Here is a 57090-nt window from a genome sequence, read left to right as displayed (position 1 = left end):
ATCGGCGGCGAGGACACCCTCGGGGTGGCCGCGCGGCTCTCCGGCGAGTACGGGATCCGCTGCGTCGGCGTCCCCAAGACCATCGACAACGACCTGTCCGCCACCGACTACACCTTCGGCTTCGACACCGCCGTCAACATCGCCACCGAGGCCATCGACCGCCTCCACACCACGGCCGAGTCGCACATGCGCGTTCTCGTCGTCGAGGTGATGGGCCGTCACGCCGGCTGGATCGCCCTGCACTCCGGGCTGGCCGGCGGCGCCAACGTCATCCTCATCCCCGAGCAGCGCTTCGACATCGACCAGATCTGCGCCTGGGTCGAGTCCCGCTTCAAGATCCGCTACGCACCGATCGTGGTCGTCGCGGAGGGCGCCATGCCCAAGGGCGGCGACGCGGTGCTCAAGGACGAGTCGCTCGACTCCTTCGGCCACGTCCGGCTCTCCGGCATCGGCGAGTGGCTGGCCAAGGAGATCGAGAAGCGCACCGGCAAGGAGGCCCGCACCACGGTGCTCGGCCACGTCCAGCGCGGCGGCACCCCCAGCGCCTTCGACCGCTGGCTCGCCACCCGCTTCGGGCTGCACGCCATCGACGCGGTCCGCGACGAGGACTACGGCAAGATGGTCGCGCTGCGCGGCACCGACATCGTCCGTGTCCCGCTCGGCGAGGCCACGGCGCGGCTGAAGACGGTCGACCCCTCCCTGTACGCGGAGGCCGAGGTCTTCTTCGGCTGACCCGGGCCCGCGCCCCGGACCCCGGCCCTCATGGGCCCGAGGGGTCCGGGGCGCGGCCCGTCAGGCGGACGCGGTCACACCAGGACGGCCGCCAGCAGCTCGGCCACGAGGGTCGAGCCGTTCAGCGTCAGCACCGACTCGGGGTGGAACTGCACCCCCGCGAAGTTCGGCCCGCGCAGCGCGTGCACCTCCCCGCTCACCGGGTCGCGGCTCACCTCCACCCCGTGCATCGCCAGCTCGGCCGCCGCCGCGTCGTCGCACCGCGCCGTGAAGGTGTTGTAGAAGCCGACGGTCTCCTCGCGCCCGAAGAAGCCGATCCGCTCCTGCGCACCCTGGAACGGCACGTCCTTCCGTACGATCTCCAGCCCCAGCTCGGCCGCCAGCAGCTCGTGCCCCAGGCACACCCCCAGCAGCCCGTGCCGGTGCCCGCGCACCAGGTCCGCCGTCAGCCCGCGCAGGAAGCGCATCTTCGGGTCGGCGGTGTCGGACGGGTCGCCCGGCCCCGGGCCGAGCACCACCGGCCCCTCGTGCGCCAGCGCCGCCTCCCGCACCCCCGGCTCGTCGTACCGCCGCACGGTCACCGTCAGCCCCGTCGTCCGCAGCAGGTGGGCCAGCATCGCCGTGAAGGTGTCCTCGCCGTCGACCACCAGGGCGTGCCCGGCCGGCCGGGTCCCGGCGTGCGCCGGGGTCCGCGGCGTGTGCATCCGCAGCCAGAACGGGGCCAGGTCGGCTCGCCGGGCGTCCAGCGCCGCCCGCACCCGGGGGTCGTCGGCCAGCCGGGGCAGCTCGGGCCCGCCGCCCCGGGCCGCCGGGGCGGGCCGCACCCCGAGGGCGGTGAGCACCCCGGCCGCCTTGGCGTGGGTCTCGGCGACCTCGCCGCGCGGGTCGGAGTGGCGCACCAGGGTCGCCCCCACCGGGACGCGCAGCGCGCCCGAGCCGTCGATGTCGGCGGTGCGGATCAGGATCGGCGAGTCCAGCGTCTGCGCGCCCCCCGCGTCCCGCCCGATGAGCGCCAGCGCCCCCGCGTAGTAGCCGCGCCCCGCCCCGTCCGGCCCGGCGGGCTCGTACCGCTCGATCACCCGGCAGGCGTTCTGCACCGGCGAGCCGGTCACCGTCGCCGCGAACATCGTCTCCCGCAGCACGTCCCGCACATCCAGCGAGGAGCGGCCGCGCAGCTCGTACTCGGTGTGCGCGAGGTGCGCCATCTCCTTGAGCCGGGGGCCGACCACCACCCCGCCCATGTCGCCGACCGTGCACATCATCTTCAGCTCCTCGTCCACGACCATGGACAGCTCCTCCACCTCCTTGCGGTCGTGCAGGAACTCCAGCAGCCCCGCCAGCCGCGCCCCGTCCCGCGGATAGCGGTACGTCCCGCTGATCGGGTTCATCACGACCGTGCCGCCGGACATCCGCACATGCACCTCGGGGCTGGCCCCGACCAGCGTCCGGCCGTCCGCCAGCCGGACCACATAGGTCCAGTACGCGCCGCGCTCCCCGGCCAGCAGCCGGCGGAACAGCGCGAGCGCGTCGGCGGCGGAGAAGCCCGGGATCTCGCCTTGGAAGGTCCGGCGGATCACGAAGTTCGCGCCCTCGCCGGCCCCGATCTCGTCCTCGACGACCCGCTCGACGATCCGCGCGTACGCGTCGTCGTCCACGTCGAAGGCCCCGCCCTCGACCCGGACGTCGTGCGCGGGCAGCGCGTCCAGCACCTCGTCCAGCGCCAGCTCGTACGCCTCCTCGGGCCGCAGCACCGCCAGCGGCGTCCCGTCGTCGCGCACCTCGAACCCCCGCTCCCGGATCTGCCGGAACGGCACCAGCGCCAGCGCGTCGTGCGCTCCCGCGCCGTTGCCCGGCGCCCCGGCCGGCAGCGGGATGTCGGTCAGCCGCTCCACCTCGGTGACCGGGCCGAGCAGCACCTCGACGGTGTCGGGCGCGTGGCCGGGCGTACGGCGGTGCAGCAGGGCGAACGGCGGGCAGTCGGCGGCGAGCAGCCGCCGCACGGTCGCGTGCGGGTCGTGGAGCGGATCACGGTGCATGGCGGTGGTTCCTTCCGGGAGGGAGGAACGACCCGCGGATACGCCGAAGGCCGCCCCTCGGGCGGCCTTCGCGGTGTCGGTGGGTACGCGCGATCAGTGGGCCGCCGGATGAGCGGTCCACCACCAGGTCATGGTCAGTCGCGCGAACATGCCCCGGACCCTACCGCACGTCCTCCGGGCGGCGTCAGTCCCCGTCGCCGCCCGTGGTGTGGTCGTCGTGGTCCGCCTGGTCGTCGTGGCCGCTCACGTCGTTCCGCCCCGGGCGCGGCGGCGGGTGTCTCATCTGGTGGGCAGGGGGCTGGACGGCGGTGGGGACCCCGTAACCTTGCTGGCGTGACCGTGAACGCTGAAACCCACACCGGTGGCCACACCTGGAAGTCTCTCCCCGCGGCGCAGCAGCCCGACTGGCCGGACCAAGCGGCTCTGCGCGAGGTGATCGCCGAGCTCGAGTCCTATCCGCCGCTCGTCTTCGCGGGCGAGTGCGACCAGCTGCGGGAGCGCCTGGGGGCCGTGGCCCGGGGTGAGGCGTTCCTGCTGCAGGGTGGCGACTGCGCCGAGGCGTTCGACGCCGTGGGCGCGGACCAGATCCGCAACAAGCTGAAGACGCTGCTGCAGATGGGCGCCGTGCTGACCTACGCCGGGGAGGTCCCGGTGGTGAAGGTCGGGCGGATCGCCGGCCAGTACAGCAAGCCGCGTTCCAAGCCGACCGAGACCCGCGACGGGGTGACCCTGCCCAGCTACCGGGGCGACTCGGTCAACGGCTTCGAGTTCACCGAGAAGGCCCGGATCCCGGACCCGCAGCGGCTCAAGCGGATGTACCAGGCCTCCGCCTCGACGCTGAACCTGGTGCGCGCCTTCACCACCGGCGGCTACGCGGACCTGCGCCAGGTGCACGCCTGGAACCAGGACTTCGTGAAGTCGTCCCCTGCCGGGCAGCGCTACGAGGCGCTGGCGCGGGAGATCGACCGGGCGCTGAACTTCATGAACGCCTGCGGGGTGGACCCGGAGGAGTTCAAGACGGTCGAGTTCTACGCCTCGCACGAGGCCCTGATCCTGGACTACGAGTCGGCGCTGACCCGTACGGACTCCCGTACGGGCGAGCTGTACGACGTGTCCGGGCACATGGTGTGGATCGGCGAGCGCACCCGCCAGCTGGACGGGGCGCACGTCGAGTTCGCCGCGCGGATCCGCAACCCCGTCGGCGTGAAGCTCGGCCCGACGACCACGCCGGAAGAGGCGCTGGCGCTGATCGAGCGGATCGACCCGGGCCGGGAGCCCGGCCGGCTCACCTTCATCACCCGGATGGGCGCGGACAAGATCCGCGACAAGCTGCCCGACCTGGTGGAGAAGGTCACGGCCTCCGGCGCCCAGGTGGCCTGGATCTGCGACCCGATGCACGGCAACACCTTCGAGGCGGCGTCCGGGCACAAGACCCGGCGCTTCGACGATGTGCTGGACGAGGTCAAGGGCTTCTTCGAGGTCCACAAGGCGCTCGGCACCCACCCGGGCGGCATCCACATGGAGCTGACCGGTGACGATGTCACCGAGTGCGTGGGCGGCGGCGACGAGATCTTCGTCGACGACCTGCACCAGCGCTACGAGACGGCCTGCGACCCGCGGCTCAACCGCAGCCAGTCGCTGGACCTGGCGTTCCTGGTCGCGGAGATGTACCGGGACCAGTGACCTGAGGGGAACGAACGGTGCCGTGGGGCGCGGATCACATCGATCCGCGCCCCTCGGCGTTGTCGGCCCCTCCGGAGGAAGGTAAGGTAAGGGTTACCTCACTGATCAACCTTGCTGATCAAGCTCACTGATCAACCCTTCGCCGACCGACCTGGAGAGCCGCGTGTACGTCTGCTCGTGCTTCGGCATCACCGAGAAGCAGGTGCGCGAGCACGCCGAGTCCGGCGCCTGCACCCCGCGCCAGATCGCCGGCGCCTGCAAGGCCGGCACGGACTGCGGCTCCTGTGTGCGGCGTATCCAGGCGCTGCTGGGGCGCGGCGCCTGCCCCCGGCGCGAGACCGAGGACACCCTCGGCCCGGCCGGTGTCCCCGTGGTCGCGCCCGTGTCCGGGCCCCGGGTGGCGGAGGCCGCGTAGCGGTCAGCTGCTCGGCTGCTCGATCTGCTGGGCGAGGTACAGCGCCTCGCCGAGTTTCTCGACCAGCGCGAGCTGGGTGTCCAGATAGTCGATGTGGTGCTCCTCGTCGGCGAGGATGTCCTCGAAGATATTCGCCGAGGTGATGTCGCCCTTGGTCCGCATGACCTCGATCCCGCGCTTGAGGCGGTCGATGGCCTCGATTTCCACCTGGCGGTCCGCCTGGAACATCTCGGTCACCGTCTGGCCCACCCGGACGTGGAACAGCCGCTGGTAATTGGGCAGCCCGTCCAGGAGAAGGATCCGATCGGTGATCGTCTCCGCGTGCTTCATCTCGTCGAACGATTCCGCCCGGGTGTATGCCGCGAGCTTCGTCCAGCCGAAGTTGTCCTGCATCTTCGAATGCAGGAAGTACTGGTTGATCGCGGTCAGCTCGCCGGTCAACTGCTCGTTGAGGAACTCGAGGACCTCGGGGTCGCCCTGCATCGAAGGGCTCCTTCCCATCAGAACGGGGACGGCCGTTTGTGCGCATGGTCGCATCGCCCGTCGGGAGCGTCCAGTAAGTGCACGCTTAGTGCGAGTTGCCCGGATAGCTGATGCCCTGGTCACGACCACCCCCCAAGGTCTGACACCATGGAGGCCATGGGTCAGTCGGAAAGCCGCGAGGGGGAACTCGGACAGCTGCCTCCGGGGCAGCGGCTGCAGCGCGGTTGGCCGGTGACGCACTACGGGCCGGTCCCCAAGTTCAAGCCCGACCGCTGGGAGTTCCGGGTCTTCGGCGCCACGGCCGACGGGGAAAAGCACGGCTGGACGCATGAGGAGTTCTCGGCGCTGCCGTACTCCACCGTCGTGGCCGATCTGCACTGCGTGACGAAATTCAGCATGCTGGGCGCGGAATGGGGCGGAGTGGCGGCGCGCCGGATCCTGGAACTCGCGCCGCCCGCTCCCGGGGTCACGCATGTGATGGTGTGGGCCGAGTACGGCTTCAGCTCGAATCTGCGGCTCTCGGATTTCGCCGCCGAGAAGACCATCTTCGCCACCCACAAGGACGGCGAGCTGCTCACCGCCGAGCACGGATTTCCGGTCCGGCTGGTCGTCCCCCACCTCTACGCCTGGAAGGGGCCCAAATGGGTCCGGGGCGTGGAGTACATGACCGCCGACCGCCGTGGCTTCTGGGAGGAGCGCGGCTATCACAACATCGGCGACCCGTGGCGCGAGCAGCGCTACTCCTACCAGGAGGAGCCGGGGGACGGCCCGGAGCTGTAGCCCGGAGGCGCGCGGGCCTCAGTGGTACTGGTGCACCACGGCGTGCCCCTTGCCGCGGCCGATCATCCACCGGTTGACGGGCGTGGTCACGGCGAAGGCGACCACGAAGGACAGCGCGAGGCTGAGCCAGAACAGCGCGTCGGACAGCGTCGCGTCCATCGCCCCCGGGAAGACCAGGATGGTGCCGTTGTCGGCCAGCTCCATCACGGCGATCGAGACGGTGTCGGCCGCGAGGGCGACCCGCAGGGCGGTGCGCGTGTCGAGCCCGGCGCGCAGGACGCCGCGCATGGTGAGCGAGTAGCCGAAGACAAAGGCGAGCACGATCGCGAGGATCATCGTCGGGACGTTGTGCCAGGCCAGCGCGGTGCCGATGGCCATCCCCAGGATCTCGCCGATGGCGCAGCCGGTGAGGCAGTGCAGCGTGGCCTGGGCGGCCATGGCCCAGCTCGCCGAGGCGTGGCCCCCGTGACCGGTGTGACCGGTGTGGCTGGTGTCGCCTGTGTGGCGTGGGTGGCCGGTGTGACCGGCGTGGCCTGCATGCCCCGACTGGCCTGGGTGGGCTGGGTGGGCTGGGTGGCCGGTGTGGTCGCCTTGGTCGGTCTGCTCGGCCGCGCCGGTGTGCTCGGGTCGGCCGGGCTGGTGGTGCTCATGTCCGGGCTGGACGTCGTGCCGCTCCATCGGATGCCTCCGGAGGTGGTGGCGCTTCTGTTGGCGTCGTTGTTGTCCTCTCGCCCAACCATATACCCCCCCGGGGTATTCCCCACCCGTCCCCGTCTCTTTTCATCACCCGCTCAGCCGTCGCGCAGCCCCTTGAGCTGGGCCACGTCCGCCGCGTGCCCCTCCTTGCCGCCCGGCGTCTCGATCACCAGCGGCACCCCCTTCGTCGCCGGATGCCGGAACAGCTCCCGGAACGGCTCGGCGCCGATGTGGCCCGAGCCGATGTTCTCGTGCCGGTCCTTGTGGGCCCCCGCGACGTCCTTGGAGTCATTGGCGTGGATCAGCCTCAGCCGGCCCTTGCCCGTGACCGACACCAGCTCGTCGAGCGTCTTCTTCACCCCGCCCGGCGCCGCCAGGTCGTGACCGGCGGCGAACACATGGCAGGTGTCCAGGCAGACGCCCAGCTTGGGATGCCGGTCCAGGGCCTCGAAGTACGGGCCGAGGTCCTCGACCCGGGAACACAGTGAGGTGCCCTGGCCCGCCGTCGGCTCCAGCAGCAGCCAGGGGTCGTCCTCGTGGGTGAGCTCGTCGAGCAGCGGCAGCATCCGCTCCCGTACCTGGGCGAGCGCCGTGGACCGCGCTCGCCCGCCGGTGGCCGAGCCGGTGTGGACGACGACGCCCAGCGCGCCGATGGCGCGGCCACGCCGCAGCGAGTGGCGCAGCGAGTCGACCGACCGCTCGGCCGTCTCGGGGGTGTGCGAGCCGAAATTGATCAGGTAGGGAGCGTGGACGTACGCCTGGATCGACTGGTCGGCGCACGCCGCGCGGAACTTCTCGTCCTGCGCCTCCACACCGCGCGGGGTCGCCCAGCCGCGCGGGTTGGCGACGAAGACCTGGACGGCCTCGGCGCCGATGTCGCGGGTGTAGGGCAGGCCGATGGTGGCCAGGCCGCCGGCCACGCGGATGTGGCCGCCGACCGGATTGCGGGCGCGGGCGCGGTTCTTGGGCGTACTCACGAGCCCAGGGTGCCAGCCCGGGCCCGGCGCCTGTGCGCCGGGCCCGGCGGTGACAGCCTTGGTGAGACAGGCCCTAGAAGACGCCCTTGACCTTGATCGTGATCGTGCTGCCCTTGGGCGCCTCGTCCCCGGCGTCCACCGACTGATCGGTGACCTTGTCCCCGGGGAACAGCAGCGGCTTGTCCAGCTTCACCTCGAAGCCCGCCGCCTCCAGGGCCTGCGTGGCGTCGTCCACGGACTCGCCCTCGACGTCCGGCACCTCGATCATCTCCGGGCCCTTGGACAGGGTCAGCGTCACGGTGTCGCCCTTGGCGGCCTTCTCGTCCGGGGATTGCGCGGCCACCGAGCCCTTGTCCTCGTCGGAGAAGACCCGCTGCTTCGCGATCTTCACCTTGAATCCCGCCTCGGTCAGCTCGGACCGGGCGTCGTCCTCGGACTCGCCGACCACGTCGGGGATGTCGATCTCAGGACCCCTGCTGACCACGATCCCCACCGGGGCGTCCGGCCGGCGAACGGTGCCGGCCGCCGGGTCGGTCCTGAGCACCGAGCCCTGCGGTGTCTCGTTGCTGAACTCCCTGGTCACCTTGGACACGGACAGGTTCGCGTCCGCGATCTGCTGCTTCGCCTTGTTGAACGGCATGCCCACGACATTGGGCACCTCCGCGCGCTGCGGCCCGCGCGAGACGTGGAGGGTCACCGTGCCGGTGTCGCGGATGCGCTCACCGACGTCCGGGTCGGTGGAGATCACCTTGCCCTTGTCCACCACATCGCTGAACTCCGAGACGACCTTCACATCGAAGCCGGAGTCCTCCAGCTTCTTCCTGGCCTTCGCCTCCGGCAGGTCCAGCACGGCGGGCACCTTGGAGAACTGGCCGGAATTGATGTACCAGACGCCCACCCCGATGCCGAGTGCGAGCAGCACCCCGACGACGATCGTCACGATCCCGCGGCGCGGCAGCCGGCCCTGGCCGGCGGGCCGCCCGGGGCGTGCCGCCTCCGGCGGCTCCGCAGGCAGCTCCAGCCGGCTGGTGAGTTCGAGCCGCTCCTCGTCGGCGGGCACCGGCCCGGCCGCCGCCCCGACCGGGCGCGGGATCACGCTCGTACGGTCCTCGGAGCTGTCGTGCGCCTCCGCCGTGGCCTGCGGGGGCACGGCGTCGAGCTGCTCCTCGGTCAGCGCGGCGCGCGCCGTCCGCGCGAGCCCGAGCAGCTCCACCGCGTCGGCCGGACGCCGCCCGACCTCGCGCGCGGTGGCCGCGGCGACCAGGCCGTCCAGCTCCGGGGCGACCTGCGGCGCGAGCGCGGACGGCGGGGGCACGTCCTCGTTCAGCCGCTGGTAGAGCACCTGTGCCGGGGTGGTGCCGGTGTGTGGCTTGGACCCGGTCAGCATCTCGTAGAGCACCACGCCGCAGGCGTAGACGTCGGCGCGGGTGTCGGCCGTGCCGTGCTCGATCTGCTCGGGCGCCAGGTAGGAGACGGTGCCCAGCACGCTGCCGGTGGAGACGCTGGTGTTGGTGTCCACGGCCCGCACCAGGCCGAAGTCGGCGACCTTCACCCGGCCGTCGTCGCCGATCAGCACGTTCTCCGGCTTCATGTCCCGGTGGACGAACCCCGCGAGGTGCGCCGCCCCGAGCGCGGCCAGCACCGGCTCCAGGATGTCCAGCGCGGCCCGCGGTTGCAGCGCCCCCCGCTCGCGCAGTACGTCGCGCAGCGTGCACCCGGCGACGTACTCCATCGCGAGGTAGACGTGGGAGCCGTCGGTCCCCTGGTCGAAGACGCCCACCACATTGGGGTGGGCGAGTCTGGCCACGGACTTGGCCTCACGGATGAAGCGCTCGACGAAGGCGTCGTCGGTGGCGAGCGACTGATGCATCACCTTGAGGGCCAGCACGCGGTCGAGCCGCGTGTCGACGGCCCGGTAGACCGTCGCCATGCCGCCCACGGCGATGCGCGCCTCGACGCGGTAGCGGCCGTCGAGCAGCTGCCCGACCAGGGGGTCATGCAGGGTCGTATCCACGAGAGTGCAGTCTACGAGCCGCCACGACACGCCAGGTCACCCGCGCCGCCCGCGCGCGGGACTGGTGCCGAACGGTGACACCGGCGCCGGCCCGGCGCGCGGACGGCGCCCGGTTCGCCCCCGTTCCGCCTTGTCACGCGCGGGAGTTGCGCGGTGTCCCGCGCCCTGGTGCTGTCGCGCCGCTCAGTTGTGCGACGCCGCGGCCAGCGCGGCGAGCTCCTCGAGCGCGGTGGCCCAGGTCGCGGCAGCGTACTCCGCGTGCTTGGCCTTCGCCTCGTCGGGGAGCGACAGTTCCCGGATGCCGCTCTCGGTCACGCGCAGCCGCGTGCCGCCGCCCTCGGCCGAGAGCACGAACTCCACCAGCGTCGAGTGGCCCGAGCCCGAGCCCGGACCCGGACCCGGGGCCAGGGGGTGGTCAGGCTCCTGGGCGAGGCGGAAGCGGAACAGGGCGTCCGGCACCGCCTTCTCCACCCGGCCGTGGAACTCGCCCTTCTCGTCCCAGCGGAAGCGGAGCGTCCCGCCGGGCCGCGGGTCGATCTCGCACCCCTCGAACGCGTACCAGACGCGGACGTGCTCCGGGGTCGTCAGCACCCGCCACACGCGGTCCACGGGCGCCGGGACGTACACCTCGCGCTCGATCCGGTCGGCCACCATGCCCCCACGCTACCGCCGCCCGCCCTACCCGAAGGCCGGGCGCTCCGGGTCCAGCGCGGCGAGGCCCTCCGCGGGTGAGGAGGCGTGGGCGAAACGGCGGCGCGGGATGCGGCCGGCGCGGTGGGCCAGCCGGCCGGCCGCGACCGCGTGGCGCATGGCCTCGGCCATCAGGACCGGCTCCTGGGCGCGGGTGACGGCCGACGCGAGCATGACCGCGGCGCAGCCCAGCTCCATGGCGAGGGAGGCGTCCGAGGCGGTGCCCGCCCCCGCGTCCAGGATCACCGGGACGGTGGCCCGCTCGACGATCAGCTCGAAGTTGTGCGGGTTGCGGATCCCCAGGCCGGAGCCGATGGGGGAGCCCAGCGGCATGATCGCGGCACACCCCACCTCCTCCAGCCTGCGGGCCAGCACCGGGTCGTCGTTGGTGTACGGCAGGACGGTGAAGCCGTCGTCGACCAGCGTCTCGGCGGCGTCCAGCAGCTCGACCGGGTCGGGCAGCAGGGTGCGCTCGTCGGCCACCACCTCCAGCTTGACCCAGTCGGTGCCGAGCGCCTCCCGCGCGAGCCGGGCGGTCAGCACCGCCTCGCCGGCCGTGAAGCACCCGGCGGTGTTGGGCAGCACCCGGATGCCGTGCCGGTCGAGCACCGACAGGACCGAGCCCTGCACGGTCGGGTCCAGGCGGCGCATCGCGACGGTGGTGAGCTGGGTGCCGGAGGCCAGCAGCGAGCGCTCCAGCACCTCCAGGCTGGGCGCGCCGCCGGTGCCCATGATCAGGCGGGAGGAGAACGCGGTGCCCGCGATGGTGAGCGGGTCCGGGCCGGGGTCGGCCGCCGGGGACGGCGCCGTGGCGTAGGGCGGGGCGTACGGCGTCTCGTGCGTCGTGTCGCGCATGGTGTCGGCCATCCGGGGGTCAGCCTCCCTGGACCGCGGTGAGGACCTCGACCCGGTCCCCGTCGCCGAGCGCCGTGGCGGGCCACTGGCCGCGCGGGACGACCTGTTCGTTGACGGCCGCCGCGACGCCGGAGGGCGCCCGGGTCAGCTCCGCGACCAGCGCGTCGAGCGTGGTCCCGCCGGGGAGCTCACGGGGCTCGCCGTTCAGGGAGACGGTCAGGGAGCCGGTGCCGGGGTTGGGGGCGGGGCTGGGGTCGGTGCTGGGGGTGCTCATACGGGCTGCTCCTGCGGTACGGGGGTGGCGGGCGGGACGTCGGTCCGGGTGGCCGGGAAGCGCCGCGGCGAGAACGGCCGGGCCTCCTCGGGGAGCTCACCGCTCGTCAGCACCTCGGCCATGACATCGCCCGTGACGGGGGTGAGGAGGACGCCGTTGCGGTAGTGGCCGGTGGCCATGAGCAGGCCGGGCAGCGCGCTCGGCCCCAGCAGCGGCGCGTTGTCGGGGGAGCCGGGGCGCAGCCCGGCGCGGGTCTCGACGAGCGGCAGCTCGGTGATGCCGGGCACCAGCTCATGGGCGTCGCGCAGCAGTTCGTAGACGCCGCCGGCGGTGACCGTGGTGTCCCAGCCGAGCTCCTCCGAGGTCGCGCCGACGACCAGCTCGCCGCTCTCGCGCGGCACCAGATAGACGTGCCCGCCGCGCACCTGGGCCCGTACCGTCCGGGACAGGAACGGCGCGTACGCGGGCGGCACCCGCAGCCGCAGCACCTGGCCCTTGACGGGGCGCACGGGCGGCAGCGCCTCCGGGGGGACGCCGGCGAGCCGTCCGCTGAGGCTGCCCGCGGCCAGGACGGTCCGCCCGGCCGTCAGCCGGGTGCCGTCGGCGAGTTCGACGCCGGTCGCGCGGTCCGCGGTGCGCGTGAGCCGCTCCGCGCGGGCGCGGTGGAAGACGACGCCCGCGCGCTCGCACGCCGTGAGCAGCGCCGCCGTCAGCCGCCGCGGATCGACCTGGTGGTCCCCGTCCACGCGCAGGCCCCCGCGTACGCCCGGCGCGAGCATCGGCTCCAGGCGCCGGCACTCGCGCCCCGTCAGCCAGTGCGACTCCAGCCCGAGCCGCCGCTGGAAGTCGTGGAGCTCGCGCAGCTGGGCGCGGTCGTCGGGGTCGAACGCCACGGCGAGCGTGCCGCAGGCGCGGTAGCCGACGTCCTGGCCGCTTGCCTCCTCCAGCTCGGCCACGAACTCCGGATAGCGGCGCGCGGAGGCGAGGTTGAGGGCGAGCAGCGTCTGCTCCCCGTAGTGGAGCTCGGTGACGGCCGCGAGCATCCCCGCCGCGACCTCGGCCGCGCCGCCGCCGGGCGCCGGATCGGCGACCGCGGTGCGCAGCCCCCGCCGGGCCGCCCGCCAGGCCGTGACCAGGCCGATGACCCCGCCTCCGACGACCAGCGCGTCGTACGGCCCGCCGGGCTCTCCCGAGGTGTGCGATGCGTGCATGGGCGTGACGCCCCTCCCTTCGCCGGCATGACCCGGATCAGGTTCGTACGGTCGGAGGCCGCTCCAGCCTCCCTCTCAGCCCGGTGCGTCCGGGCTCCCGCGAGTGCTTCGTCCCGCCACCCTAGTACGAGCCCGGAACCGCCCGGAAGACCAGCCCCCCGCCCGCTGTGCCGGAGATCTCGTCCGTCGTTCCACCGGTCGGCCCCGCGCGCCGCCCTACAGTGATCGTGTGAGCGATGAGACGACGAAGCCGGCGTCCCCGGGGGGCGGCGGACAGCAGGTGGTGATCGTCGGCGCGGGAATGGCAGGGGTCCAGACCGCCGTCGCGCTGCGCGAGCAGGGCTGGACCGGGGGTGTCCTGCTGCTCGGCGCCGAGGCCCACCAGCCCTACGACCGGCCCCCGCTGTCCAAGGCCGTGCTGCTCGGCAAGGCCGACGGCTCCGCCTTCGACGTGGACTTCGCCGCGCTCGGCGTCGAGCTGCGGCTCGGCGTGTCCGTCACGGGCCTGGACACCGGGGCGCGGCGGCTGGAGACCTCGTCGGGCCCGGTGCCGTACGACGTCCTGGTGATCGCCACCGGCGCCGAGCCGATCACCCTGCCCGGCGCGGAGGGCGTGCCCGGCGTGCACCTGCTGCGCACGCTCGACGACGCCGAGCGGCTGCGCCCGGTGCTCGCCGGGCAGCGCGAGGTCGTGGTGGTCGGGGCGGGCTGGATCGGCGCGGAGTTCGCCACGGCGGCGCGCGAGGCGGGCTGCGCCGTGACCGTCGTGGAGGCCGCCGACCGCCCCCTGGCGGGCGCCCTCCCGGCCGAGGTCGCCGCCCCCATGGCGGGCTGGTACGCCGACTACGGCGTCGAGCTGGTCACCGGGGCCCGGGTGGCCGCCGTGGACGAGGAGGGCCTGCTGCTCGGCGACGGCACCCGGCTGCGGGCCGAGGCGGTGGTCGTCGGCATCGGCGCGCGGCCCGCCACGGGCTGGCTGGCCGGCTCGGGCGTGGAACTGGCCGCGGACGGGTCCATCGCCGCCGACGAACGGCTGCGCGCCTCGGCGCCGGACGTCTACGCCGTCGGGGACTGCGCCTCGTTCCCCTCCGCCCGCTACGGCGAGCGGCTGCTGGTCCACCACTGGGACAACGCGCTCCAGGGGCCGCGCACCGTCGCCGCCAATGTGGTCGGCAGCCGGACCGCGCATTTCACCGGTTCGGTCTATGACCCGGTGCCGTATTTCTGGTCCGAGCAGTTCGGCCGCTTCGTGCAGTACGCGGGCCACCACGCCGCCGCCGACGAACTGGTCTGGCGCGGCGACCCGGAGGGCGCGGCCTGGTCGGTGTGCTGGCTGCGCGAGGGGGCGCTGGTCGCCCTGCTGGCGGTCGGCCGTCCGCGCGATCTGGCCCAGGGCCGCAAACTGATCGAACAGGGCGCCCGGCTGGACCGCGCCCGCGCCGCGGACCCCTCGGTGCCGCTGAAGTCGGCGGTCCTGTGACCCACCGCGCGGACCGGCGGGCGGCGGCCGGGCGCCCCGCCGTCCGCCGCCCGACTACCCACTGTCAGTCCCAGATGGCAGGCTTGTCCCGTGACCGAGATTGACGCAAAGATCGATGCTCTCGTCCCCGCCTGGCTCACCCTCCCCGATGTCGCCGAACGGCTCGGTGTCGAGGTGACGCGCGTGCGGCAGCTGGTCAAGGAGGGTCAGCTGATCGCGGTGCGCCGTGGCGAGAACAGGGTGCTCCAGGTGCCCGCCGAGTTCATCGGTGACGGAAAGGTCGTCAAGGGCCTGGTGGGCACCCTGACGCTGCTGAAGGACGACGGCTTCAGCGACGAGGAGATGCTGGAGTGGCTCTTCACCCCGGACCCGAGCCTGCCCGGCACCCCGGCTCAGGCCCTGCGTGAGAATCGCGGCACCGAGGTGAAGCGCCGCGCGCAGGCGCTGGCGGTCTGAGCCATCCGATCCGTCCGCACCATCCGATCCATCCCATCCGTCTGATCCGTCCGCACCACACCGCGGCGTACGGGCCGGCCGCTCCGGTCCGTACGCCGCCGACCCGGCGTCTGCGTGCCGCCGCCCTCGCCGCCCCGTCCCGCCACCGCCGTCCCGCCACCGCCGACCCAGGGGGAAAGCCGTCCCAATGGCCGCCACCACCGCCCGCGAGCAGCTCGCCGACGCCCGGCTCTACCTGTGCACCGACGCCCGCCGGCGCCAGGGCGATCTGCCGGAGTTCCTGGACGCCGTGCTGGGCTCCGGGGTGGACATCGTCCAGCTGCGCGACAAGGGCATGGAGGCCCGCGAGGAGCTGGACCACCTCGCGGTCCTCGCCGACGCCTGCCGCCGCCACGGCAAGCTGCTGGCGGTCAACGACCGGGCGGACGTCGCCCACGCCATCGGCTCCGACGTGCTGCACCTCGGCCAGGGCGACCTCCCCGTCCCGGCCGCGCGCGCGATCCTCGGCGCCGATGTGCTGATCGGCCGGTCCACCCACGCGCCGGCCGAGGCGGAGGCCGCGGCCGCCGAGCCGGGCGTCGACTACTTCTGCACCGGGCCCTGCTGGCCCACACCCACCAAGCCGGGGCGGCCCGCGCCCGGCCTGTCGCTCGTGCGGCACACCGCCGCGCTGAGGACCGCGCGGCCCTGGTTCGCCATCGGCGGGATCGACGCCGCCAACCTGGACGAGGTGCTGGAGGCCGGCGCGCGGCGGATCGTCGTGGTCCGGGCCGTCACCGAGGCCGACGACCCCGGCGCGGCCGCCGCCGAGCTGGCCAAGCGGGTGCGCGCGCACGCCCTGTGAGCCCCCGCGGCCACGCCCCGGCGGAGCCGTGCCGACCCGCTCTTTTCCCGCGATGTGTCCGCAGTACGGACCAACGCCCGGCGAAAGGGGCATAACGCCTCGGCCCGCTGGGCGTGCGCCCCACCGCTGGCTAACCTTCCCGTATGGCCCTTGGCACAGCCTCCACCAGGACAGATCGCGCCCACACCGTGCGGGATCTCCTCGCGTCCGGCGAGCAGTCGTATTCCTTCGAGTTCTTCGCCCCGAAGACGGAGAAGGGAGAACAGACTCTGTGGAACGCCATCCGCCGGCTCGAAGCAGTCTCCCCGACCTTCGTCTCCGTGACCTACGGCGCGGGCGGCTCCTCCCGTGAGGGGACCGTGCGCGTGACCGAGCGCATCGCGACCGACACCACCCTCACCCCGGTCGCCCACCTCACCGCCGTCAACCACTCCCGCGCCGAGCTGCGCAACATCATCGGGCAGTACGCGGGCGCCGGGATCCGCAACATGCTGGCGCTGCGCGGCGACCCGCCCGGCGACCCCATGGGGGAGTGGGTCCGCCACCCCGACGGCGTCACCTACGCCGCCGAACTGGTCGAGCTGATCAAGGAGTCCGGAGACTTCTGCGTCGGCGTCGCGGCCTTCCCCGAGATGCACCCGCGCTCGACGGACTGGGACGCCGACATCCGTCACTTCGTGGACAAGTGCCGCGCCGGCGCCGACTTCGCGATCACCCAGATGTTCTTCTACGCCGAGGACTATCTGCGGCTCCGCGACCGGGTCGCCGCCGCGGGCTGTACGACGCCGATCATCCCTGAGATCATGCCCGTCACGAACGTGCGGCAGATCGAGCGGTTCGCGCAGTTGAGCAACGCCGCCTTCCCTCCGGACCTCGCGGAGCGGATCCTGGCGGTCAAGGACGACGCGGCGGCTGTACGCTCGATCGGGATCGACTACGCCACCCAGTTGTGCGCGCGGTTGATGGCCGAGGAGATCCCCGGACTGCACTTCATTACGCTGAACCACTCCCCGGCGACGCTGGAGATCTACGAGAATCTGGGACTGCATCAGCGGTCCTGATGACGGCAGCCGACGGGCGGCCGCACGAGAGGGGCGGGCATGGGCTGGACGGTCCTCTACATCGCGTTCGGCATCGTCGCGCTGTGGCTGCTGGGCGAGGTGCTGCTGCAGTACAAGGCACGGTTGCGCTGGCGGCTCCTCGCCTTCACCGGCTTCCTCGGAGTGGTGGTCGGCGTGATCATCCCGTCGGTGTGGGTGATCGGTGCGGGCGCGATCGCCTTCGCGGTCGGCCAGACCTACGTCACGCTGTCCTTCCGGCGCGGCTTCGCCGCCGGGTGGGCGCTGCGCGGCGTACCGGGCCTCAGCCGCGGGGAGCGCGAGAGCGCGCCGCCCCCGCCGGACGCCGAGCCGACGCTCGAGGTCTCCGACCTCGAGGCGGTCCCGGTGTCGCAGCAGGAGCCGACCGCGTACCAGCCGGAGCCGCTGCCCGACGACACGGGTGAGTACGGCGTCTACGGCGACTCCGCCGCGCACGGCGCGCAGGCCGGGCAGGCCGCGCAGACGGCCGGGGCCGGCGGGACGGGGGGTTACGGAGGCTACGAGACCTACGGCGGCTACGGCACCCCCGAAGGCCATCACGACAGCCACGCCGGGAGCCCTGCCTACGGCACGGGCCAGGACCACGGCCAGGACGCCTACGCGGACGCCGGCCAGTACGGATACGGCACCGACGGCTACGGCGGCTACGGCGACCCGTACGGCGGCTCCCCGCAGCCCGGGTACGAGCCGCAACAGGCGGGCTACGACCAGCAGTACGCGCATCAGCAGTACGCCGGGCAGTACGCCTCCTACGGCCACGACCAGTACGGCACGGGCGGCCTCGGCGACCACTACGCGGCGGAGCCCTCCTACGGCGGTCAGCAGCAGTACGCCCCCGAGGCGAGCATGGAGCCCGGCGGACCGTGGGTCCCCCAGCAGCGCGACGGCGACGACCTCCCGCACGACCAGCCGCCGTACCCCTACCAGCAGCAGGACTACAACGGCGGCTACGACGAGCGGTACCGCTACTGACGCCTGACGCCTGCCGGTCCCACCGGGCGGCGCGGGGTCTGTCCCCCCGCCCCGCCCCTTCCCCCGGCCGGGGCAAGCCCCCGGCCCCGGGGCGCGCGGCGGGCGCCCCGCGTGGCCTCGCGGGACGGGTGGGTCCCGTACGCCCCGGCCGCGCCGGGGCCGGGCGGGCCTGCGGCCGGACGGGGCGGAGCCGGCCCGGGCGGCGAGCCGCGCCGCCGGGGACGCCCGGCGGGCGTCCGGGAGCGGGCCTCGCTTCCCGTCACTGGGAGCCGCGCCAGTCCGCCCCGTCGACGATCAGCCCGGCCACCATCGCGCCCGACATCCCCGCATGGGCGAGCCCGCCGCCCGGATGCGCCCAGCCGCCCGCCAGATACAGCCCCGGCAGGCGCGTGAGATTCGCCGGACGCAGAAAGCGCCCGTCCGCGCCGGCCAGGGCGGGGCCGGGCACGGCGCCGCCCGGGGCGGCGGTGTCCGCGGCGGTGTCGGCGGGGGTGCGCACCTCCCGCCACAGCAGCCGGTCGCGCAGCCCCGGTATCGCCGCCTCGGCGGCCGCCACGAGCCGCTCCGCGTCCTGCTCGGCGGCCGGACCGTCGATCCAGTCCACCGGGCCGTGCGGGGCGACGGTGGCGGTGAGCGTGACGGCCTCGTGGTCCTCGTCGGGGCGGGTCGTGGGGTCGTCCGGGCGCAGCACGGTCACCGTCGGGCGGGGGCACGGCTCGCGCGTCCCGCGGCTGTCGCCGGCCTTGCCGAAGACGGCCGCCAGCTCGGCTTCGCGGTCCGGGGTGTGGACCACGGTGCGGTGGGCGGCGTCCCGGGGGCGGGCACCGCGCAGCGCGAGGAAGACCGTGAGCCGCCCCGCCCCGCCGCCGGCGCCGGCTCCGGTCGCGGGGTCGCCGGCGGGCCGCACATCGCCGTCGCGCCAGGGCTCGGCGCCGCCCAGCAGCGCGGGCAGCAGCGCCGGGGCGACGCCGGCCACCACCGCGTCAGCCTCCGCCACGGAGCCGTCCGCCAGCTCCACGCCCGCCGCGCGCCCGTCCTTCTCCAGGATGCCGACGACCTCGGCCCCGAAGGAGAACCGCACCTTCCGCGCCCGGCAGCGCCCGTACAGCGCGTCGGCCAGCGCCCGCATCCCGCCGCGCGCGTACCAGGTGCCGAAGGTCTGCTCCAGATACGGCAGCACCGCGGCGCCGGCCGGGGCGGTGCGCGGATCGAGGCTGTGCGCGAGCGCGTGGCTCTCCAGCAGGGCGGCGGCCCTGGGGTCCTTCAGCTCACGGCGCGCCACATCGGCGAGCGTGGCCGGCCGCCCGCCGTCCCGGCGGAGCCAGCCGGAGATCCCGCGGCGGGCGGGCGCCGGATAGGGGTCGCGGCCCAGGGCCCGCCAGTCCGCGCGCAGCGGCTCCTCGAGCAGCGGTCTGCGGGTGGCGTCCCAGGCCTCGCGGGCCCGGTTGACCAGATCGCTCCAGCGCTCGCCCGCGCCCGCGCCGAAGGCGTCGTCCAGCGCCCGGACCACCCCGGCCCGCGAGGCGTTGGGCAGCGGGACGTCCGTGCCGTCGGCGAAGAGGTGCCGGCTCGCGGGGTCGACCTGGGTCAGCTCGACGCACTGCTCCAGGGTCTCCTTGCCGGTCTTCACGAACAGATCGCGGTAGACGGCGGGCAGGTGGAGCAGCCCGGGGCCGGTGTCGAAGGCGAACCCGTCCCGCTCGAAGCGCCCGACCCCGCCGCCGTGGGTCCGCCCGCGCTCGTACACCGCCACCTGGTGGCCCGCGACGGCCAGCCGGGCGGCGGCCGCCATGGCGCCCATCCCGGCGCCGATCACCGCAATCCGTGCCATGACCGCGACTTTATCCGCCGCCACCGACAGCGGACACCGTGGCCTGGGGAGAAGCGCCCAGGGCTTGAGTACGCGTACCTAGTCGGACAGATGAGTAATCGCGCGGATGGGTCATGACCTGCGCGGAAGGAAGAGTGGTGGGCGCGGAAGGGGCGCGGCGCCGGACCGCCGACACGGGGCGGCGGAACGGCGTGGCGACCCGGACGCATCGGGGGATTCTCCCGGGGGGAGGCGCTGTTCCGGCGCGGATCGATCGGGGTTCGAACCGCACCAGAACAGCGCCTTTTTGCCGCTCTGGCCGGGCTCAGCCCGGGGCGCCGATGCCTCTGGCCGGGCCCTTGGGCGAAGCGCCGCCCACGCGCCCCTGCAGCAGCCGGGACAGCGCGGCGTGCACGTCGTCCAGCGACCGCTCCGGCTGGTACGACTGCCAGTCCAGCGCCGCCACCAGGACCATTCCGAAGAGCGCCGAGGCGGTCAGCGGGATGTCGATGTCCTCGCTCAGCTCCCCGGCGGCCACGCCCTCCCGCAGCACCGACTCGATCACCGCTATGGCCTGCCGGCGCACCACCATCAGCGTGGACTGCCAGGCGCGGTTGGTGCGCCACAGCTCGGCGACGTACAGCTGGGTCAGCGACGGGTAGCGCGCGATGAACCCCAGGCCCGCGCGGACCATGGCGTCCAGCGCGTCGACGGGGCCGCCGCCGCGCTCGGCCGTCTCGTCGGCGGCGCTCTGCAGCGAGGCGGTCAGCAGCTCGATGCCGTGCCGCAGCAGCTCCTCGAAGAGCATGGTCTTGCTCGCGAAGTTGTAGTACACCGTGCCCTTGGCCACCCCGGCCCGCTCGGCGATCTCGTCGACGGTGGTGGAGGAGAACCCCTGCTCCGCGATGAGGGTGACCGCTGCCTCGAAGAGCTTCTGCCGGGTGGCCTGGCGACGCGTGCTGCTGCTGTCCATGGCGCTGATTGTGCCCGCTGCCGAAGTGGTCTCGCTCACAGGTCCGTTCCCTCCGCGATCACAGGCTCAGCTCCGGGTGCAGCCGTTTGACCGACCAGACCTGCCCCCGCCGGGCGGACCAGGCGGTGAGGGCGAGGGTCGCCGCGGTGAACCCGAGCAGCACCCCGCAGGCCAGCCACACCGGGCCGAGCCCGCCGCCCGTGATGAGCCGGCGCAGCGCGTCCACGACGTAACTCATCGGCAGGAAGGGGTGAAGGGCGTTGAAGAACCGGGGGCTGGTCTGCACCGGATAGGTGCCGCCCGCCGAGGTCAGCTGGAGCATCAGCAGGGCCAGCACCAGGATCCGGCCGGCCGGTCCGAAGCGGGCGCTCAGCCACTGCACGATCGCCGCGAAGCAGGCGGCCACCAGGAACAGGAAGCCGATCGTCCCCGCGGCCCGGGCCATCCGCAGCCCCACCGCCCAGTGCAGCACGGCCATCAGCGCCGCCGTCTGCAGCACGCCGATCGCCACGACCGGCAGCCAGCCCGCCAGCGCCACCCGCCAGGAGGAGGCGCCCGCGGCCAGGGCGCGCCGGTTGAGCGGCGGGATCAGCATGTAGGCGACCATCGCGCCGACCCAGAGGGAGAGCGGGATGAAGTACGGGGCGAAGCCGGTGCCGTAGTTGGGCGCCTGGTGCAGGTCCCGGCTGGCGAGCTGGACGGGGTCGGCCATCACCTCCGTACGCGCGTCCCGGTCCTTCTTGTCGTAGTCGGGGATCTTCGCGGCGCCGTCGTGCAGGCCGCCGGAGAGCTTGCCGGAGCCGTCGGAGAGCTTGATCAGCCCGCCGCTGAGCGAGCCGGCGCCGTCGCGGAGCGTGCCGAGGCCGGTGTCCAGGGTGGACGCGCCGCCCTTGGCGGTCGTGAGCCCGGTGTGGAGGCGGTCGGCCCCCTTGGCGACCTTGTGCGCGCCCGAGTTGAGGGCGTTGATCTTGGCGACGGCGTTGTCGAGGTCGTCGCCGAGGTGCGGGGCGTTGTCGGCGAGCCATTGTGACTTGTCGTGCAGGTCGTCCAGGTGGTTCCCGAGCGTGGTGAGTTCGGCGGTGTGGTCCTGGATGAGGTCGTCGACGTCCTCGGCCACGTCGGCGGCGGTGTCGGCCGCGCCGACCGCCTTCTTCAACGCCGGGCAGTCGGGGGCGAGTTCCACCGCGCCCTCGCAGCGCGTCCTGTAGTCGGCGGCCAGCTCGTCGGAGGCCGCGCGGGCCTTGGTGGCGGCGTCGGCGGCCTGGGTGGGGAGGTCGCCGAGGCTGTCCGAGGCCTTCTTGGAGGCGTCGGCGACCCGCTGGGCGACCCTGCCGATCTCCTCGCCGTTCTGCTTGAGGAACGGACCCACCTTGCCCGCCACGCTGTTGACCTTGTCCGAGAGGGCCTGCGTGCCGTCGGCGACCTTGCCCGCGCCCGTCTCCAGGGTGCCCGCACCCCGGTTGAGCGTGGTCAGCCCGCTCTTGAGCGAATGCGCGCCCTTCTTGGCCCGGCCCAGGCCCTTGGCGAGGTCGTTCGCGCCTTTCTCGGCCTTCCCGATGCCCTCGTCGAGCTTGTCGGCGCCCTTGGCGGCCTTCTCCGTCTCGCCGTGGATGTCGGAGAACGACACGTAGATCTTGTCGTAGAAGGTGCGGGACGCCTTGGTGGAGGCGGCGGAGCGGACCTCGGAGAAGACCGTGCGGGAGATCTGGCCGACGATGTAGTTGTTGGCGTCGTTGGTGCGCACCTGGAGGGCGCCGGTCTCGGGCGAGTCGCCGGAGCTGGAGGCCACCCGCTCGCTGAAGTCCGCGGGTATGGTCAGCGACAGGTAGTACCTGCCGTCCTCCACCCCCCGGCGGGCCTCGGCGGCGCTGGTGCGGTGCCAGTCGAAGGTGTCACTGCGCAGCAGGTTGCGGGTGATCTCGTCCCCCGCGTGGATCTTCTCCCCCTTGACGGTGGCGCCGGTGTCGGCGTTGACGAGCGCGACCGGGAGCTTGTCGAGGCGTCCGTACGGATCCCAGAACGACCACAGGTACAGCGCGCCGTAGAGCAGCGGCAGCAGGACCAGGGCGGCGAGCGCCGCCCGGGGGAGCCGGCCCCTGCCGAACCGCCTCAGCTCAAGCGCGGCCAGTTTCGACGAGCGCATCCGCCGCCCCCTCTTTCCCGTCCTTGTCCCCGGCGTTCTCGGTGTCCCCGGCGTTCGCGTCCTCGGGCGCGGTGGAGACCACGACCGCGCCGTCCGGGGCCTGGCCGCACACCGCCAGGACCGTGTGGCCCGCCTCCGCGAGGCCTCGCAGCAGCGCCCAGGCCTGCTCGCGCTCGGCGTCCGAGAGCTTCAGGTCGATGTCGTCGACCGCCAGCAGCCGGGGCCGGGAGACCAGCGCGAGCGCCACCGACAGCCGCAGCGCCTCCAGCCGCTCCAGGTCCCGTACGGCCGTGCGCGGGCCCTTGGGCAGCGTCTCCAGGTCCAGCCCGGCGTCGCCGAGCGCCGCCTCGATCCGGGCCCGGGACTCGGCCGCGCGCTCCCGCCGGGGCCGCAGCAGCCCGCGCGGGGAGTCGGCGAACCGGCGTTGCAGCAGCGCGCGCTCGCGCAGGTGCTCGCCGACCGTGAGCGCGGGCTCCAGGTCGGTGACGCCCGGCACATGGGCGAGGGCGCTGATTCGCCGTATGGCCGCCATTTGTCGGGGCACACGGAGACCTGCGACCTCGGCGCGGCCTTCCGTGGGCCGCATCCGGCCGGTGAGCGTGAGCAGCAGACAGGTACGGCCGGAACCCGACGGTCCGGCCACGGCGATCAGCGAGCCCGGGTCGGCGGCGACGGCGACATCGCGGAACGCCCAGCCGTGCGGGCCCTGGACGCCCAGCCCCTCGGCCGTGACGGCCGCTCCGGTCGGGGTGCTCTCCACGAGAACCCACTCCCTTGATTGAACTGACTGGTCAGTGCAAAAACGAGTATGACGCATTGTCGGGCCCGCTCGCCAACCGGGTGCCGCCGGTCTCGCCGCCCGGATGCCGCCGGTCTTGCCTGCCGGGTACTGACGGTCTCGGCCGTCGGGCGCCGTTGGAGGCGTTCGCGCAGGTCAGGGCCGATTGTCAGTGGTGTGCCCCACGATGGACCCATACGGCGGTCGCTCTACCACACGATCGGCCGCCACGCGACGACAGGAGGTTCGTCATGGCCAGTACCGCCGCAGCGCGCCGGCACCGTGCCGCCGCCCCTGCCCCTTCGTTGACCGGCCCCGCGAGCGATGTCCACCCCGTCCTGCGCCGCGCGGCCGCCCCGCCCGCCGCGCTCGACCTGCTCGCCCAGGCCCACCACGGCCTCGAGGAGGCCGCCGGTCTCGAGACCGCCAACGAGCGCTTCGCTACCGCCCATCTGGCCGCCCTGCGCACGGCGGCCGCCGTGCTCGCCGTGCGCGGCCGCCCCGAGCCCACCGCGCGCCGCCGCGCGCGGATCCGCAGCGCCTGGGAGGTGCTGCCCGAGGTCGCCCCCGAACTGACCGAGTGGAGCGCCCTGTTCGCCGCCGGCGCCGACCGCCGGGCCCGCGCCGAGGCGGGCATACCGGGCGCGGCCACCTGCCGGGACGCGGACGACCTGCAGCGCGCCGCCGCGACGTTCCTGCGCCTGGTCGAGCGGATGCTGGCCCTCCAGCCCGCCCTGCCCGAGCGGCAGCCTCAGCAGAGGCAATAGGCTGGGAGCGCCGACGTCAGTAACTCGTCGTCACCGCCGCAGGCGGTGGCGGCACCCCGCCGAGGAGCCACCCGCCGTGTCAGACCCGCTGCGCCCCCGTGCGTCCCTCCGTACCGCCGTGGTGTGGGAGGTCCTCAAAGACGCCCTGGACCGCCGGGTCAAGGCGGTGGGCCAGGCTCCCGCGCAGGGCGCGGGCGAGGGCGCGCCCGGTGTGCTCGACGTGCTCGACACCGGAGGCGGCAGCGGCAACTTCGCCGTGCCGGTCGCCCGCCTCGGCCACCGGGTCACCGTGGTCGATCCGAGCCCCAACGCGCTGTTCGCGCTGGAGCGGCGGGCCGCCGAGGCCGGGGTCGCCGACCGGGTCCGCGGCATCCAGGGGGACGCCCACGGCCTGTTCGACGTGGCCGAGCGCGGCGGTTACGACGTGGTGCTGTGCCATGGCGTGCTGGAGTACGTCGACGACCCCGCCGAGGGCCTGAGGAACGCGGTGGCGGCCCTGCGCCCGGCCGGCACCCTCAGCGTGCTCGCCGCGGGCCTCGGCGGCGCGGTGCTCGCCAGGGCACTGGCCGGTCACTTTACCGAGGCCCGGCAAGCGCTTGCCGATCCGGCGGGCCGCTGGGGCGCCGGCGACCCGGTGCCCCGCCGCTTCACCTCCGAGCAGCTGACCGCACTGGTCGAGGCGGCGGGCCTGGAGGTCGGCGCGGTGCACGGGGTGCGGGTCTTCGCCGACCTGGTCCCGGGCGTGCTGGTCGACACCGAGCCCGACGCGCTGGAGGCCCTGCTTCAGCTGGAGGCGGCCGCCGCCGAGCTGCCCGCCTTCCACGCCGTCGCCACCCAGCTGCATGTGCTGGCGGAGCGCGACTGACCGCTACCCGCCCCTCACCTGCGTGACCGCGGGACGGGCGGGGTGGATGGAGTAGGCCCCAGGCCCCCCGATCGGCCGCTTGTCCCCGTATGATCGGGGTAACCGTCCGGCATGGCGGATGGGCGGGAGGGGAATGCAGGTCTCAGCGTCAACAAACGCCACGCCGTACCGGTGACGAATTGGCGCAGAGGGGCGGGTTTCACGGGGGCGATTCCCTGCCTATCCTGAAAGGGTCGCACCCCGGTCGCCCCCCGCGACCGACGAGTAGGAGGACTCCGTGCCGCTCTCGGAGCACGAGCAGCGCATGCTCGAGCAAATGGAGCGAGCGCTGTACGCCGAAGACCCCAAGTTCGCGACAGCGCTTGAGGGTACCGGCCTGCGCACGTACACCCGGCGACGGGTCTACCAGGCGATCGCGGGCTTTCTGGTAGGCGTCGCGCTCCTGATGGTCGGCGTGATCATCCCGCAGCAGATCTGGATCAGCGTGGTGGGGTTCCTCGTCATGCTGGGGTGCGCCGGGCTCGCGGTGACCGGCTGGCGCAAGGCGCCCAAGCCCGGTGAGCGACCCCAGGCGGGCGGGCCCGCGGCCCGGCGCCAGAGCCGTCCGCGCCGCTCCATGATGAGCCGGATCGAGGAGCGGTGGCAGCGCCGCCGCGACGAGCAGGGCCACTGAGGTCCTGCGGGGCCGGCTGAGCGCCTTCCGGGAAGCTGAGCGCATACGCCGTCCGGCAGGGCAGGGCCGCGGATGAGCAGCAAGGCCACGCACGAGCGGGCCTGCGCTTCGCATCCGGCACTCCGCGTCTCATGCCCGGGCTTCATACCTGAGCTTCACGCCTGAGCGAGGGGCGGCCGCCATCCGGCGGCCGCCCCTCGCGTGTGCGTACCCGGGCCCCGTCAGCCCTGCCCCGTCAGCTCCGCTGGCGGCTGGGGCGCAGCCCGGACACCCAGCGTGCCCACCGGGGCGCGCCCCACCGCTCGACCAGCGCCGACCGGCGGGCCGAGGCGGCCCACACCACCCGGACCGCCGACCGCGGGGCCAGCAGCGCGCGCAGCCGGGCCCACCGGCCGGACGTGGCCCGGAAGCCCGCCAGGACCAGCCGCACGTCGTCCCCGATGCCCGGCGCCGGACGCGGCCGCGGCGCGTAGAGCACCTGCTCGACCGCCGTCGCGACCCGCCGCGCCGCCTCGGCCGCCTCCTGGCCGAGATCCGCCCCGCGCACGATGCGGGCCACCGCGCTGCGCGAGGTCTGGGAGTCGTCCGGGGTGATCCCGAAGTCCCAGGCGGTGTCGACCAGTTCGCGCCAGGCCGCCAGGATCCGGTCGGCCGCGTCCTCCTCGGTGCGCCCGCCGGAGCCGCCCAGTCTGCGGGACCGCAGCCGCTGCCGCCACAGCATGGGCAGCAGCGGTACGAGGAGCAGCAGCGCCGCGAACGAGCTCCAGCCGACCCGCGTGCTCATCGACCAGCCGCCGCTCGAGGAGGTGTTGTCGGGCTGCTCACCCGGGACCGCGCCGCACTCGCCGAGCTTCTTCCCGTCCTGCGCGCAGCTGTCCGACGCCGAGGGGGCCGCCGACGGCTCCTCGGACGTGGTGGGCGCCTGCGTCGGCTCGTCGGTGGAGTCGCCGGACGGCGTCTGCTCCATCGTGTAGTCGGGCTGGGTGCCGCGGCTGGGGGTGGGCTCGAAGCGGGTCCAGCCGACGCCCTCGAAGTACAGCTCGGGCCAGGCGTGCGCGTCCTTGAGCCCGACCGACACCGAGCCGTCCGCCTGCGCCGTGCCGGGGGTGAACCCGACGGCCACCCGCGCCGGGATGCCCAGGGTCCGGGCCATGGCCGCCATGGCGAAGGAGAAGTGGACGCAGAAGCCCTCCTTCTGGCGCAGGAACTTCACGATGGCGGTCGAGCCGCTGCCCGACCGCACCCGCGTGTCGTAGCGGAACCCGCCGTTCACCGCGAAGTAGTCCTGCAGCTTCACCGCCTGCTCATACGCGTTCGTGGAGCCCGCGGTGACCTGCCGCGCCGTGCGGGCCACCACGGCCGGCAGCGAGTCAGGCACCTTGGTGTACTCGCGCAGCAGCTTCGCCGACGGGCTCGGCGCGGCGGCCAGCTGGGCCGCCGTCGGCTCCACGACCAGGCTGTTGACCTGGTACCGCACGCCACGGGTGGTCTGCCCGCGGTCACCGACCAGCGTCCGGCCCTCCGGCTCGTAGCGCCAGCGGCCGCCGATCTCGACCTTCATGGCGGGATAGGGGAGGGGCAGCCAGTTCTGCGCGTACCAGCCGGAGGCCTTGATCGAGGTGTCGATCGAGGAGACGCGGACCGAGGGGCCGAGCCCTGAGGGGGTGGGGAGATTGTCGGGCACGTCCTGGACGTGCCGCTCCGAGGATTTCCACGTCTCCCCGTCGAACTTGTCCAGCGCGACGATCCGCAGATACATGTCCTGGGTGGTCGCGGAGGAGGTGCGGTACCGCAGCACCTCGCGGTTCTGCGGCTGGTTGAGGCTGTCCTGCAGGGACACCAGCGGATTCACCGCCGAGATGGTGCCGCTCCCGCCGCCCGAGCCGCTCCCGCCGTTCTGCTGGTCCAGCAGCCCGCCGTCCAGGGACGGCAGCACCGCGGGCACCGCCACGGCGATGCCCAGCGCGAGCGCGCCGATCCTGCGGCCGGTGCGGACCGGGGCCGGCGCCGGGCCGCCGCCCGCCGCGGCCAGGCCCGAGGGGGCCATGCCGTACGGGCGCGCGGCGCCGCCGCTGAACACCCGGCCCCACTGGGACAGCCGGTCCCGCCCCTCGGCCAGCAGCAACAGCAGATAGCCGCTCGCCGCCACCAGGAACCACAGCCAGTCCCTGCCGCCGTCCGACAGGCCCGCCGCGACCGAGTACAGCGCGAGCAGCGGCAGCCCGGCGGGGGCGGCGCTGCGGTAGGTCACCGCGAGCACGTCGACCACGAGACCTATCACCAGCACCCCGCCCACCAGCAGCAGCCGGATGCCGTCGGTGACCGGGGCCGGGATCGCGTACTGCCCCACGTCGACGGTGCCCTGCTCCAGCAGCCGCCCGAGCTCCTGGAAGGCCCGCGGGCTCGGCAGCAGCCCGGCGAACGCCTGCTGGCGGGCGAAGGCCAGGGTGAGCAGCAGCAGCCCCGCCACGGCCTGCGCCGCCACGGTCAGCGGGCGCGCCAGCGGCACCCGGCGGGCCAGCGCGCCGACCGTGCTCTGGATCGCCAGCAGCAGCGCGGCCTCCACGAGCCAGCCGGGCTTGTCGACCAGCGGCAGCAGCGCACAGGCGGCCGCCACCGTCGCCAGCGCGCCGCATATCGCCAGTCGCACGCTTCCGCTCATGCCCAGCCCCCCGTCATGCCGCCGCCCGCCAGGCGCGGGCCGGCGTCGGCCCGGGCCCCGCCCTGGGCGTCGGCCTGCTGCCACAGCTGCGCCAGCGAGGTGCCCGGGGAGACCGGCAGCGCCGTCCACCCCGACTCCCGCAGCAGCCGCAGCCGCTCCTGCTGACCCCGCGGGTCCGCGGCCCAGCCGCCCCGGGACCAGGCGGCGCCGTCCAGCACGAACGCCACCGCCGTCCCGGTGCGGTGCCGCATCCGCCCGACCATCGTCGCCTGCTCCTCGTCAAGATCGCCGAGGAACGCCACCAGCAGTCCCTCGTTGCCCCCGCGCAGCGCCTCGTAGGCCCGGGCGAGCCCGCCCTCCTCGGAGTGGTCCACCACCGCGAGGGTGTCCAGCATCAGCCCGGCCGTGTCCGCCGAGTCATGGCCCGAGCCGGTGAAGCCACCCCCGCTGTCCGGGCCCGGCACCGAGGTGCCGGTGTCGGTCAGCAGCCGGACCCCGTAGCCCCGCTCCAGCAGGTGCACCGCGGCCGAGGCCGCGCCGGAGACCGCCCACTCGAACGCCGAGTCGGGGCCCGAGCCCTGGTGGGCGATCCGCCGGGTGTCCAGCAGCACCGTGCAGCTGGCGCGCTGCGGCTGCTCCTCCCGGCGGACCATCAGCTCTCCGTAGCGGGCGGTGGACCGCCAGTGGACCCGGCGCAGGTCGTCGCCGTGGCGGTAGCCGCGCGGGATGATGTCGTCCTCGCCGGCGAGCGCGAGCGAGCGGTGCCGCCCGTCGCCGTAGCCCATGGCCTCACCCGTGAAGCGGACCAGGGGCAGCGGCTCGACCCGGGGCACCACCGTCAGCGTGTCGTAGGCGCTGAAGGAGCGGGTGAGCTCGCACATCCCGAACGGGTCGTTCAGCCGCAGTTGCAGCGGGCCGAGCGGATAGCGGCCCCGCAGGTCGGAGCGCACCCGGTAGGACACCTCGCGCCGCCCGCCCGGCTCCACCCGGTCCAGCACGAAGCGGGGTCGCGGCCCGAGCACATACGGCACCCGGTCCTGCAGCATCAGCAGCCCGGTGGGCAGCCGCGAGACATTGTCGACGCGCAGGTGCACCCGGGCCTCGGAGCCCGCCGGGACCCGCGCGGGGGAGAGCCGTCTGCTGCCCGCCACCTGATAGCGGGTGCGGTAGACCACGGCCACGCACACCAGGGGCAGCGCGGCGAGCAGCAGCCCGACCCGCAGCAGATCCGCCTGCCCCAGGACATAGCTGCACACCGCGGCCGCCACACCGGCGGCCAGGAACGAGCGGCCGCGGGTGGTCAGCCCGGCGAGCGCCGCGCGCACCCCGCCCCTGTCCTGTCGGCCGTCACGGTCGTCGCCGTCGACGTCGCCTTCGCCGGGGGCCATGCCCGTCCCCCCTGCCGTCATCACAGCTTCCGCGCGCCCGGCGGCTGCCGGCCGTACTCAACGGGGGGCGCGGGCGGCGCGGGCGGCATCGGACCGGCGCCGGGCGGGACCTGGCCGGCGACGGGCGGCATCGGACCGGCCCCCGGCGGGACCTGGCCGACTCCCGGCGGCATCGGACCGGCGACGGGTGGCATCGGGGCCCCCGCGGGGGGCATCGGGGCCGCGCCGGGCGGCACGGGGCCCGCCCCGCGAGGCGTCGCACTGGGCACCGGGGTGCGCTGCAGGATGTCCGCGACCACCTGCTCCGCGGTGCGCCGGTTCAGCTGGGCCTGCGCGGTGGGCAGCAGCCGGTGGGCCAGCACGGCGACGGCGAGCGACTGCACGTCGTCGGGCAGGGCGAAATCCCGCCCGGCCAGCGCGGCGGCCGCCTTGGCCGCCCGCAGCAGATGCAGCGTCGCCCGGGGGGACGCGCCCAGCCGCAGGTCGGGGTGGTTGCGGGTGGCGGAGACCAGGTCGACCGCGTACCGCCGGACCGCCTCGGCCACATGGACCTCGCGCACCGCCTCGATCAGCTTGGCGATCTCATGGGCGTGGGCCACCGGCCGCAGGTCGTCCAGCGGGGAGACGCCGCCGTGGATGTCCAGCATCTGCAGCTCGGCCTGCGGGCTGGGATAGCCGATCGAGACCCGCGCCATGAAGCGGTCGCGCTGCGCCTCGGGCAGCGGGTAGGTGCCCTCCATCTCGATCGGGTTCTGCGTGGCCACCACCATGAACGGGGTCGGCAGCTCATACGTCTGCCCGTCGATGGTGACCTGCCGCTCCTCCATCGACTCCAGCAGCGCCGACTGGGTCTTGGGCGAGGCCCGGTTGATCTCGTCGCCGATCACGATCTGGGAGAAGATCGCGCCCGGCTTGAACTCGAAGTCCTTCTGCTGCTGGTCGTAGACGCTCACACCGGTGATGTCCGACGGCAGCAGGTCGGGAGTGAACTGGATACGGCGCACCGAGCAGTCGATGGACTTCGCGAGCGCCTTGGCGAGCATGGTCTTCCCCACGCCCGGGACATCCTCCAGCAGGAGATGCCCCTCCGCGAGCAGCACGGTCAGCGAAAGCCGCACGACCTCGGGCTTGCCCTCGATCACACCCTCCACCGACCTGCGGACCCGCTCCGCTGTGGTGGTCAGATCGCTGAGGCTCGCTCGCTCGTCATAGGTCGTCACCCGGCCCTCCTCGGCCCGATCCCGGGGCCGCTGCCCTCGGAACGGACCGGCCCACCGCAACACGCTGGCATCGGCCCCCCGCAGGCCGCGGGGGGCGATGTCACATACGCATTCTTGCGGTCCCCGCCTCATCTCGTCACTCGGCTGTGGATAACCCGAGGCGATTTGCCGGGACTGGAGGGGTTTGGGGAGTTAAAACGGGCTCACCCGCGCGGCTGGACCTCGCGCAGCAGGCCGGTCGTCACGTCGAAGACGAAGCCGCGCACATCCTCCGTGTGGAGCAGGAACGGAGAGGTGCGCACCCGCTGCATCGACTGGCGTACGTCGGCGTCGATGTCCTTGAACGCCTCGACCGCCCACGACGGACGCTGGCCGACCTCGTCCTCGAGTTCGTGCCGGAAGTCCTCGGTCAAGTTCAGCAGGCCGCAGCCCGTGTGGTGGATCAGCACGACGCTGCGGGTGCCCAGCGCGCGCTGGCTGATGGTCAGGGATCGGATGACGTCGTCGGTGACCACACCGCCCGCGTTGCGGATGGTGTGGCAGTCGCCCAGCTCCAGGCCGAGCGCCTCGTGCAGGTCGAGGCGCGCGTCCATGCAGGCGACCACGGCGACGCGCAGCACGGGGCGGGCGTCCATGCCGGGGTCCTGGAACTCGGCGGCGTAGCGACGGTTGGCCTCTACGAGGCGATCGGTGACGGTACCTCCCGTGCCGACGGCGCTGTCGGTGGGCTGGGGCAGCGGCTGCGGAGACGATATCGACATGGCGGAGACACTACCTTTCACCAGCGGATTTTGTCTTTTCTTTAGATAGGGCAAACGGGTGCATCGCCCGGCGCGCGGCTCCCGGTGTGAGAGACCCCACACTGAGGGCGCCCGCGCCACCGCGCGCCCGCACGGAGTGTTTTCGACACCCGGGGCGGGCGCGCCAGCCGGTTGGTTGACCGAAGGGACGAGTGGACTAAAGTGGCGCGAAGTGGGAGGCGCGACGCTCCCCTAGGATCCCGGAATTTCGTTGTGAGCGCGGTGCGTACGTACCACTCGGCCTCCTCCCGCTCCGGCCGCCTGACGTCACTTCCCCGGCGCCAGTAGGCCACTTCCCCTTCAGAGCGGGCGGGGACCCGGCGGTGCGTGCCCTCCTCGCCCGACCCGCAGAAGGGCGCACGAGCAGCGCAATGAGCAGCAACGCTCTCCACGTCCCCGTCATGCTCCAGCGCTGCCTGGACATGCTCGCCCCCGCCCTGACCCGGCCCGGGGCGGTGGTGGTGGACTGCACCCTGGGCCTCGGCGGGCACAGCGAGGCGCTGTTGCGCACGTTCCCCGACGCCAGGCTGATCGCGCTGGACCGCGACCCGGCCGCGCTGAAGCTCTCCGGCGAGCGGCTGGCCCCCTACGGCGACCGGGCGACGCTCGTGCACGCCGTCTACGACGAGCTCCCCGAGGTCCTCGCCCGGCTCGGCGTCCCGCGCGTCCAGGGCGTCCTCTTCGACCTCGGCGTGTCGTCCATGCAGTTGGACGAGGCCGAGCGCGGCTTCGCCTACGCACAGGACGCGCCGCTGGACATGCGGATGGACCAGACGACGGGGATCAGCGCGGCCGAGGTGCTCAACACCTACCCGCCCGGCGAGCTGGTGCGGATCCTGCGGACGTACGGCGAGGAGAAGTTCGCCAGGAAGATCGTGGACGCGGTGGTGCGCGAGCGCGCGAAGGAGCCGTTCCGCACCAGCGCCCGGCTGGTGGAACTGATCCGCGAGGCCCTGCCGCAGGCGGCCAAGCGCACCGGTGGCAACCCCGCCAAGCGCACCTTCCAGGCGCTGCGGATCGAGGTCAACGGCGAGCTGACGGTCCTGGAGCGCGCCATTCCGGCGGCGGTCGCGGCCCTCGCGGTCGGCGGCCGGATCGCCGTCCTCTCCTACCACTCGCTCGAGGACCGCCTCGTCAAGCAGGTGCTCGCGGCCGGCGCGGAGATCACCGCGCCGCCCGGCCTGCCGGTCGTACCGGAGCGCTACCAGCCCCGCCTGAAGCTGCTCACCCGCGGCGCCGAACTCCCCACGGGGCAGGAGGTCGCCGAGAACCGCCGCGCCGCCCCCGCCCGGCTGCGGGGCGCGGAGCGCATCCGCGAGGAAGCGAACGAGGGGACGCGCTGATGGCCGCCGGGGGGCCGCGGGCGGCGCGGCGTACGCCGTTCGTGCTGCTGGTCGTCGTGCTGCTGGGCTCCGGCCTGATCGCGCTGCTGCTGCTCAACTCCTCCCTCAACCAGGGGTCCTTCGAGCTGAGCAGGCTGGAGAGGCAGACCACGGAGCTGTCCGACGAGCGCCAGGCGCTGCAACAGGAAGTGGACAGGCTCTCGGCGCCGGACGCGCTCGAGCGGCGCGCGAGGAAGCTCGGGATGGTGCCCGGCGGCAGCCCGGCCTTCCTGAACCCGGACGGCAGCGTCAGCGGCACGCCCACCCCCGCGTCCGGCGGGCCGTCGGTGTACCGCGCCCCCGCCGCGCCCCTCCCGACGCCGCCCGCCGCGTCCCCCTCGGCCCAGCCCTCGGCAGCCGCGCCGACGCCGACCGTGCCGCGCTCGCCGGCCGCGCCCGGCGCGGCCTCCTCCCAGGCCTCCCCGACGCCGTCCGCCACCGCGTCCGGCACCGCCCAGTCCGAGACCCCCGCCCCCCGGTAGGTGACACGGTGACGCGACCCTCCGCCTGCGCCCAGCCCGGTCCGGGGGCGGCCGCGTGACGGCCCCCCGCGACCCCCGCCGCCTGCCAGGACCCGCGCGCCCCCGGGGCGGCGGCCGCCCGCGCCAGGGCGCCGCGCGCCCCGCCTCGCGGCGGCCCGGGACCGCCCGCCCGGGCAACGCCGCGCCGCTGCGGCTGGGCAGCCCGCGCCCCCGGCTGCGGCTGATCAGCCTCGGCCTGACCCTGGTCATGCTGGCCTTCGTGGTGCGGCTGCTCCAGGTGCAGGCCGTCGACGCCAACGCGTACGCGGCGAAGGCCAATGTGAACCGCTACATCCCGGTCACCCTGCCCGCCGAGCGCGGCTCGATCACCGACCGCCACGGCGTCGACCTGGCCACCACCGTGGACGCGTACGACATCACCGCGGCCCCCGACCTCCTCACCCCCGAGACGGCGAAGATCGACGACGCGCCGCGCCAGGCCGCCGCGCTGCTCGCGCCGATCCTCGGCAAGGACCAGGCGGACCTGGAGCGGAAGCTCACCGCCAACCCGAAGTCGAAGTACGTGGTCCTGGCCCGCCAGCAGACCCCCCAGGTGTGGAACCAGATCAAGGACCTCAAGAACGCCCTCGACGGCTCGGCGGCCAAGGGCAAGGGCGTCAACGTCCTGGCCGGGGTCAACCGCGAGGCGCACAGCAAGCGCGTCTACCCCAACGGCGACCTCGCCGCCGGCGTGCTCGGCTTCGTGGACGCGGAGGGGCACGGCGCCGCCGGTGTCGAGCGGGAGCTGAACAAGCGGCTCGCGGGCAAGGACGGCAAGCGCGTCTACGCCCAGTCCGGCGGCCGCCAGGTGCCCACCGGCGACGTCAAGGAGCAGCCCGCGGTGCCCGGCAGCGACGTCGAGCTGACGATCGACCGCGACATCCAGTGGGCCGCGCAGAGCGCCATCAGCGAGCAGGTGACGAAGTCCCGGGCCGACCGCGGCTACGTGATCGTCCAGGACACCCGCACCGGCGAGATCCTGGCCCTGGCCAACGCCCCGGGCTTCGACCCCAACGACATCTCGGACGCGAACGCGGACGCCCTGGGCAACGCCGCGCTCTCGGACGCGTACGAGCCGGGCAGCGTCAGCAAGCTCATGTCGATGGCCGCCGTCCTGGAGGAGGGCGCCGCCACCTGGAACACCCATGTGGTGGTCCCCAACCGGCTCCCGCGCGCCGACCGCGCCTTCGCCGACGACATCGACCACCCCACCTGGTACCTCACCCTCAACGGGGTGCTCGCCAAGTCCAGCAACATCGGCACGATCCTGGCCACCGAGCAGCTGGGGAAGAACCAGAAGCAGGCCGACCGGGTCCTCTACTCCTATCTGCGGAAGTTCGGCATCGGCCGGTACACCGGTCTTGGCTTCCCCGGCGAGACCCGGGGCATCCTGGCCAAGCCGGAGGACTGGAGCGCCTCACAGCAGTACACGATCCCCTTCGGCCAGGGCCTGTCGCTCAACGCCGTGCAGGCGGCCTCCGTCTACTCCACCATCGCCAACGGCGGCGAGCGCGTCCAGCCGTCCCTGGTGCGCGGTTCCCGGGACTCCAGCGGCGGCTTCACGGCCGCCAAGGCCCCCAAACGGACCAGGGTGGTCAGCGAGAAGACCGCGAAGACGCTCGCGGCCATGCTGGAGTCCGTCGTCGACAACGAGCAGGGCACCGGAACGAAGGCGAAGATCCCCGGCTACCGCGTCGCGGGCAAGACCGGCACCTCCAACCGGGTGGACCCGAAGACCGGCCGCTACCACGGCTACACGGCCTCGTTCGCGGGCTTCGCGCCCGCCGACCAGCCACGGGTGACCGTGTACTGCGCCGTCCAGAACCCGACCAAGGGCAGCTACTTCGGGGGCCAGGTCTGCGGGCCGGTCTTCAAGCGGGTGATGGAGTTCTCCCTGAAGACCCTGAAGGTGGCCCCGTCCGGGAAGCGCCCGGCGCGGCTCCCGGTCAGCTACGACCCCAGCCGGTGAGCCGACCCGGGCAGTGACCCCGATCACTCCGCGCGGGGCCCCCTGGCCCACCCGTCTCCCACCACCACCCTCAACCGTCCGCGCTGCGCGCGGGACCCCCCCTGATTTCGCGGGGGAGCGGGTGCGGCGGGTACGCTCACGCCGTGCCCCACGCTGATCAGTCCCAAACCTCTCAGTCCTCTCAGCTCGCTCGGAAGGATGTTCCCGCGAGCTACCCGGGCGCGCCGCGCCCCCTCCAGGTCCGCCCCATTCCGCTGGGGGAGCTGGCCGATCAGCTGGGCATCGATGCCCCCCCGTCCGGGGAGGAGGCCGCCGTCACGGGCATCACCCACGACTCGCGGGCCGTGCGCCCCGGCGATGTGTACGCGGCCCTGCCCGGCGCCCGTTTCCACGGCGCGGACTTCACCGCCCAGGCCGCCGATCTCGGCGCGGCCGCCGTGCTCACCGACCCGGCCGGCGCCGACCGGGCGGCCGCCACCGGGCTGCCGGTCCTGACCGTCGAGGACCCGCGCGCCCGGATGGGCGCGCTGGCGGCCACGATCTACGGCGAGCCGGGCCGGGACCTGCTCCAGATCGGCATCACCGGCACCTCAGGCAAGACCACGACCGCGTACCTCGTCGAGGGCGGGCTGAAGGCGGCGGCCGCCAAGGGCGACGGCGCGCTCACCGGTCTCATCGGCACCGTGGAGTCGCGGATCGGCGACGAGCGGCTCAAATCCGAGCGCACCACCCCCGAGGCCACCGACCTCCAGGCCCTGTTCGCGGTGATGCGCGAGCGCGGGGTCCGCTCGCTGGCCATGGAGGTCTCCAGCCACGCCCTGGTGCTCGGCCGGGTCGACGGCTGCGTCTTCGACATCGCGGTCTTCAACAACCTCAGCCCGGAGCACATGGAGTTCCACTCCGGCATGGAGGACTACTTCCAGGCCAAGGCCCAGCTGTTCACCAAGGCGCGCAGCCGCGCGGCGGTGATCAACTTCGACGACGAGTACGGCCGGCGCCTGGTGGGCCTGTCCGAGGTCCCGGTCACCACCTTCTCCGCCGAGGGCCACCCCGACGCCCACTGGCGCGCCGCCGACGTGACCGTGGGCCCGCTCGGCTCCGAGTTCACCATCCTCGGCCCGAACGGCGAGTCCGTGACCGCCGCCGCGCCGCTCCCCGGCCCCTTCAACGTCGCCAACGCGCTGGCCGCCGTCGTGGCGCTCGCCGTCGCCGGGATCGACCCGCAGACGGCCGCCGACGGCGTCGCGGCCGTCCCCGGGGTGCCCGGCCGGCTCGAGCGCGTGGACGCCGGACAGCCGTACCTCGCGGTCGTGGACTACGCCCACAAGACCGACGCCGTCGAATCGGTCCTGCGCGCCCTGCGCAAGGTCACCAAGGGCAGGCTGCACGCCGTCCTCGGCTGCGGGGGCGACCGCGACCCGCACAAGCGCGGCCCCATGGGCGCGGCCGTCGCCCGCTACGCCGACACCGCCGTCCTGACCTCCGACAACCCCCGCTCCGAGGACCCGCTGGCGATCCTGGCCACCATGCTCGCGGGCGCCGCCGAGGTGCCCGTTCACGAACGCGGCGATGTGCTGGTCGACGCCGATCGGGCGCACGCCATCGCCGCCGCCGTCGCCCGCGCCGAGCCCGGCGACACCGTGCTGGTCGCGGGCAAGGGCCATGAGCTGGGCCAGGACATCGCCGGGGTGGTACGCCCCTTCGACGACCGCCAGGTATTGCGCGAAGCCATCGAGCTCGCCGTCAAACGCCAAGACAACCAGGGATGACAGACCGCCATGCGCGCACCAGCCCCCTCCCGGCAGTTTCCCCGCACGGCCGGAGGTGATCAGTGATCCCCCTGTCCCTCGCCGAGATCGTCGGCATCGTCGGCGGGCAGCCGCACGACATACCGGACATGGACCGGAAGGTCACCGGACCCGTCGTGATCGACTCCCGCGAGGTGCGCCCCGGCGGCCTCTTCGCGGCGCTCCCCGGTGAGCGCGTGGACGGGCACGACTTCGCGCGCGGCGCGGTCGAGGACGGTGCGGTGGCGGTGCTGGCCGCCCGGCCCATCCCGGCCGCCGCCCCCGACGCGCCCGTGCCGGCGATCGTCGTGCCCGATGTCCAGGCCGCCCTGGGGGCGCTGGCCCATGCCGTCGTGGAGCGCCTGGCCGCCACCGTGGTCGCGCTCACCGGCTCGGCGGGCAAGACCAGTACCAAGGACCTGATCGCGCAGCTGCTGCGGCGCCACGGCCCCACCGTGTGGACGCCCGGCTCGCTCAACAACGAGATCGGCCTGCCGCTGACCGCGATGAGCGCCGACGAGACGACCCGGCACCTGGTGCTGGAGATGGGCGCCCGGGGCAAGGGCCACATCCGGTACCTGACGGAGCTCACCCCGCCCCGCGTCGGCCTGGTCCTCAACGTCGGCACCGCCCACATCGGTGAGTTCGGCGGCCGCGAGGCGATCGCCGAGGCCAAGGGCGAGCTGGTGGAGGCCCTGCCCCCGGCCGCGGAGGGCGGCGTCGCGCTGCTCAACGCCGACGACCCCTTCGTACGCGCCATGGCCGCGCGCACCAAGGCCCGTACGGTGTTCTTCGGCGAGGCCGCCGAGGCCGATGTGCGTGCCGAGAATGTCCGGCTCGCCGCGGGCGGTCGGCCGTCCTTCACCCTTCACACCCCTACCGGGTGCAGCGAAGTGACCATGCGCCTGTACGGTGAGCACCACGTGTCGAACGCGCTCGCCGCGGCCGCCGTCGCCCATGAGTTGGGCATGTCCGTCGACGAGATCGCCGTGGCGCTCTCCGAGGCGGATCAGCTCTCCCGCTGGCGGATGGAGGTCACCGAGCGCGCGGACGGCGTGACGGTCGTCAACGACGCCTACAACGCGAACCCCGAGTCCATGCGAGCCGCGCTGCGCGCGCTGGTCGCGATGGGCAAGGCCGGCCAGGCGGAAGGGGGGCGCACGTGGGCGGTGCTGGGCCCGATGGCCGAGCTCGGCGAGGACTCACTGGCCGAGCACGACGGGATCGGGCGGCTGGCCGTCAGGCTCAACGTCAGCAAGCTCGTGGCGGTCGGCGGCCAGGAGGCCGCCTGGCTCGACATGGGCGCCAAGAACGAGGGTTCGTGGGGTGAGGAGTCGGTGCACGTGTCCGACGTGCGGGCGGCGGTCGATCTGTTGCGCAGCGAGCTGCGACCGGGGGACGTCGTGTTGGTGAAGGCATCCAGGTCGGTGGGGCTGGAGCGGGTCGCGCAGGCGTTGCTCGAGGGCGAGGGTGAGGTCGTCTAGCCATGGGCATGAGGCAGATCCTCTTCTCGGGAGCCATCGGGCTCTTCCTGACCCTGATCGGCACCCCGCTGCTGATCAAGCTGCTGGCGCGCAAGGGCTACGGCCAGTTCATCCGGGACGACGGCCCGCGCAGCCACGGCAGCAAGAAGGGCACGCCCACCATGGGCGGCATCTCCTTCATCCTGGCCACGCTGATCGCCTACGCGGCGACGAAGGTGATCACCGGCAGCCAGCCGACCTTCTCCGGCGTGCTGGTGCTCTTCCTCTTCGCGGGCATGGGCCTGGTCGGCTTCCTCGACGACTACATCAAGATCGTCAAGCAGCGGAGCCTGGGCCTGCGGGCCAAGGCGAAGATGCTCGGTCAGCTCATCGTCGGCGTCGCCTTCGCGATCCTGTCGCTGAACTTCGCCGACGCCCGTCAGCAGACCCCCGCCTCCGACCGGCTGTCCTTCGTCCAGGACTTCGGCTGGTCCTTCGGCCCCGTGATCTTCGCGATCTGGGCGCTGTTCATGATCCTCGCGATGTCGAACGGCGTGAACCTCACCGACGGCCTGGACGGCCTGGCCACCGGCGCCTCCGTGATGGTCTTCGGCGCGTACACCTTCATCGGCGTCTGGCAGTACCAGGAGTCCTGCGCCAACGCGAAGACGCTCATGAACCCCTCGGCCTGTTTCGAGGTCCGTGACCCGCTCGACCTCGCGGTCGTCGCCTCCGCGCTGATGGGCGCCTGCTTCGGCTTCCTGTGGTGGAACACCTCGCCCGCGAAGATCTTCATGGGCGACACCGGCTCCCTCGCGCTGGGCGGGGCGCTCGCGGGCCTGGCCATCTGCTCCCGCACCGAGCTGCTGATCGCAGTCCTCGGCGGCCTGTTCGTCCTGATCACCATGTCCGTGGTCATCCAGGTCGGCTCCTTCCGGCTCACCGGGCGGCGCGTCTTCCGGATGGCGCCACTGCAGCACCACTTCGAACTCAAGGGGTGGAGCGAGGTCCTTGTGGTGGTCCGGTTCTGGATCGTCCAGGGCATGTGCGTGATCGTCGGACTCGGCATCTTCTACGCGGGATGGCGAGCCCAGTGACGCCCGGCGTCCCGGACCTCACCGTCTCCGACCTCGCCGGGCGGCATGTCACCGTCGCCGGACTCGGCGTCTCCGGGGTCCCCGCGGCGCGTGCGCTGCGGGGCCTCGGGGCCTCGGTGACCGTCGTCAACGGCAGCGACGGCGAGAAGCAGCGCGCCGAGGCGGCCGAGCTGGAGGCGCTGGGCGGCGTCACGGTCCGGCTCGGCGACGGGGACACTCTCCCCGAGGGCACCGAGCTGGTCGTCACCACGCCCGGCTGGAAGCCGGACAGCCCGCTGTTCCGGGCGGCCGCCGAGGCCGGCGTCCCGGTGTGGGGGGACGTGGAGCTGGCCTGGCGGCTGCGTAGTGCTGACGCGCCGCCCTGGCTCGCGGTCACCGGCACCAACGGCAAGACCACCACCGTGCGCATGCTGGCCGCCATCCTGGAGGCGGCCGGGCTGCGCACCGCCGCCGTCGGCAACATCGGTGTCTCGCTGCTGGACGTGGTGCTCGGCGACGAGCCGTACGACGTGCTGGCCGTGGAACTCTCCAGCTACCAGCTGCACTGGGCGCCGTCGCTGCGCGCCCACTCCGGCGCGGTGCTCAACCTGGCGCCCGACCACCTCGACTGGCACGGCTCCATGGCGGCGTACGCGGCCGACAAGGGCCGTATCTACGAGGGCAACCAGGTCGCCTGCGTGTACAACGTCGCCGACCCGGCCACCGAGGACCTGGTGCGCGCGGCCGATGTCGAGGAGGGCTGCCGCGCGATCGGCTTCACCCTCGGCACCCCCGGCCCGTCCCAGCTCGGCGTCGTCGAGAACATCCTGGTCGACCGCGCCTTCGTGGCCGACCGGCACAAGCAGGCCCAGGAGCTCGCCGAGGTCTCCGACGTGAACCCGCCGGCCCCGCACAACATCGCCAACGCCCTCGCGGCGGCCGCCCTGGCCCGCGCCTTCGGCGTCCCGCCCGCGGCGGTCCGGGACGGGCTGCGCGCCTTCCGACCGGACCCGCACCGCGTCGAGCACGTCGCGGATGTGGCGGGCGTGGCGTACGTGGACGACTCCAAGGCCACCAACACCCACGCCGCCCAGGCGTCGTTGGACAGCTTCGAGCACATCGTGTGGATCGCGGGCGGCCTGGCCAAGGGCGCCACCTTCGACGAGCTGGTCGTCGCCTCGGCGAAGCGGCTGCGCGGGGTGGTGCTGATCGGCGCGGACCGTGGCCTGATCAGGGAAGCGCTCGCGCGACACGCGGCAGATGTCCCGGTCGTGGACCTCGACCGGACCGACACTGGGGCGATGGCGGCGGCTGTCCGGGAAGCGGCCCGGCTCGCCCGGCCGGGCGATACGGTCCTGTTGGCCCCGGCCTGCGCCTCGATGGACATGTTCGTCAACTACAACAAGCGGGGCGACGCCTTCGCCGCGGCGGTTCACGACCTGGCCTCCGGCCGGGTGCCGGACGAGCAGTAACCCGCCGGTCCCCCGCGCGGACCGCTCGCGCGGGGACCTTGGAGGGGATACGACATGACGGCTGACCAGCCCGCCACGCCGCGCGCCTTCCGGCCCGGCCGCCCCGGCACCGGCCGCGGCGGGCCACGGGCCGGCCAGGCGGCCCCCCGGGAGCGCGCGGGCGCGCGGGACCGAGCGGGCGCCCGCCAGGGCGAGCCGGCGCGCAAGAGCGCGGCAGCGCCCAAGGACCCGGCCGCACGCAAGGACCCAGGCGCGCGCAAGGGCACCGCGGCGCCCAAGGGCGCGGCGGCGCGCGCGGCCACCGCCGCGCGCGGGGACTCCCCGGCGCGCAAGGGCACAGCCGCGCGCCGGGGCACGACGGCACGCGAAGGGACGGCCGCGCGCAAGGGGGCGGCTCCCCGGGAGCGGGTGGCCGCCCGCGAGCGGGCCGCGCGCCTGGTGCGCTCTCCCCGGGGCGCGGGCGCCCCCCGCCCGCCGCGCCGCCCCGCCCGGGGCAGCCTGCCGGAGGCGGTGCGCCGAGCGCAGACGAGGGTCAGACGGGCCTGGGACCGGCCGCTGACCGCCTACTACCTGATCATGGGCGGCAGCCTGCTGATCCTGGTGCTCGGCCTGGTGATGGTCTACTCCGCCTCCCAGATCAAGGCGCTCCAGTCGGGCCTGGCCCCCTCCTACTTCTTCCGCAAGCAGCTGCTCGCCGCCGTGCTGGGCGGGACGCTGCTGCTGCTCGCCGTGCGCATGCCCATCAAGCTGCACCGCGCCTTCGCCTATCCGCTCCTGGCGGGGTCGGTCTTCCTGATGTGCCTGGTCCAGGTGCCGGGGATAGGGGTGGCGGTCAACGGCAACCGGAACTGGATCTCCTTCGGCGGACCGTTCCTGCTCCAGCCCAGCGAGTTCGGCAAGCTGGCGCTGGTGCTGTGGGGGGCGGATCTGCTGGCCCGCAAGCAGGACAAGCGGCTGCTGACCCAGTGGAAGCACCTGCTGGTCCCGCTGGTGCCCGCGGCGGCCCTGCTGCTCGGCCTGATCATGCTGGGCGGGGACATGGGCACCGCGATCATCCTCACCGCCATCCTCTTCGGCCTGCTGTGGGTGGCCGGCGCCCCCACCCGGCTGTTCGCCGGCGTGCTGGCCTTCGCCGGGGTGATCGGGGTGCTGCTGATCAAGTCCAGTGCCAACCGGATGTCCCGGCTCGCCTGCATCGGGGCCAACGAGCCGGGCCAGAATGATCAGTGCTGGCAGGCGGTGCACGGGATCTACGCCCTGGCCAATGGCGGCTGGTTCGGCTCCGGACTCGGGGCGAGCATGGAAAAATGGGGCGAACTACCTGAACCGCACACCGACTTCATCTTCGCCATTACCGGGGAGGAACTCGGCCTCGCGGGGACGCTGTCGGTGCTCGTCCTCTTCGCGGCTCTAGGCTATGCGGGTATCCGCGTGGCCGGACGCACGGAGGACCCCTTCGTGAGGTATGCCGCGGGAGGCGTGACCACTTGGATCACGGCCCAGGCCGTGATCAACATCGGTGCTGTGCTCGGCCTGCTGCCGATCGCCGGGGTCCCGCTCCCGCTGTTCTCCTACGGAGGGTCCGCCCTGCTGCCGACCATGTTCGCGGTCGGCCTGCTGATCGCCTTCGCACGGGCGGAACCGAGCGCGCGGGCGGCGCTGGCCACGCGGCAGCCTGCTTTGTGGAAGAAGCTGGCTCGGGTGAGACGGAAGACGATGAGACGGCGCGTCAAGAAGCGGCCGTCCGGAGAGCGGTGAATTTCGGTGCATGTCGTACTCGCCGGTGGGGGGACCGCCGGCCACATCGAGCCCGCGCTCGCCCTCGCGGACGCCCTGCGCAGGCAGGATCCGACCGTGGGGATCACGGCGCTCGGCACGGAGCGGGGACTGGAGACCCGACTCGTGCCCGAGCGTGGTTACGAACTCGGGCTGATCCCCGCCGTACCGCTGCCACGCAAGCCGACCCCCGAGCTGATCACCGTCCCCGGGCGGCTGCGCGGCACGATCAAGGCCGCGGAGCAGATCCTGGAGCGCACCAAGGCCGACTGCGTGGTCGGCTTCGGCGGCTATGTGGCCCTGCCCGGCTATCTGGCCGCCAAGCGGCTCGGCGTGCCCATCATCGTCCACGAGGCCAACGCCCGGCCCGGCCTCGCCAACAAGATCGGCTCCCGCTACGCCAAGTTCGTCGCGGTCTCCACCCCGGACAGCAAGCTGCGCGGCGCCCGCTACGTCGGCATCCCGCTGCGCCGCTCCATCGCCACCCTCGACCGGGCGGCGGTCCGCCCCGAGGCGCGCGCCGCCTTCGGCCTCGACCAGAACCTGCCCACCCTGCTGGTCTCCGGCGGCTCCCAGGGCGCGCGCCGGCTGAACGAGGTGGTCCAGGCGGTCGCCCCGTTCCTCCAGCGGGCCGGAATCCAGATCCTCCACGCGGTCGGACCGAAAAACGAATTGCCGCGCGTGGACAACATGCCCGGTATGCCGCCCTACATCCCGGTACCGTACGTGGACCGGATGGACCTCGCGTACGCCGCGGCGGACATGATGCTCTGCCGCGCGGGCGCGATGACCGTCGCCGAGCTGTCCGCCGTCGGGCTGCCGGCCGCCTACGTCCCGCTGCCCATCGGCAACGGCGAACAGCGGCTCAACGCCCAGCCCGTGGTCAAGGCCGGCGGCGGGCTGCTGGTCGACGACGCGGAGCTGACCCCCGAGTGGGTGCAGGGCAATGTGCTCCCGGTGCTCGGCGACCCGCACCGGCTGTACGAGATGTCCCGGCGCGCCGCCGAGTTCGGCCGCCGCGACGCCGACGATCTGCTGGTCGGCATGGTGTACGAGGCGATCGCCGCCCGCCGCTAGGCGTACGGCGAGCCGGACCGGAAGGCGCCCCCCGGGGGCCACCGGCCGGGAACAGGAGGAGAAGCGTGGCCGGAGCGACGACCGCCAAGAGCGGTGCCCGACGGACGCCGCCGCCCGGCCCGCCCCCGCCCCTTCTCAGGGCACGCCGCCGCCTCCGCCCGCCCAGCCGCCGCACGCTGCTGGTCACGGGGGTGGCGGTGGCGCTCCTCGGCTCCGGCGTCACCTGGCTGCTGTACGGATCGAGCTGGCTGCGGGCCGAGCGGGTGACCGTCAGCGGCACGGCCGTCCTCACCCCGGACGAGGTACGCCGGGCCGCCGACGTCCCGCTCAACGAGCCGCTGGTGGCGGTGGACACCGGCGGCGTGGAGCGCAGGCTGCGGGCGCGGCTGCCACGCATAGCGGACGTGGACGTCTCCCGCTCCTGGCCGCACACCGTCGCCGTGCGGGTGACCGAGCGCAGGCCCGAGGCGCTCGTCGAGAAGAACGGGAAGTTCGTCGAAGTGGACGAGGAGGGCGTGCTGTTCGCGACCGTCTCACAGGCACCGAAGGGCGTTCCGCTGCTGAAAGTGGAGGCGGGCCGGTCGCCCAGTTCGCGCCATTTCGGCGCGGCCAGGCTGCGCCGCGAGGCAGTGGCCGTGATCACCCAACTGCCCGAGACGGTCCGGGCGGACACCCTCACGGTGCGCGTCCGCTCCTTCGACTCGATCACGCTGGGGCTGACCCGGGGCCGCACGGTGGTGTGGGGCAGCTCCGAGCGCGGGGCGGCGAAGGCCAAGACGCTCACCGCGCTCATGAAGGCCGAGCCGGACGCGGAGCGCTACGACGTGCAGGCGCCGACCGCCCCCGCCGTGGCGCACAGTTGACACGCATCGCGGCAGGCCAGGACCCTGGTTGGCTAGCCCGCTGGGTGATCACATAGGGTGAAAAGAAAAACGGGAGGTTCGGCGTGTTCATTGAACGCGCGCCGCTTGTCGACTTAGTGTCCTGTTCCGAAGAGTCCAGGAAACAGAGGCACTGGTAACCCTAAACTTCAGCGTTAGGGTTGGGGTCGGCGATCAGAACCGTCCCATTCGGCATCAGTCGGCGCACCGCGGCAACGGCGGGGTGGCGACACGTAACTCGAGGCGAGAGGCCTTCGACGTGGCAGCACCGCAGAACTACCTCGCAGTCATCAAGGTCGTCGGCATCGGCGGCGGTGGCGTGAATGCCATCAACCGGATGATCGAGGTCGGGCTCAAGGGCGTCGAGTTCATCGCGATCAACACCGATGCGCAGGCCCTGCTGATGAGTGACGCCGACGTCAAGCTCGACGTCGGCCGGGAACTCACCCGCGGCCTCGGCGCCGGGGCCAACCCCGATGTCGGCCGCAAGGCCGCCGAGGACCACCGTGAGGAGATCGAGGAGGTCCTCAAGGGGGCCGACATGGTCTTCGTCACCGCGGGCGAGGGCGGCGGCACCGGCACCGGCGGCGCCCCCGTCGTGGCCAACATCGCCCGCTCCCTGGGCGCCCTGACGATCGGTGTGGTCACCCGTCCGTTCACCTTCGAGGGCCGCCGCCGCGCCAACCAGGCCGAGGACGGCATCGCGGGGCTGCGCGACGAGGTCGACACCCTGATCGTGATTCCGAACGATCGACTGCTGTCCATTTCGGACCGTCAGGTGAGCGTGCTCGACGCGTTCAAGTCCGCGGACCAGGTGCTGCTGTCGGGCGTCCAGGGCATCACCGACCTGATCACCACCCCGGGCCTGATCAACCTGGACTTCGCGGACGTCAAGTCGGTGATGTCCGAGGCCGGCTCGGCGCTCATGGGCATCGGCTCGGCCCGCGGCGACGACCGCGCGGTGGCCGCCGCCGAGATGGCGATCTCCTCGCCCCTGCTGGAGGCCTCCATCGACGGCGCCCGCGGCGTGCTGCTCTCCATCTCCGGCGGCTCCGACCTGGGCCTGTTCGAGATCAACGAGGCCGCGCAGCTGGTGAGTGAGGCCGCCCACCCCGAGGCGAACATCATCTTCGGCGCGGTGATCGACGACGCGCTCGGCGACGAGGTCCGGGTCACCGTCATCGCGGCCGGCTTCGACGGCGGCCAGCCCCCGGCCAAGAACCGCGACAAGGTGCTCGGCTCCTCCTACGGCGGCGGCAGCCGCGACGAGACCCTCGGCTCCACCGGCCCGAGCACGGGCCGCACCTCCTCCGACACCGGCAGCCGGCCGTCCTTCGGCGGGCTCGGCAGCGTCACCCCGCGCGAGGAGGAGCCCCTCGCGCCCGAGCCGACCCCGGTCGCCGAGGTGCCGTCCACCCCGATGCCCGCCCCCCAGGTCCCGCTGGCCCGTCCGTACCCGGAGAGCCAGGCCGAGGAGCTGGACGTGCCGGACTTCCTCAAGTGAGCCGTGGCGACATGGCACCACGGCGATCCTGAAGCGATCCAGAAGTGATAGCGCAACAGTACGAAGCGAGCGGCGCGCACTTCGCCTTCACCGACCGGTGGGGCGGAGTGAGCGCCGCTCCGTATGACGAGCTCAATCTCGGCGGCGCGGTCGGCGACGACCCGGCGGCCGTACGGACCAACCGCGAGCTGGCGGCCAAGGCGCTGGGCCTGGACCCGGCCGACGTCGTCTGGATGAACCAGGTGCACGGCCGTGACGTGGCCGTGGTCGACGGACCGTGGGGGGACCGGGAGGTCCCCGCGGTGGACGCGGTGGTGACGGCGCGTCGGGGACTCGCCCTCGCCGTCCTCACCGCCGACTGCACCCCGGTGCTGCTGGCCGATCCGGTGGCGGGCGTCGCCGGGGCCGCGCACGCCGGACGGCCGGGCCTGGTCGCCGGGGTCGTCCCCGCGGTGGTGCGGGCCATGACCGAACTGGGCGCGGACCCCGCCCGGATCCTCGCCCGCACCGGGCCCTCGGTCTGCGGACGCTGCTACGAGGTCCCCGAGGCGATGCGCGCCGAGGTCGCCGAGGTCGTGCCCGAGGCATGGGCCGAGACGAGTTGGGGCACTCCGGCGGTGGACGTGACCGCCGGCGTGCGCTCCCAGCTCGCACGTGCGGGCGTGCCGACGGAGGGTCAGCCCCACGTCTGCACGCTGGAATCGACGGACCACTTCTCGTACCGGCGCGAGCGCACCACCGGGCGGCTCGCGAGCTATGTCTGGTTGGGCGGCTGAGTCGTGACGGATCGCAGAACGGAACTGGCCGACAACCTGGCCCGCGTGGAGGAACGTATCTCCGCGGCTTGTGCGGCAGCCAACCGCAAACGTGAAGAAGTCACGTTGATTGTGGTGACCAAGACCTACCCGGCGAGCGATGTCCGGATCCTCGCGGAACTCGGCGTTCACCATGTGGCCGAGAACCGCGATCAGGACGCCGCCCCCAAAGCGGCCGAATGCGCCGATCTCCCGCTGATTTGGCACTTTGTCGGGCAATTGCAGACCAATAAGGTGCGATCGGTGGCCAGTTATGCCGATATGGTGCAATCCGTCGACCGCAAGCGGCTGGTGGACGCGCTGTCCCGCGCCGCGGTGGGGGCCGGCCGTGAACTCGGCTGTCTGATCCAGGTCGCGCTCGACGCGGAGTCGGGTCAACAGGGAAGCAGGGGAGGTGTCGCGCCGGACGGAGTCGAGGCGCTCGCCGACGCGGTGGTGGCGGCCCCGGGGCTGCGCCTTGACGGGCTGATGACCGTGGCGCCGCTGGCCGGACCGTACGCGGGGCGGCCCCGGGCGGCCTTCGATCGGCTGATGGAAATCTCATCCGGCCTGCGCGCGGCCCATCCTGCTGCGAACATGGTCTCGGCCGGGATGAGCTCGGATCTCGAGGACGCGGTGGCGGCCGGAGCGACACATGTGCGCGTCGGCACGGCGGTGCTCGGAGTCCGACCCAGGCTCCGGTAACGTCGCGAAGAAGTCGGACCACAGCACAAAATATGGTCATTCCCGCCAAAAGGCGGGCAGGCCGCGTGGATCCAAGGCATCCGGTGGCGGAGCCGATCCACCACAGAGCGGAGGACGCAGAGAATGGCCGGCGCGATGCGCAAGATGGCGGTCTACCTCGGCCTCGTGGAGGACGATGGGTACGACGGCCGGGGATTCGACCCCGACGACGAGTTCGAGCCCGAACCGGAGCCCGAGCGGGATCGTCGCAGGCATCAGGTGGCGGAGACCGAGCCCCGTCCGGAGAGGGGCGAATCTGTACGAGTCGTCCACCCCCCGGCGCAGCGTGAACCCGCCCCGCTCGCAGCGGAAACCGGGCGACCCGCGCGAATCGCCCCCGTGGCATCCATCACACCTGAACGTCATAACTTGGAGAAGAACGCGCCGGTGATCATGCCCAAGGTCGTGTCCGAGCGAGAGCCGTACCGCATCACGACGCTGCACCCCAGGACCTACAACGAGGCCCGTACTATCGGGGAACACTTCCGTGAGGGCACCCCGGTGATCATGAATCTGACGGAGATGGACGACACGGACGCGAAGCGACTTGTCGACTTTGCGGCCGGACTCGTCTTCGGCCTCCATGGGAGCATTGAGCGGGTGACTCAGAAGGTGTTCCTGTTGTCTCCTGCTAACGTCGATGTCACGGCGGAGGACAAGGCCCGTATCGCAGAGGGCGGGTTCTTCAACCAAAGCTGAGACGCAACACGGCAACACCGAGACAACAACAGGCCGTACGGCCGAGCACGCAAGGGGAGAGGGACGCGCGGGATGGACGTCGCACTGCAGGTGATCTACATCGCGCTGTATTGCTTCCTGATCGTGCTGATCTTCCGGCTGGTGATGGACTACGTCTTCCAGTTCGCCCGCTCATGGCAACCCGGTAAGGCGATGGTGGTCATCCTCGAGGCCACCTACACTGTCACCGATCCGCCGCTGAAGCTTCTGCGGCGGTTCATCCCGCCGTTGCGTCTCGGGGGTGTGGCGCTCGACCTGTCCTTCTTCGTTCTGATGATCATCGTCTGGATCGTGATCTCCGTCGTCCGCAATTTTGCGAGCAGCGTGTGAACGATACGGTCTTGCCGATTGCCGACGACTACGTTGAGGTGAGTTAGAGATGCCGTTGACCCCCGAGGACGTGCGGAACAAGCAGTTCACGACCGTCCGCCTCCGAGAAGGCTATGACGAGGACGAGGTCGATGCCTTCCTCGACGAGGTCGAAGCCGAACTGACCCGCCTGCTGCGGGAGAACGAGGACCTGCGCGCCAAGCTGGCCGCCGCGACGCGGGCCGCCGCGCAGAGTCAGCAGCAGAATATGCGCAAACCTCCGGAACAGCAGGAGCGACCCGGCGCCCCCGTGCCCGCCGCCATATCCGGACCGCAGCCCGTGCCGCCCGGCCAGCAGCAGATGGGAGGCCCGCCCCAACTCCCGGGCGGTGCCCCGCAGCTGCCGGCAGGCCCGATGGGTCAGGGCGGTCCGGGTCCGATGGGGCAGGGCGGCCCCGGCCCGATGGGTCAGAACGGCCCGATGGGCCCCGGTGGCCCCATGGGCGGCCCGATGGGCGGCCCCGGCGGTCCGCAGATGCCGCAGCCGGGCCAGGGCCCGGGCGGCGACAGCGCCGCGCGCGTGCTCTCGCTCGCGCAGCAGACCGCCGACCAGGCGATCGCGGAGGCCCGTTCCGAGGCCAACAAGATCGTCGGCGAGGCCCGCAGCCGCGCCGAGGGCCTGGAGCGGGACGCCCGCGCCAAGGCCGACGCGCTGGAGCGGGACGCGCAGGAGAAGCACCGCGTCGCCATGGGCTCGCTGGAGTCGGCCCGCGCCACGCTGGAGCGCAAGGTCGAGGACCTGCGCGGCTTCGAGCGCGAGTACCGCACCCGGCTGAAGTCGTACCTGGAGAGCCAGCTGCGCCAGCTGGAGAACCAGGCCGACGACTCGCTGGCCCCGCCGCGCACCCCGGCGACCGCCTCGCTGCCGCCGTCCCCGTCCATGACCGGCTCCATGGCCTCGGCCGGCGCCGGCACGATGGGCGGCCACACCATGGGCGGCAACCAGTCCATGGGCGGCCACACCCAGGGCGGCGGCGCGCCGTCCTACGGCGGCCAGCAGCAGATGTCCCCCGCGATGACCCAGCCGATGGCCCCGGTGCGGCCGCAGAGCCCGCAGCCGATGCAGCAGGCGCCGAGCCCCATGCGCGGGTTCCTCATCGACGAGGACGACAACTGACGCGGCGGCGCGCGTAACGCGCGCAGCGCGTGACGTCGGCAGTCATACGATCCGGGCCCGGGAGCATCGCTCCCGGGCCCGGGTCGCTTGTGCGCCCTCAACCGGCGCCGGTCTCGCGGACCTCGGTGGAAGCGCGGAGCGCCGGAGGCGGCTGCCGTGCAGCCCCCTCCGGCGCTCACCGGAACGGGATTACGCCTTGCGGAGGCGGAACGAGAGGTTCAGGCCCTCGTCGGAGAACTCCTCGCCGTAGCCGGAGTCGCCCTCGCCCAGGCCACCGTCGGCCAAGTCACCGTCGGCGGACGCGAAGTCCGTCGCCAGGACCTCGTCCGCGATCAGCGCGGCGTGGTCGGTCAGCGCCGTACGGACCTCCTCGTCCGCGGAACGCCAGCGCAGCGCGATCCGGTCGGCGACGTCCAGACCGCTGTTCTTGCGGGCCTCCTGGATCAGCCGGATCGCGTCACGGGCCAGGCCCGCGCGCCGCAGCTCCGGGGTGATCTCCAGGTCGAGGGCCACCGTCGCGCCCGCGTCGGAGGCGACCGACCAGCCCTCGCGCGGGGTCTCGGTGATGATCACCTCGTCCGCGGACAGCGGGACCGTCTCGCCGTCCACGACCACCGACGCCGTCCCCTCGCGCAGCGCCACCGACAGCGCGGCCGCGTCCGCCTCGGCGATCGCCTTGGCGACCGGCTGGGTGCCCTTGCCGAAGCGCTTGCCCAGCGCGCGGAAGTTGGCCTTCGCCGTGGTGTCCACCAGCGAACCGCCGACCTCGCTCAGGGAGGCCAGGGACGAGACGTTCAGCTCCTCCTCGATCTGCGCGCGCAGCTCCGCGGACAGCGACTCGAAGCCGGACGCCGCGACCAGCGCGCGCGACAGCGGCTGGCGGGTCTTGACCCCGGACTCGGCGCGGGTCGCGCGGCCCAGCTCCACCAGGCGGCGCACCAGCGCCATCCGGGTCGACAGGTCCGGGTCGATCAGGTCCTTGTCGACCTCCGGCCAGGTGGCCAGGTGCACGGACTCCGGGCCGTCCGGGGTGACCGGGACGACCAGGTCCTGCCAGACCCGCTCGGTGATGAAGGGGACGAGCGGGGCCATCAGCCGGGTGACCGTCTCGATCACGTCGTGCAGGGTGCGCAGCGCGGCCGCGTCGCCCTGCCAGAAGCGGCGGCGGGAGCGGCGCACGTACCAGTTGGACAGGTCGTCGACGAACGCGGACAGCAGCTTGCCGGCGCGCTGGGTGTCGTACGCCTCCAGGGCCTGCGTCACCTGGTCGGTCAGCGTGCCCAGCTCGCTCAGCAGCCAGCGGTCGAGCAGCGGCCGGTCGGCCGGGGCCGGGTCGGCCGCGCTCGGGGACCAGCCGGAGGTGCGGGCGTACAGGGCCTGGAAGGCGACCGTGTTCCAGTAGGTGAGCAGCGTCTTGCGGACGACCTCCTGGATGGTGCCGTGGCCCACCCGGCGGGCCGCCCAGGGCGAGCCGCCGGCGGCCATGAACCAGCGGACGGCGTCCGCGCCGTGCTGGTCCATGAGCGGGATGGGCTCCAGGATGTTGCCCAGGTGCTTGGACATCTTCCGTCCGTCCTCGGCCAGGATGTGACCGAGGCAGACCACGTTCTCATAGCTCGACTTGTCGAAGACGAGCGTGCCGACCGCCATCAGGGTGTAGAACCAGCCACGGGTCTGGTCGATGGCCTCGCAGACGAACTGCGCCGGGTACCGCTTCTCGAAGGTCTCCTTGTTGTGGTACGGGTAGCCCCACTGGGCGAAGGGCATCGAGCCCGAGTCGTACCAGGCGTCGATGACCTCGGGCACCCGCACGGCCTCCAGCGAGCAGCCGTCGGCGGGGCAGGTGAAGGTGACCTCGTCGATGAACGGCCGGTGCGGGTCCAGGCCCGATTGGTCGGTGCCGGTCAGCTCCGTGAGCTCGGCGCGCGAGCCGACGCAGGTGAGGTGGTTCTCGGCGCAGCGCCAGATGGGCAGCGGCGTGCCCCAGTAGCGGTTCCGGGACAGGGCCCAGTCGATGTTGTTGTTGAGCCAGTCGCCGTAGCGGCCGTGCTTGACCGACTCCGGGAACCAGTTCGTCCCCTCGTTCTCGCGCAGCAGCGCGTCCTTGATCGCGGTGGTGCGGATGTACCAGGACGGCTGCGCGTAGTAGAGGAGGGCGGTGTGGCAGCGCCAGCAGTGCGGGTAGCTGTGCTCGTACGGCACATGGCGGAACAGCAGGCCGCGGGCGCCCAGGTCGGCCGTCAGCGCCTCGTCGGCCTTCTTGAAGAACTGGCCGCCGACCAGCTCCAGGCCCTCCTCGAAGGTGCCGTCCGGGCGGACCGGGTTGACCACCGGCAGGCCGTAGGCGCGGCAGGTCCGCAGGTCGTCCTCGCCGAAGGCGGGGGCCTGGTGGACCAGGCCGGTGCCGTCCTCGGTGGTCACGTAGTCGGCGTTGACGACGAAGTGGGCGTCGCCGTCGAAGTCCACGAGGGTGAAGGGCCGCTGGTAGGTCCAGCGCTCCATCTCGGCGCCGGTGAACACCTGCCCGGTCGCGGTCCAGCCCTCGCCGAGCGCCTTCTCCAGCAGCGGCTCGGCGACGACCAGCTTCTCCGTGCCGTCGGTGGCGACCACGTAGCGCACCTCGGGGTGCGCGGCGACGGCGGTGTTGGACACCAGGGTCCACGGGGTGGTGGTCCACACCAGCAGCGCGGCCTCGCCGGCGAGCGGCCCGGAGGTCAGCGGGAAGCGCACGAAGACCGAGGGGTCGACGACCGTCTCGTAGCCCTGCGCCAGCTCGTGGTCGGACAGCCCGGTGCCGCAGCGCGGGCACCAGGGGGCGACCCGGTGGTCCTGGACCAGCAGCCCCTTGTTGAAGATCTCCTTGAGGGACCACCACACCGATTCGATGTACTCGGGGTTCATGGTCCAGTACGCGCCGTCGAGGTCGGTCCAGAACCCCATGCGCGTGGTGAGCTCGGCGAAGGCGTCGGTGTGGCGGGTGACGGACTCGCGGCACTTGGCGTTGAACTCGGCGATGCCGTACGCCTCGATGTCCTGCTTGCCGCTGAAGCCGAGCTCCTTCTCGACCGCCAGCTCGACCGGCAGGCCGTGGCAGTCCCAGCCCGCCTTGCGGTCGACGTGGTAGCCGCGCATGGTGCGGAAGCGCGGGAAGACGTCCTTGAAGACGCGGGCCTCGATGTGGTGGGCGCCCGGCATGCCGTTGGCGGTCGGCGGGCCCTCGTAGAAGACCCACTCGGGCCGCCCCGCCGACTGCTCGAGGCTGCGGGCGAAGATCTTGTTCTCCCGCCAGAAGTCGAGCACGGCGTGCTCGAGGGCGGGCAGGTCGACCTGGGCGGGCACCTGGCGGTACTGCGTCATCGGATCCTTCCTCCGGCGGATACGTGCGGGGCTTGCGTTCCGTCGGAGGGACGAGAGCTCGCGCTCCCGCGGTACCACCCTCCTTGGCCGGGAGCGCTGTGAGCTCCTGGCCCCCTCATTGGGGTCGCGACGCCGGTTCTACTGGCCCTGGGCGGGGGTTCTTCCGGCGGCTCCGGGGTGATCCTTCACATCGCGCTCGCCCCCGGGCTCGCACCGTCCCCGGGTCGCTCATGGCTGCGTACGACGCTACTCGTCCCCTTCCACGCCTTTCGCTTCGCCCAGTGTACGGGTCCGGGCGGCCCCCGGCCGACCGGTTTCCGGGCTGCGCCGAGTGAGGTACCGGCGGCCGGGGCGGTGACCCGAACGGCGATACGCCGGGTGCCGGAGTCCGCCCGGCCGGGGGAATCGCCACGCGGTACCGGTTCGGTGCCGGATTACCGGGCGGGCGGTGGGGCACAACCGATGAGACCGGGTTGTCCTCCGGGCAAGCCGGGCGAATCGGGCGGCGTGCCCCGTTGCCGCGTGCCGGAAGTCGATTTATCGTTCCGGAACGATTCGCGTGCAAGATCACAAAATGTGAAGGGGCCGCGGCCATGGTGGCGAGGAAGACCGCCGTGCAGAAGAGCACGGCGAAGGCGACGAAGGCCGCGACCGCCAAGACGAGCGCCTCCGGCAAGAAGGCGGCGCCCGCCACGGCGGCCAAGAAGGCCGCGAAGAACGCAGCGGGAAACAAGGCCGCGGCCGAGCGGGCCCCGGCGAAGGGCGCCGCGAAGACGCGCGCGAAGAACGCCGTGGCGAAGCCGGCCGCCGCCGAGCGGGCCACGACCCACCGGGTCACGGCCGAGCACCCCGGAGCCAAGGACGCCGGGGCCAAGGACGCCGGGGCCAAGGACGCCGGTGCCAAGGACGCCGGTGCCAAGGACTCCGGGGCCAAGGACACCGGGGCCAAGGACACCGGGGCCAGGAAGGCCGCGGCCAGGAAGAGCCCGGCGAAGAAGACCCCAGCCAAGAAGGCCACAGCCGCGAAGGCCGCACCGGCCGAGCAGGCGGTGCCCGCGAAGAAGACGGGAGCCAGGAAAGTGGTTGCGAAGAAGACTCCGAGTGGGGCGCCGACCGCGAAGCAGGCCCCCGAGACGCCCGGCGCCGTCCCCAAGGCCCGCGCCGGCGTCGGCCCCGTGGCCCCCGGCGACCTCGCCGTACGCCCGGGAGAAGAGCCGTGGTCGCCGGAGGAGGTGGCCGAGGCGCGCGCCGAGCTGCTGGCCGAGGCCGGGCGGCTGCGCGCCGAGATCCTCGCCTCCGAGGAGGCGATCAGCGGGCTGATGCGCGACTCCGGCGACGGGGCCGGCGACGACCAGGCCGACACCGGCACCAAGAACATCACCCGCGAGCACGAGCTGGCCCTGGCCGGCAACGCCCGCGAGATGCTGCTGCAGACCGAGCGCGCCCTGGACCGGCTGGACGCCGGGACCTACGGGCTGTGCGAGAACTGCGGCAACCCCATCGGCAAGGCCCGCATGCAGGCGTTCCCCCGCGCCACTCTCTGCGTGGAGTGCAAGCAGCGGCAGGAGCGGCGCTGACCGACCGTCGGGATTGCCGTACCCTCGTCCTCAGCCAGGGGGAGACTGGCCCGGACGATGTTGAGGGACTGACGTGACAGAGGCGGAGCAGGCCATCGGTACGCCAGAAGCGGGGAAGGCCGAGGAAGGCGCCGCCGCGAGCGGCGACGGCGCGCGGCCCGGGCGCGGGCGGCGCGTCGCGGTGCTGCTCGCGGTCGCCGCGTTCGCCTACCTCATCGACCTGGGCAGCAAGCTCCTCGTGGTCGCCAAGCTGGAGCACCACGACGCGGTCGACGTGATCGGCACCTGGCTCCAGTTCAAGGTGATCCGCAACAAGGGCGCGGCCTTCGGCTTCGGCGAGGCCATGACCATCGTCTTCACGGTGATAGCGGTCGGCGTCATCGTCGTGATCGCCCGGCTGGCCCGCAAGCTCTACAGCCTGCCGTGGGCCATCGCGCTCGGGCTGCTGCTGGGCGGCGCCTTCGGCAACCTCACCGACCGGGTCTTCCGCGCCCCCGGCGGGCTGCAGGGCGCGGTGGTCGACTTCATCGCGCCCCGTAACTACGCGGTCTTCAACCTCGCCGACTCGGCCATCGTGTGCGGCGGCATCCTGATCGTCATCCTGTCCTTCCGCGGCCTGGACCCGGACGGCACCGTCCACAAGGACTGACGTACGGAGGCGGGCGTGGGACGACGGGCGCACGCAGACTGACGTACGAACCGGGCGGTGCGGTCCGGCATACTCGACGGGTGAGTACGATTCCCGAGATCCGCACGCTCCCCGTACCCGACGGCCTCGAAGGCGAGCGCGTCGACGCCGCGATCGCACGCATGTTCGGCTTCTCTCGGACCAAGGCGGCGGAGCTGGCCGCCGCGGGCAAGGTGCAGGTCGACGGCAGCGTCGCGGGCAAGTCCGACCGGGTCAGCGGAGGCGCCTGGCTCGAGGTGGAGATGCCGCGGGCCGCGCCGCCCGTGCAGGTCGTCGCCGAGCCCGTCGAGGGCATGGAGATCGTCCACGACGACGAGCACGTCGTGGTCGTCGACAAGCCGGTCGGGGTCGCCGCCCACCCCAGCCCCGGCTGGACCGGCCCCACCGTGATCGGCGGGCTGGCCGCCGCGGGCTTCCGCGTCTCGACCTCCGGGGCCGCCGAGCGGCAGGGCATCGTGCACCGGCTGGACGTCGGCACCTCCGGCCTCATGGTCGTCGCCAAGTCCGAGCGCGCCTACACCCTGCTCAAGCAGCAGTTCCGCGAGCGCACGGTCGACAAGCGCTACCAGGCCCTCGTCCAGGGCCACCCCGACCCGCTGAGCGGCACCATCGACGCGCCGATTGGCCGCCATCCGCAGCACGACTACAAGTGGGCCGTGACCGCCGAGGGCAAGCCCAGCGTCACCCACTACGACCTGATCGAGGCGTTCCGCGCCGCCAGCCTGCTCGACATCAAGCTGGAGACCGGGCGCACCCACCAGATCCGCGTCCACATGGCCGCCCACCGCCACCCGTGCGTCGGCGACCTCACCTACGGCGCCGACCCGACCCTCGCCAAGCGGCTGAAGCTGACCCGGCAGTGGCTGCACGCGGTGCGCCTGGGCTTCGAGCACCCGGGGGGCGCCGGCTGGGTGGAGTTCACCAGCCCCTACCCGGACGACCTGCAGAGGGCGCTGGACACCGTCCGGGCGGAGAGCGCGTGAGCCACCCGATCGCGGTCGTGGGCCCGGACGCCCTCGCG

Annotated in this window: 51 protein-coding genes and 1 riboswitch (2 of these 52 only partly in view); of the genes, 32 read left to right on the top strand and 19 right to left on the bottom strand. The window is 73.1% G+C overall.

From position 1 onward, the window contains the following. Positions 1-732, top strand: the 3' portion of a protein-coding gene (locus BBH68_RS02630; protein ID WP_065958587.1) for a 6-phosphofructokinase. The gene continues 297 nt to the left of window position 1, outside the view; 732 of the gene's 1029 nt are visible here — the last part of the coding sequence; the start codon falls outside the window, past its left edge; the stop codon is at positions 730-732. A 74-nt stretch (positions 733-806) separates the two neighbouring features. Here BBH68_RS02630 and BBH68_RS02625 read toward each other — a convergent pair whose 3' ends face one another. Then, complete coding sequence (locus tag BBH68_RS02625; RefSeq protein ID WP_065958586.1) at positions 807-2768, bottom strand: anthranilate synthase family protein; 1962 nt, start codon at positions 2766-2768, stop codon at positions 807-809. 93 nt (positions 2769-2861) lie between these two features. Further along, positions 2862-2918 carry a trp operon leader peptide gene (locus tag BBH68_RS44410; RefSeq protein ID WP_106516695.1) on the bottom strand — a complete coding sequence of 19 codons (57 nt, stop codon included), beginning with the start codon at positions 2916-2918 and terminating at the stop codon, positions 2862-2864. A gap of 183 nt (positions 2919-3101) precedes the next feature. Here BBH68_RS44410 and BBH68_RS02615 point away from each other — a divergent pair, with 183 nt between their 5' ends. Together BBH68_RS02615 and BBH68_RS02610 are read left to right on the top strand one after the other, a co-directional pair. Continuing rightward, positions 3102-4451, top strand: coding sequence for a class II 3-deoxy-7-phosphoheptulonate synthase (locus BBH68_RS02615; RefSeq protein WP_065958584.1), 1350 nt, complete (start codon positions 3102-3104; stop codon positions 4449-4451). 163 nt (positions 4452-4614) lie between these two features. After that, entirely contained in the window at positions 4615-4866 is a 252-nt protein-coding gene (locus BBH68_RS02610; protein WP_065958583.1) for a (2Fe-2S)-binding protein, read from the top strand. Between the two features lie 3 nt (positions 4867-4869). On the opposite strand, the gene bfr is transcribed toward BBH68_RS02610, so the two are convergent. Further along, positions 4870-5349, bottom strand: coding sequence for a bacterioferritin (bfr, locus tag BBH68_RS02605; RefSeq protein WP_065958582.1), 480 nt, complete (start codon positions 5347-5349; stop codon positions 4870-4872). A gap of 147 nt (positions 5350-5496) precedes the next feature. Here bfr and BBH68_RS02600 point away from each other — a divergent pair, with 147 nt between their 5' ends. Further along, positions 5497-6129, top strand: a complete 633-nt coding sequence (locus tag BBH68_RS02600) for a sulfite oxidase-like oxidoreductase (RefSeq protein WP_065958581.1) — start codon at positions 5497-5499, stop codon at positions 6127-6129. Between the two features lie 18 nt (positions 6130-6147). Here the strand turns inward: BBH68_RS02600 and BBH68_RS02595 are convergent, their stop codons facing one another. The 7 genes from BBH68_RS02595 to thiO form a co-directional block, all read right to left on the bottom strand. Beyond that, entirely contained in the window at positions 6148-6807 is a 660-nt protein-coding gene (locus BBH68_RS02595; protein ID WP_245737858.1) for a DUF4396 domain-containing protein, read from the bottom strand. Positions 6808-6920: 113 nt separating this feature from the next. Next, complete coding sequence (locus BBH68_RS02590; RefSeq protein WP_065958580.1) at positions 6921-7802, bottom strand: deoxyribonuclease IV; 882 nt, start codon at positions 7800-7802, stop codon at positions 6921-6923. 73 nt (positions 7803-7875) lie between these two features. Further along, positions 7876-9816 (bottom strand): Stk1 family PASTA domain-containing Ser/Thr kinase, encoded by a 1941-nt coding sequence (gene pknB, locus BBH68_RS02585; RefSeq protein WP_065958579.1) that lies wholly within the window; start codon positions 9814-9816, stop codon positions 7876-7878. Between the two features lie 183 nt (positions 9817-9999). Continuing rightward, positions 10000-10470, bottom strand: coding sequence for an SRPBCC domain-containing protein (locus BBH68_RS02580; protein WP_065958578.1), 471 nt, complete (start codon positions 10468-10470; stop codon positions 10000-10002). A gap of 24 nt (positions 10471-10494) precedes the next feature. Continuing rightward, the gene (locus tag BBH68_RS02575; protein ID WP_079150757.1) at positions 10495-11361 is read right to left on the bottom strand and encodes a thiazole synthase; all 867 of its coding nucleotides are present in this window, start codon (positions 11359-11361) and stop codon (positions 10495-10497) included. Positions 11362-11380: 19 nt separating this feature from the next. Next, positions 11381-11635, bottom strand: a complete 255-nt coding sequence (gene thiS / locus BBH68_RS02570) for a sulfur carrier protein ThiS (protein WP_174588974.1) — start codon at positions 11633-11635, stop codon at positions 11381-11383. After that, positions 11632-12846: a glycine oxidase ThiO gene (gene thiO, locus BBH68_RS02565; RefSeq protein ID WP_065958577.1), complete on the bottom strand. Its 1215-nt coding sequence runs from the start codon at positions 12844-12846 to the stop codon at positions 11632-11634. Before thiO ends, thiS begins: the two co-directional genes overlap by 4 nt. Further along, positions 12843-12957: riboswitch (TPP riboswitch) on the bottom strand. Its footprint overlaps the gene before it by 4 nt. 118 nt (positions 12958-13075) lie before the next feature. Between thiO and BBH68_RS02560 the strand changes: the two genes are divergently transcribed. The 5 genes from BBH68_RS02560 to BBH68_RS02540 all read left to right on the top strand — a co-directional run bounded on the left by BBH68_RS02560 (position 13076) and on the right by BBH68_RS02540 (position 17698). Beyond that, complete coding sequence (locus BBH68_RS02560) at positions 13076-14326, top strand: NAD(P)/FAD-dependent oxidoreductase (RefSeq protein WP_076971046.1); 1251 nt, start codon at positions 13076-13078, stop codon at positions 14324-14326. A gap of 90 nt (positions 14327-14416) precedes the next feature. Continuing rightward, positions 14417-14782 (top strand): Rv2175c family DNA-binding protein, encoded by a 366-nt coding sequence (locus tag BBH68_RS02555; RefSeq protein ID WP_065958576.1) that lies wholly within the window; start codon positions 14417-14419, stop codon positions 14780-14782. Positions 14783-14969: 187 nt separating this feature from the next. Next, positions 14970-15626 (top strand): thiamine phosphate synthase, encoded by a 657-nt coding sequence (thiE, locus tag BBH68_RS02550; protein WP_065958575.1) that lies wholly within the window; start codon positions 14970-14972, stop codon positions 15624-15626. Between the two features lie 143 nt (positions 15627-15769). Further along, a complete protein-coding gene (gene metF / locus BBH68_RS02545) occupies positions 15770-16687 on the top strand; it encodes a methylenetetrahydrofolate reductase [NAD(P)H] (protein WP_065958574.1) in 918 nt (305 codons plus the stop codon). Between the two features lie 39 nt (positions 16688-16726). Then, positions 16727-17698: a hypothetical protein gene (locus BBH68_RS02540; protein WP_065958573.1), complete on the top strand. Its 972-nt coding sequence runs from the start codon at positions 16727-16729 to the stop codon at positions 17696-17698. A 259-nt stretch (positions 17699-17957) separates the two neighbouring features. Here BBH68_RS02540 and BBH68_RS02535 read toward each other — a convergent pair whose 3' ends face one another. The 4 genes from BBH68_RS02535 to BBH68_RS02520 form a co-directional block, all read right to left on the bottom strand. Continuing rightward, a complete protein-coding gene (locus tag BBH68_RS02535; protein ID WP_079150751.1) occupies positions 17958-19529 on the bottom strand; it encodes a phytoene desaturase family protein in 1572 nt (523 codons plus the stop codon). Between the two features lie 304 nt (positions 19530-19833). Beyond that, positions 19834-20481 (bottom strand): TetR/AcrR family transcriptional regulator, encoded by a 648-nt coding sequence (locus tag BBH68_RS02530; RefSeq protein ID WP_065958571.1) that lies wholly within the window; start codon positions 20479-20481, stop codon positions 19834-19836. Positions 20482-20539: 58 nt separating this feature from the next. Then, positions 20540-22624: a YhgE/Pip domain-containing protein gene (locus tag BBH68_RS02525; protein ID WP_065958570.1), complete on the bottom strand. Its 2085-nt coding sequence runs from the start codon at positions 22622-22624 to the stop codon at positions 20540-20542. After that, the gene (locus BBH68_RS02520; protein WP_245737857.1) at positions 22596-23384 is read right to left on the bottom strand and encodes an ATP-binding cassette domain-containing protein; all 789 of its coding nucleotides are present in this window, start codon (positions 23382-23384) and stop codon (positions 22596-22598) included. The genes BBH68_RS02525 and BBH68_RS02520 overlap by 29 nt, the downstream gene beginning before the upstream one ends. A gap of 269 nt (positions 23385-23653) precedes the next feature. On the opposite strand from BBH68_RS02520, the gene BBH68_RS02515 reads away from it, so the two are divergent. The 3 genes from BBH68_RS02515 (at position 23654) to BBH68_RS02505 (ending at position 25707) form a co-directional block, all read left to right on the top strand. Beyond that, positions 23654-24169: an SAV_6107 family HEPN domain-containing protein gene (locus BBH68_RS02515; protein WP_065958568.1), complete on the top strand. Its 516-nt coding sequence runs from the start codon at positions 23654-23656 to the stop codon at positions 24167-24169. A gap of 76 nt (positions 24170-24245) precedes the next feature. After that, positions 24246-25034, top strand: coding sequence for a methyltransferase (locus BBH68_RS02510; RefSeq protein ID WP_065958567.1), 789 nt, complete (start codon positions 24246-24248; stop codon positions 25032-25034). A 277-nt stretch (positions 25035-25311) separates the two neighbouring features. Then, a complete protein-coding gene (locus tag BBH68_RS02505; RefSeq protein ID WP_065958566.1) occupies positions 25312-25707 on the top strand; it encodes a DUF3040 domain-containing protein in 396 nt (131 codons plus the stop codon). 235 nt (positions 25708-25942) lie between these two features. Here the strand turns inward: BBH68_RS02505 and BBH68_RS02500 are convergent, their stop codons facing one another. The 4 genes from BBH68_RS02500 to BBH68_RS02485 form a co-directional block, all read right to left on the bottom strand. Next, positions 25943-28369, bottom strand: coding sequence for a transglutaminase TgpA family protein (locus BBH68_RS02500; RefSeq protein WP_065958565.1), 2427 nt, complete (start codon positions 28367-28369; stop codon positions 25943-25945). Continuing rightward, positions 28366-29757 (bottom strand): DUF58 domain-containing protein, encoded by a 1392-nt coding sequence (locus tag BBH68_RS02495; protein WP_065958564.1) that lies wholly within the window; start codon positions 29755-29757, stop codon positions 28366-28368. The genes BBH68_RS02500 and BBH68_RS02495 overlap by 4 nt, the downstream gene beginning before the upstream one ends. A gap of 20 nt (positions 29758-29777) precedes the next feature. After that, positions 29778-30977 (bottom strand): AAA family ATPase, encoded by a 1200-nt coding sequence (locus BBH68_RS02490; RefSeq protein WP_065958563.1) that lies wholly within the window; start codon positions 30975-30977, stop codon positions 29778-29780. A gap of 203 nt (positions 30978-31180) precedes the next feature. After that, a complete protein-coding gene (locus BBH68_RS02485) occupies positions 31181-31738 on the bottom strand; it encodes a beta-class carbonic anhydrase (RefSeq protein ID WP_065958562.1) in 558 nt (185 codons plus the stop codon). 410 nt (positions 31739-32148) lie between these two features. On the opposite strand from BBH68_RS02485, the gene rsmH reads away from it, so the two are divergent. The 16 genes from rsmH to BBH68_RS02405 all read left to right on the top strand — a co-directional run bounded on the left by rsmH (position 32149) and on the right by BBH68_RS02405 (position 50447). Next, complete coding sequence (rsmH, locus tag BBH68_RS02480; RefSeq protein ID WP_065958561.1) at positions 32149-33120, top strand: 16S rRNA (cytosine(1402)-N(4))-methyltransferase RsmH; 972 nt, start codon at positions 32149-32151, stop codon at positions 33118-33120. Then, positions 33120-33641: a cell division protein FtsL gene (gene ftsL / locus BBH68_RS02475; RefSeq protein ID WP_065958560.1), complete on the top strand. Its 522-nt coding sequence runs from the start codon at positions 33120-33122 to the stop codon at positions 33639-33641. Before rsmH ends, ftsL begins: the two co-directional genes overlap by 1 nt. Before the next feature lie 55 nt (positions 33642-33696). Further along, the gene (locus BBH68_RS02470) at positions 33697-35649 is read left to right on the top strand and encodes a penicillin-binding transpeptidase domain-containing protein (protein ID WP_065958559.1); all 1953 of its coding nucleotides are present in this window, start codon (positions 33697-33699) and stop codon (positions 35647-35649) included. Positions 35650-35732: 83 nt separating this feature from the next. Next, positions 35733-37418: a UDP-N-acetylmuramoyl-L-alanyl-D-glutamate--2,6-diaminopimelate ligase gene (locus tag BBH68_RS02465; protein WP_065958558.1), complete on the top strand. Its 1686-nt coding sequence runs from the start codon at positions 35733-35735 to the stop codon at positions 37416-37418. 62 nt (positions 37419-37480) lie between these two features. After that, on the top strand, positions 37481-38920 hold the full coding sequence (locus tag BBH68_RS02460; RefSeq protein WP_065958557.1) for a UDP-N-acetylmuramoyl-tripeptide--D-alanyl-D-alanine ligase: 1440 nt from the start codon (positions 37481-37483) through the stop codon (positions 38918-38920). An 8-nt stretch (positions 38921-38928) separates the two neighbouring features. Then, positions 38929-39996 (top strand): phospho-N-acetylmuramoyl-pentapeptide-transferase, encoded by a 1068-nt coding sequence (gene mraY / locus BBH68_RS02455; RefSeq protein WP_065958623.1) that lies wholly within the window; start codon positions 38929-38931, stop codon positions 39994-39996. Beyond that, positions 39981-41447, top strand: coding sequence for a UDP-N-acetylmuramoyl-L-alanine--D-glutamate ligase (gene murD / locus BBH68_RS02450; RefSeq protein WP_065958556.1), 1467 nt, complete (start codon positions 39981-39983; stop codon positions 41445-41447). The genes mraY and murD overlap by 16 nt, the downstream gene beginning before the upstream one ends. Before the next feature lie 408 nt (positions 41448-41855). Continuing rightward, a complete protein-coding gene (gene ftsW / locus BBH68_RS02445) occupies positions 41856-43205 on the top strand; it encodes a putative lipid II flippase FtsW (RefSeq protein ID WP_079150756.1) in 1350 nt (449 codons plus the stop codon). 6 nt (positions 43206-43211) lie between these two features. Then, entirely contained in the window at positions 43212-44300 is a 1089-nt protein-coding gene (gene murG / locus BBH68_RS02440) for an undecaprenyldiphospho-muramoylpentapeptide beta-N-acetylglucosaminyltransferase (protein WP_065958555.1), read from the top strand. A 65-nt stretch (positions 44301-44365) separates the two neighbouring features. Then, the gene (locus BBH68_RS02435; protein WP_065958554.1) at positions 44366-45163 is read left to right on the top strand and encodes a cell division protein FtsQ/DivIB; all 798 of its coding nucleotides are present in this window, start codon (positions 44366-44368) and stop codon (positions 45161-45163) included. A 277-nt stretch (positions 45164-45440) separates the two neighbouring features. Next, on the top strand, positions 45441-46685 hold the full coding sequence (gene ftsZ / locus BBH68_RS02430; protein WP_065958553.1) for a cell division protein FtsZ: 1245 nt from the start codon (positions 45441-45443) through the stop codon (positions 46683-46685). 44 nt (positions 46686-46729) lie between these two features. Beyond that, complete coding sequence (gene pgeF / locus BBH68_RS02425; RefSeq protein WP_065958552.1) at positions 46730-47461, top strand: peptidoglycan editing factor PgeF; 732 nt, start codon at positions 46730-46732, stop codon at positions 47459-47461. A 3-nt stretch (positions 47462-47464) separates the two neighbouring features. After that, positions 47465-48184, top strand: a complete 720-nt coding sequence (locus BBH68_RS02420) for a YggS family pyridoxal phosphate-dependent enzyme (protein ID WP_065958551.1) — start codon at positions 47465-47467, stop codon at positions 48182-48184. A 123-nt stretch (positions 48185-48307) separates the two neighbouring features. Beyond that, positions 48308-48922, top strand: coding sequence for a cell division protein SepF (locus BBH68_RS02415; protein ID WP_065958550.1), 615 nt, complete (start codon positions 48308-48310; stop codon positions 48920-48922). Between the two features lie 72 nt (positions 48923-48994). Beyond that, positions 48995-49291 (top strand): YggT family protein, encoded by a 297-nt coding sequence (locus BBH68_RS02410; protein WP_065958549.1) that lies wholly within the window; start codon positions 48995-48997, stop codon positions 49289-49291. Positions 49292-49340: 49 nt separating this feature from the next. Then, positions 49341-50447 (top strand): DivIVA domain-containing protein, encoded by a 1107-nt coding sequence (locus BBH68_RS02405; protein WP_065958548.1) that lies wholly within the window; start codon positions 49341-49343, stop codon positions 50445-50447. A 189-nt stretch (positions 50448-50636) separates the two neighbouring features. On the opposite strand, the gene ileS is transcribed toward BBH68_RS02405, so the two are convergent. After that, positions 50637-53804, bottom strand: a complete 3168-nt coding sequence (gene ileS / locus BBH68_RS02400) for an isoleucine--tRNA ligase (protein ID WP_065958547.1) — start codon at positions 53802-53804, stop codon at positions 50637-50639. 593 nt (positions 53805-54397) lie between these two features. On the opposite strand from ileS, the gene BBH68_RS43950 reads away from it, so the two are divergent. From BBH68_RS43950 to BBH68_RS02380, 4 genes are all read left to right on the top strand, one after another. Then, a complete protein-coding gene (locus BBH68_RS43950) occupies positions 54398-55381 on the top strand; it encodes a TraR/DksA family transcriptional regulator (RefSeq protein ID WP_065958546.1) in 984 nt (327 codons plus the stop codon). Between the two features lie 73 nt (positions 55382-55454). Continuing rightward, positions 55455-56030: a signal peptidase II gene (gene lspA / locus BBH68_RS02390; protein WP_065958545.1), complete on the top strand. Its 576-nt coding sequence runs from the start codon at positions 55455-55457 to the stop codon at positions 56028-56030. Positions 56031-56110: 80 nt separating this feature from the next. Beyond that, positions 56111-57052 carry an RluA family pseudouridine synthase gene (locus tag BBH68_RS02385; RefSeq protein WP_065958544.1) on the top strand — a complete coding sequence of 314 codons (942 nt, stop codon included), beginning with the start codon at positions 56111-56113 and terminating at the stop codon, positions 57050-57052. Continuing rightward, on the top strand, positions 57049-57090 hold the 5' end (the start) of the coding sequence (locus BBH68_RS02380) for a GNAT family N-acetyltransferase (protein ID WP_065958543.1). Its footprint extends 432 nt past the window's final position; the window shows 42 of its 474 coding nt (coding positions 1-42); its start codon is at positions 57049-57051; its stop codon lies beyond the right edge, outside the window. Before BBH68_RS02385 ends, BBH68_RS02380 begins: the two co-directional genes overlap by 4 nt.

The organism is Streptomyces sparsogenes (genome assembly GCF_001704635.1).
Lineage (GTDB): Bacteria > Actinomycetota > Actinomycetes > Streptomycetales > Streptomycetaceae > Streptomyces > Streptomyces sparsogenes.
This window is presented reverse-complemented; position numbering and strand designations above follow the sequence as displayed.

What these genes read in the sequence shown, in the direction of transcription:
- BBH68_RS02625 (WP_065958586.1), bottom strand. Translation starts at nt 2,768, where the DNA reads ATGCACCGTGATCCGCTCCACGACCCGCACGCGACCGTGCGGCGGCTG.
- BBH68_RS02495 (WP_065958564.1), bottom strand. Translation starts at nt 29,757, where the DNA reads ATGGCCCCCGGCGAAGGCGACGTCGACGGCGACGACCGTGACGGCCGA.
- mraY (WP_065958623.1), top strand. Translation starts at nt 38,929, where the DNA reads ATGAGGCAGATCCTCTTCTCGGGAGCCATCGGGCTCTTCCTGACCCTG.
- BBH68_RS02575 (WP_079150757.1), bottom strand. Translation starts at nt 11,361, where the DNA reads ATGCGCGACACGACGCACGAGACGCCGTACGCCCCGCCCTACGCCACG.
- murD (WP_065958556.1), top strand. Translation starts at nt 39,981, where the DNA reads ATGGCGAGCCCAGTGACGCCCGGCGTCCCGGACCTCACCGTCTCCGAC.
- thiO (WP_065958577.1), bottom strand. Translation starts at nt 12,846, where the DNA reads ATGCACGCATCGCACACCTCGGGAGAGCCCGGCGGGCCGTACGACGCG.
- BBH68_RS02515 (WP_065958568.1), top strand. Translation starts at nt 23,654, where the DNA reads ATGGCCAGTACCGCCGCAGCGCGCCGGCACCGTGCCGCCGCCCCTGCC.
- BBH68_RS02535 (WP_079150751.1), bottom strand. Translation starts at nt 19,529, where the DNA reads ATGGCACGGATTGCGGTGATCGGCGCCGGGATGGGCGCCATGGCGGCC.
- BBH68_RS02485 (WP_065958562.1), bottom strand. Translation starts at nt 31,738, where the DNA reads ATGTCGATATCGTCTCCGCAGCCGCTGCCCCAGCCCACCGACAGCGCC.
- thiS (WP_174588974.1), bottom strand. Translation starts at nt 11,635, where the DNA reads ATGAGCACCCCCAGCACCGACCCCAGCCCCGCCCCCAACCCCGGCACC.
- BBH68_RS02530 (WP_065958571.1), bottom strand. Translation starts at nt 20,481, where the DNA reads ATGGACAGCAGCAGCACGCGTCGCCAGGCCACCCGGCAGAAGCTCTTC.
- ileS (WP_065958547.1), bottom strand. Translation starts at nt 53,804, where the DNA reads ATGACGCAGTACCGCCAGGTGCCCGCCCAGGTCGACCTGCCCGCCCTC.
- thiE (WP_065958575.1), top strand. Translation starts at nt 14,970, where the DNA reads ATGGCCGCCACCACCGCCCGCGAGCAGCTCGCCGACGCCCGGCTCTAC.
- BBH68_RS02405 (WP_065958548.1), top strand. Translation starts at nt 49,341, where the DNA reads ATGCCGTTGACCCCCGAGGACGTGCGGAACAAGCAGTTCACGACCGTC.
- ftsL (WP_065958560.1), top strand. Translation starts at nt 33,120, where the DNA reads ATGGCCGCCGGGGGGCCGCGGGCGGCGCGGCGTACGCCGTTCGTGCTG.
- BBH68_RS43950 (WP_065958546.1), top strand. Translation starts at nt 54,398, where the DNA reads ATGGTGGCGAGGAAGACCGCCGTGCAGAAGAGCACGGCGAAGGCGACG.
- BBH68_RS02525 (WP_065958570.1), bottom strand. Translation starts at nt 22,624, where the DNA reads ATGCGCTCGTCGAAACTGGCCGCGCTTGAGCTGAGGCGGTTCGGCAGG.
- BBH68_RS02600 (WP_065958581.1), top strand. Translation starts at nt 5,497, where the DNA reads ATGGAGGCCATGGGTCAGTCGGAAAGCCGCGAGGGGGAACTCGGACAG.
- BBH68_RS02410 (WP_065958549.1), top strand. Translation starts at nt 48,995, where the DNA reads ATGGACGTCGCACTGCAGGTGATCTACATCGCGCTGTATTGCTTCCTG.
- BBH68_RS02500 (WP_065958565.1), bottom strand. Translation starts at nt 28,369, where the DNA reads ATGAGCGGAAGCGTGCGACTGGCGATATGCGGCGCGCTGGCGACGGTG.
- metF (WP_065958574.1), top strand. Translation starts at nt 15,770, where the DNA reads ATGGCCCTTGGCACAGCCTCCACCAGGACAGATCGCGCCCACACCGTG.
- rsmH (WP_065958561.1), top strand. Translation starts at nt 32,149, where the DNA reads ATGAGCAGCAACGCTCTCCACGTCCCCGTCATGCTCCAGCGCTGCCTG.
- BBH68_RS02415 (WP_065958550.1), top strand. Translation starts at nt 48,308, where the DNA reads ATGGCCGGCGCGATGCGCAAGATGGCGGTCTACCTCGGCCTCGTGGAG.
- BBH68_RS02540 (WP_065958573.1), top strand. Translation starts at nt 16,727, where the DNA reads ATGGGCTGGACGGTCCTCTACATCGCGTTCGGCATCGTCGCGCTGTGG.
- BBH68_RS02580 (WP_065958578.1), bottom strand. Translation starts at nt 10,470, where the DNA reads ATGGTGGCCGACCGGATCGAGCGCGAGGTGTACGTCCCGGCGCCCGTG.
- bfr (WP_065958582.1), bottom strand. Translation starts at nt 5,349, where the DNA reads ATGCAGGGCGACCCCGAGGTCCTCGAGTTCCTCAACGAGCAGTTGACC.
- BBH68_RS02595 (WP_245737858.1), bottom strand. Translation starts at nt 6,807, where the DNA reads ATGGAGCGGCACGACGTCCAGCCCGGACATGAGCACCACCAGCCCGGC.